The organism is Olivibacter jilunii (assembly GCF_900607235.1).
Lineage (GTDB): Bacteria > Bacteroidota > Bacteroidia > Sphingobacteriales > Sphingobacteriaceae > Olivibacter > Olivibacter oleidegradans.
Genome location: NZ_LR027848.1, coordinates 230,148 through 287,818 on the forward strand (window position 1 = coordinate 230,148; position 57,671 = coordinate 287,818).

Below are 57,671 nucleotides of genomic sequence, written 5' to 3' on the forward strand. Positions count from 1 at the left end.
AATTTCCATCTAGACAAAGTGCGGAATTAGGGTTTCCAAAACGGTCAGTTGTATATTTTGCCCCATGTGTATCATAATTTAAGCCTGATATCGTTTCAATGCTATTTCCGGAAAATGGGAAGTTATATCGCAAGCCATTTCGCAAATCAACGTCTTCAACTGGATCTAACCTCGCCTCTTTATTACAGGAAAACAAAATGATTAAAGTTATTAAACTGACAAAATGGTGAAGGGTAAATCGTGTTTTCATAAGGTTTTTTTATTCCGAAACCAAAATTATCTAAAAGACAGAGATTAAAAATCTCAATTCCGGCATCTGTAAAAAAAATGTATATTTTAACTTTCCAATCTGCACATTATTGCACTATAGCTTGATTTATTCTTTCCTCCATTCCTCACTCTCATCACAAAAAATAAAGCGGATATCTCACGACAACCGCTTTACACTAACTAAACTAAACAACTATATAAACAATCTATATAGATACTTTATGAACAAAAAAACCTAACGTTTATAACCTTAACTCGGAATAAAAGAATCCGGCTTCTACAATGTGTTATGAAACCGGAAACTTTAACCAACCAAACCAAACATGAACCATGTTATTTTTCAAGCCTACAAACTTCTTTTATTTAGAACGATTATCGATAGTGCAAGTATAAAGTTTATTTAGAACAAGTACAAATAATAAAGTTATTTTCATGATATCCCCTTCATTATCAATATCATTCATTCTACTACATAGGTATGCGGTAAATTTATTTTATTTTTGTATTACCTTACCGTTTCTATTCTAAACTTTATGATTAAAATAGGTTTTCGATCGCCTTTTAGGCTATTGCTTTTCATCCCCGCCTTGCTAGCACTTGCGGGTTATTCCTGCGCTCAGGTTAATACGGTAAGCGACAAGCTGGCGCTCGCAGATACCTTACAAAGCCAAGCAAGCTTCGATGATACGACAGTGGATAGTATCAGTTACTACCAAAAGTTACTAGCACTTGCCAATGGCGATACGGCAAACCGATGGCCAGTGAGTCCACAGCCCTTGCCTTTAAAAGGCGCTTTGCTTCCCGAACATCGGATTATCGCTTACTATGGAAACCTATATTCTAAGCGCATGGGAATACTAGGTGAACTTCCACCGAAAGAAATGATCAGGCGGCTCAATGAGGAAGTTGTACGTTGGAACGATGCCGATAGCAGCACCAAAGCCATTGCCGCCCTGCATTATATCGCGGTAACCGCCCAAAGTGACGCCGGTAGAGATGGTAAACACCGCCTGCGCATGCCCGACAAACAAATAGATTCCGTTCTGAATATTGCTCGGCAACATGGTAACTTGCCTGTATTTTTAGATATACAAGTCGCCTTAAGTACTTTGCAGGAAGAGATTCCGAGGTTGGAAAAATACCTGCGACTGCCTCAGGTACATTTGGGAATCGATCCGGAATTTTCAATGAAGGATGGGAGCAAACCCGGTACCCGGATCGGCAGCTTCGATGCCAGGGATATCAATTATGCGGCCGATTTTTTAGCTCGTTTAGTAAAAGAAAGCCAATTACCTCCAAAATTACTCGTTGTACATCGTTTCACTGCCGGTATGGTGCGAGACTATAAGAACATTAAATTACGCCCCGAAGTGCAGGTTGTTATCGAGATGGATGGCTGGGGACCTCCCGCTCTAAAGAAAGCAACTTACCGCCAATTTATCTACCGGGAGCCCGTGCAATTTACCGGTTTTAAATTATTTTATAAAAACGATTTAAAACAGGCTCCAAAAAGAATGCTGACTCCAACTGAATTATTGCAGTTGAAGCCAGCACCAAGTTATATACAATATCAATAATACATGCCTAATTGATCGATCACTTAGGCTTTTTCCAAGCTCTTAAGAAATTTTTGCAATTTGGGTTGTATTACAGCCGCGCAATAAGGATTATCCGGGTTATTATTAAAATAGTCGTGGTGATAGTCCTCTGCTTCATAAAAAGTTCTAGCCTCTACCACCTCTGTTACAATGGGATCGTCAAAAATCTTCTCTTCTGTCAGTTTGTTGATTAAGGTCTCGGCCTCAAACTTTTGTTCCGGGCTATGATAAAATACCGCTGAACGGTATTGCGTTCCTATATCGTTCCCCTGTCTGTTCAAGGTAGTGGGGTCATGGGTTTTAAAAAATATGCCCAATAGTTTCTTATAAGAGATCTTTTGCGGATCGTAGTCAATCTGTACTACTTCTGCATGCCCGGTTTCTCCTGTACAAACTTCCTTATAAGTGGGATTTTCTTTATGTCCTCCCATATAGCCGGGTAGCACGGAATTAACGCCGTCAAGCTGCTGAAAAATAACCTCTGTGCACCAGAAGCAGCCTCCTCCAAATGTCGCCTTCATAAACCTAAATTAAGAATCCAAAGTAAATACCATCCCACCGGGACGGTCGTAAGCTGCCAGCCGTAAGCTATCAGCTTTCATTATTGTTATCAATTTATAAAATTTTTCACACTTTAAGCCAGTTGGTATAACATATGACTTAAGGCTTGCATTTAAACCGCTTAGTCATCGATCTTATACTTTTGCTCTTAGTAACAGGCAATTTGCAGGAGATCATTAAAACAATGATTGTTGTCCACTATCATCCAAGTCGATATCATCCGGATTGGTAATTTCCAAGTCAATTTTTGGCTTTGGCTTCTCGGATGGCTCCGAAGGAGCTACCGTTTCGTCCTCTACCCTTTCCTCATCCGGGTCTGCTATTGCATCTTCCCTCTTTTTCTCTTCATCATGTCCGGTTACATACGCTTCTTCTCCAGACAACAACGTAACTTTTTTGACATCGTGTGAACTAAGCCTATTTCCCTGTGCCTTCATTCCTTTCACATCAACAATTTCATTCAAATGTTGTTCGATTGTTTCCGGAATTTGCGTCTTTCCTTTTAATACATCCAATTTAATGATTGGATCCTTTCCATTTGTAAGAAGTACCAATTTAGAACCAGCCTCCTCGTTGATAATGGAGGTTGTTTTACCGACGGGTGTATTTTCGAAAACGAATCGTTTTACGAGGTAGTTTCCGGTCTTGCCATCGATATGTATTGCAGTAAAAACTTGCTCCGGATTATATTTCTCAATTCGCAGCATTTTCGGATCGAAATGATTCGTAAGCTCAAAACTGCTTAAGCTATAGGTGCCATCGGGCATTACGATCAATATGCGATCATCCCCATCAAATTCGCCTAAATACTTCCCTCGGCCATCTACATTCAACCGATTCAGCACCTCATCGAACCAGATTTTCCGTCCGGCTAAGGTAGAGACACCCTTTGATTTCAGGATAATCTTCTTAATGGGATATTTGCTAACAATGTTACCCTGCGAGGCCCTACCCTTAATCGCAATTTCGGCAAAGTCTAGATCAAACTGTAGTTTTCTCAGTTTGGAATGCGGCTTAAGCTGTACATTTACTATCTCAGCCTCCCCGTTCGGATTTGCAGTAAAATAAAGCACCTTTGATCCTTTACTTCCTTTGGTCAGATCGTATTCCTTATCTCTCGTAACACCTAGTATCGAAAAGCGTTTGACATAGGATATACCTGTTTTTGCGTCCCGATAGATCATGTTATAGACCGTACGCTCATCTCCCTTTTTGAAAACACCAACATGAATGATATCCTTCCCAACAAACACTTTATCCTGCACTTTGGTTACCAGGCAAGTACCGTTCTCTAGGAATGTGATAATATCATCGATATCCGAACAATCACCAACATATTCATCTTTCTTTAAACCTGTTCCAACAAAACCATCTGCTCGATTTACGTATAGCTTAACATTGGCTAAGGCCACTTGTGAAGCTTCGACTTTTTCGAATATGCGAATCTCTGTTCTCCGCTCACGACCTTTACCATATTTATCCTTCAATTTTTGGAACCAGGCGATTGCATAATCCGTTAGATGCTTAAGGTTGTATTTGACTTCCTTTATCTCATCCTCTAAAACTTTCATCTGCTCATCCGCCTTTTTCACGTCGAAGCGGGTGATGCTACTCATCGGTTTATCGATTAGTTTTTTATAATCCTCAGGAAGTATTTCGCGATAGAAGCGGTCAAAGAAGGGTGTGAACAAACGATTTAAGACGTCCACAACAATCTCAAAATTACCCGCGTTCTCATAATCAGGATGCTTATACATCCCTTCCTGAATAAAGATCTTTAGTAAGGAGCTGAAGAAAATCTTTTCCAGCAATTCATTTAGGCGAATCTCCAATTCCTGCTTGAGTAGACCTTTTGTATGTTTTGTATTTTCGATAAGCACATCATTAACACTCATAAAATGTGGCTTATCATCACGAATGACACAGGTATTCGGTGATATAGAAACTTCGCAATCAGTAAAGGCATAAAGCGCATCAATTGTTACATCCGGAGAAATCCCGGGGGCTAAATGCACTACAATTTCCACTGTTGCGGCTGTATTATCTTCTATTTTTTTGATTTTAATTTTACCTTTATCGTTTGCAGCGATTACGCTATCGATCAAACCTCCGGTTGTAGTTCCATAAGGGATTTCAGTAATAGCTAGGGTCTTTTTGTCGCGCTCTTCAATGCGTGCTCTCACTTTTACCTTTCCACCGCGCATGCCTTCGTTATAGGCGGAGACATCAGCCAATCCACCTGTCGGAAAATCCGGCACAAGGTTGGGGCGTCCGCCACGAAGAACTTCAATCGATCCATCCAGCAATTCTACAAAGTTATGAGGCATAATTTTCGTAGCCAAACCGACCGCAATACCTTCAGCACCTTGAGCTAATAATAAGGGGAATTTAACCGGTAAGGTAACCGGTTCACGATTTCTACCATCATAACTCAATTGCCACTCGGTGGTATCCGGGTTGAAAACAACGTCATTGGCAAATTTACTCAGACGTCCTTCTATATAACGAGGCGCTGCTGCAGAATCACCCGTTGTAGGATCCCCCCAGTTTCCCTGACAATCGATGAGCAGATTTTTCTGCCCGATCTGAACCATGGCATCACCAATTGAGGCATCGCCATGTGGATGGTATTTCATGGTATTACCGATCACATTGGCGGCCTTGTTAAAGCGCCCGTCATCCATTTCTTTTAATGAATGGAGAATACGACGTTGTACCGGCTTTAAACCGTCGTTGATATGCGGCACCGCCCGATCAAGTATGACATACGAAGCATAATCCAAAAACCAATTCTCGTACAAACCGGATATTGGAATCGTTTGGTTATGGCTTAAAGCCTCGTCGTTATTTCCTGAAAGTTCGTTATTGTCTGTTTCTTCGCTCATTTTTTTATAGCCTTTAGGTATTAGCTTTTAGCAATTTGCTTACTATTTCCGATGCCATTTTTTGTCATTGTGACGGTAATAACTCCTTAAAGCTATTCATGACATCATTAAGCGCCGTAAAAATACTAAACATTTTGGTATTTAAGAGAGGAATTATGGGTAGCAAGTTCAGCATTTCAAAAGGAACTTTTATTTAGTTACTTTTATTCGTTATTGTTTGTTTTAAAAGGCACTCATGCTACTTCGTAGTTTTTTCGCGAATTCATTCTTTTTAAAGGAGCTCAAGCTTTTTCAAGGTCCGTAAAAGGTAACCAAAACCTACCGTAGGAAGCTCATGAACACCTTTAAAATAAGCAATGTGTGAATAAACTCATCGCTTGGAACTTTGCTACAGACAGACGTAAAATCATATCCGTCCAAAACGTTAAATAATAATTAGGAAATATGGGAGCTCCGTTGGTCGGTTTACTTAAAAAATAGAACGATTATTTTAACTTCTTTCTTTCTCCGCGAAATAAAGAAGCAAAGAAAGCTCGCCGCTTTAAAATTTACAGGAACGGATCGTGCCTCCTCGTGCTATTTGTAAATTTTGGAGGCGGCATTTTTTAGAACGTAGGGCTTTTACTTTTAACCGGACGTATTATTATCTTCAGCCCTAATATAGCCCTGTGCGTGGGTAAAATGGCCTTGGAGGATACCGAAGCAACGAGCAGCAAAGCATTTGCATCGCTGATCATGTTGCACTACCCAAGCGGATTGAGGAAGTGAAACGGCTCCAATACGCGCCATGAATGCTTTGCCATCAGATGCAAGGTAGCCTACACACGCCTTGATTTTGCTCAACTTTTATCAAGAAAAGTTGAATAAAATAATCGTTCCTTTAATATAAACAATTTATCTATGTGTTAAATTGATCCCTGTTTTAGGTTAGAAAGCCGATAGTCATATTAAATTTATACCAACACCCATGGAAACTTTTGCTTTCCCAATAAAAATAGAGCCTCTTATAGCCGAAAACCTCCTCTTTTTTGTCCAGAAAATTTATTTTGGACAGGTGTGACGTAAAATAAAATTGACTAAAATAAACGTTTTTAATACAAACACCATCGTAGATGCTAAAAGCGAAACGCCTGTTTTAGTGAAAAAGCCAATAATCACATTCCTTTATTTGTATCCTATGCCCGAATGGGTTAAATTTAAATTTTATTTTACGACATGAAGAAAACTGTATACGCATTAGCGCTTATTATTCCCTCTTTATTCGCTTGTAACAGCGGAGAAAAAGGGGCTGGTACAACCGATTCAGCGGCTTTTAAACAAATCGATGAAGCAAGTCTTGCACAATATGTGAAGGATTTATCGAGCGATAGCCTCGAAGGTAGAAAGCCATTTACCAAGGGAGAAGAAAAGACCATCCAGTATATCAAACGGGCTTTTGAAGACATAGGCCTCGAACCGGGGAATAAGGATAGTTATTTCCAGGAAGTGCCTATGGTGGAAATTAAATCAAATCCGAAAGCCATTCTGTCCTTTACGGGATCTAAAGGGAAAGTAGATTTTAAATTGCTAGACGAAGTTGTTTTAGGTAGTCGAAGAGTTCAGCCTGCTATTGAAGTTAAAAGCTCGGATGTGGTATTCGCCGGATTCGGTATCGTTGCTCCGGAGTTCAACTGGAATGATTATGCAGGACTCGATGTAAAAGGAAAAACAGTTGTGGTCATGGTAAATGATCCCGGATTTTACAACAAGGACCTATTCAAAGGAGAAACGATGACTTATTACGGTCGTTGGACCTATAAATTCGAAGAAGCGGCCCGGCAAGGTGCGACAGGCGTGTTGATTATTCATAATACAGAAGCTGCAAGTTACGGGTGGAACGTGGTAAGAAGCGGCTGGAGTGGACCGCAGCTCAATCTACAAACCGAAGACAATGGCGCTTCGAGATGTGCTTTTGAAGGTTGGTTAACTGCCGATGCCACCAAAAGGCTATTTGAACTTGCCAGCGTGTCCATGGATGTTTTGGAGCAAGCTAAAAAGCCGGGGTTCAAGGCGGTAGACTTAAAGCTAACGACAGGCACCACCATTACGCAAGAAACGAAAAAGTCCATGTCCAATAATGTAGTAGCAAAATTAAAAGGAAGTAAACGTCCGGATGAATACATTATATACTCGGCACATTGGGATCACCTAGGCATCGGAGAGGCCATCGAAGGCGATTCTATTTATAACGGTGCGGTTGATAACGCCACCGGCGTAGCAGGTCTATTTGAGATTGCAAAAGCCTTTAAAGCTGCAAAGACAGCTCCTGAGCGTTCGGTACTTTTTATTGCTTTGACAGGCGAGGAAGAGGGATTATTGGGATCCGAGTTTTACGCAACCCATCCGATTTATCCATTGGCAAAGACAGTAGCCAACATTAATATGGATGCTTTAGCACCCATTGGCAGGACTAAAGATCTCATTGTAACCGGGCTCGGACAATCGGAAATGGACGACTATGCGGCAGTTGCAGCAAAAAAACAGGGAAGAACAATTAAACCGGATTCGAATCCATCTGCCGGACATTTCTTCCGTTCAGATCATTTCAATTTTGCAAAGGTTGGTATACCCGCATTATATCCAAGTACCGGCGATGATGTATTAGGAAAGGGCGAAGAATTTGGTTTAGCACAAAAAGAAGCATATAATGAAAAACGCTATCATCAACCTGCTGACGAATTCGATGACGCATGGAAGTTGGATGGTATGGTAGAAGATTTACGCTTATTCTTTGATGTGGGCTATACGCTGACTCAGGAAAGCAGCTTTCCAAAATGGAAAGAGGGCTCGGAATTCAAAGCGGCCGGTGAGAAACGCTAATTGCGTGTTGCCAGTTATGGGTTGAAAGCTTTCGGCAACTTGTAACCCGTAACTGGCAACTAACTTATACTTAATATTCCGGCAATAGCGGTGCCGTTCCCATAATATCATCAATTTTCGCCAATAACTCAGGTGTTAATTTTGGAAGGATTTCCAAGGCCTTTAGATTTTCTTGAAGCTGGCTATCCTTTGTTGCACCAAGAATCGCGGTTGTCACATTTGAATTCGTAAGCGTCCAGGCAATGGAAAGAGTTGCCAAACTGGCCCCTAATTCATCGGCTACCTTTTTCAGGTTCTTCACAGCTCCGAGCTTTTGATCCGTATAGGACTTATCTTTCAGCCATTCATAGCCTTCCAGTGCCAAACGCGACCCCTCCGGAATGCCTTCATTGTACTTCCCGGTTAATAGCCCCGAAGCCAAGGGGCTCCAGATGGTAGTTCCCATGCCAAGATTACGGAAGATAGGCAAATAATCAACCTCTATTTTTTGTCGATGGAATAAGTTGTACTCAGGCTGCTCAACGGCCGGCGGTTCCAAGTTCAATTTGGCAGCAACGGCATAGGCCTCTACAATTTCCGCAGCGCTCCATTCACTGGTACCCCAATAGAGAACCTTCCCCTGCTGAATTAATGTGTTCATAGTACGAACCACTTCTTCCATCGGTGTATTTTTATCAGGACGATGGCAATAATAGAGATCAAGGTACTCAACCTGTAAACGTTGCAAGGCTTCGTGACAAGCTTCCACGATATGCTTGCGGCTTAATCCATACTGATTTGGCTTTTTATCGGGTCCTTTCCAGCCGAAGAAGACTTTACTGGAGACAACATAGGAAGAGCGCTCCCAGCTTTTTGCTTTTAACACCCTTCCCATCATTCTTTCTGATTCACCTCGTGAGTAAACTTCCGCATTATCAAAAAAATTAACCCCGGCGTCATAAGCGATACCCATTAGACGGTCACTTAAGGTATCATCCACTTGCCGCGCAAAGGTTACCCAAGAACCAAAGGACAGTGCACTTAACTGTAGCCCCGTACGGCCCATTCTTCTATATTCCATACTGTTATTGTTAACTGATTTCTGTAAAACTAATGAATGGCCGTAAAAGTTTTGAAAAAAACGGAAATGATGACAGGAAGCTGATTCGTTAGTAGAGAAATAGTTGAATGGGGAACTAAGCGTTTAAAAAAAATCACCCAGCCGAATAGTGACTGGGTGATCCATTTTCCGAGGTCTCTTTTCGTTAAAAATTAGTACCCTGGATTCTGTACTAGCTTTGCATTTCGATTCATTTCGTCGCGATGGATACTAATAAAGTACATTTTATCTAACCATTGGCGGTTTTCGATACCGGGATCGAGCTCCGAGGGCGTATACGTGTAATTATAATTTTCGGGGTCGTACTTATAAACACGCACCTGCTTACCATCTTTCAGCGTTCCAAATATGCGGATGATTCTGATTTTGTTTCCTAAAGTTGTAGGCGCAATCATCCATCTTCTCGCATCAAAGAAGCGATGTTCTTCGTAGGCTAACTCTACCCGTCTTTCATTTCTATAACGTTGCCGCAGTGCATCACCGGATTCGGTTACTGCCGGCATGCCTGCACGGAAACGAATTTTATTTAACCAGTTACGCGCCTCTCCATCTTCGCCCAATTCTATACAGGCTTCTACGTAGTTTAATACGGCTTCTGTGTACTTCAATACCGGCCAGGGGATAAATTGACGCGTGTTTTGGTCAACCACAGCCGGATCCGGATCGGTAAATTTGCGGAAGTAATAACCGGTATGCGTGCCGTTCCAATCTTCAATTGGACTGTTTCTGGTATCCAATCCATATTGCGTCACCACTTGTCCGGAAGCATTAGTTACCTGATACTGCCCTGTCTGTATCTGATTATTAGGATCGCGTCCTTTCACATCATCCGTACGTGGTTTCCAATCCGATCCATCGTGTAAAATGGTGGCATACATTCTGGGATCCCTATTTTGGTAAGGGGCGGCTTTATGTACGGGGTTATCCCAACTAAAGCGCGAGCCATCGATCATCTCGTAATCGTCTACCAAATTCTGTATTGGCGTATTTCCTGCCCAGTTATGATAACCATTCGGTCCATTATTTCTTCCGAGCCAGTTACCTGCCTCGTCTTTCAGGTCGACGAAAAAGCGTCCCAATAGTATTTCTCGTCCACCATCTCCCGCAACGGCCCTGCTACCACCCCCCAACGACAACACCATGTAGTTTTCCGTTCCTTCTTCCGGACTAACGGGACCCGTTAAGTCCATTTTATAGGCAAATGCCGACTGGTCCACTACTGCCTTTGCAGCATCTTTCGCTTTTTGCCAGCGCTCCATCCGATTTCCACTTACATAGCCCAAGTATTCCTTATTACTATAACCTGCTATGGTTGGGGATTTAGCGGAGGCCGTAGGTATATCATGTAAATCGCTCGCAGCATATACCAGTACTCGAGCCTTCAATGCCATCGCCGCCACATTGGTTGCCCTACCCGTGCTCGCTGTGAGCCCGTTCAATAAATTAATCGCCGTATCACAATCCGCTACGATGAAATTGACGCATTCCTCATACGTATTACGAGGAACGGTATAATCTGCTTCCCCTAATTCATAAGGACGATTAATGAGTGGCACTGCTCCATAAAAACGAAGCAATTGCTGATAATAATAGGCTCTTAAAAAGTGTGCTTCTCCCTTTAAACGCTCTACCAGGTTATTGGTATTTTCAAACTGTGGCGTCGCTAGATTTTTCAAGGCAATATTGGTTGCCCGGATGCGCATGTAGAGCGAATCCCATAGATACGTTCTCTTGATCATCCCTTGATCAGCGGGGTTTGAACGAGATTCTGTAATGGTATTTATTCCTCTTCCGGGATGGGTAAACATCGATTCGTCGGTCATGGACGACTGCATTTCTTCTTCAAAGCCCCCCTGCCCGATTCCATTATACATCTCAAGGATAAATGCTTCTGCCAGACCGGCATCACTCCATACCACTTGTTGAGGCACTTCGGTCATCGGCTCCGTGTTCAAAAAATCAGTTTTACAGGAGACTATTCCCAGTAAAAACAAGGCTATAACACCTAATATTCTATATGACTTCTTCATGATTTCTTTCATTAAAAGGTTACCGCCAATCCTGTATTAATAATGCGTGATTGCGGATAATACTGTCCCAATACGTTGGTTGATTCCGGATCATAAGCCTTCATTTTACTGAAGGTTAGCAAATTGAATCCACTTACGTATACCCTCAGGTTACTGATCCCTATTTTTTCGCCGATTGTGGTTGGCAGGGTATAGCCTAATTCCAGATTCTTCAAGCGGATATAGTTAGTGCTTTGCAACCAATAGGTATTGTTATAGGAATAGTATTGATCGCTCCGATCTGTAATGCGTGGATGTTCGCTGCTTGGGTTGTCAACCGTCCATCTGTTTTCGTAAAATTCCAATAAGTAGTTCCCGATGGCCCCCGATTCGTCCGAACCGACCCGGAGTTCACCACCCATAGCACCTTGGAATAAGATAGTCAGGTCGAAGTTTTTATATTGCATACCAATATTCAAACCACCCTGAAAAGTAGGCTGTCTATTCTTATCACGCCGAACACGGTCGTCCGGTGTAATTTTTCCATCTCCGTCAAAATCTTGATACTTCATGTCCCCCGGACGTAGGTTATTGGTAATCGCACTATAATCCAATGTATTAGCCGCAATATCAGCCTCATCGCGGAACACACCGTCATAAATATAATATAGTTGAGCATCTGTTACCCTTCCCGTTGTACGCTGCCATTCAGGTGCCCCCGGTGCTTCGTCCCAAAACTTGATTTTGTTTTTGGTATAACCTCCATTGACGTTAATGTTATACTTAAAATCTCCTGCTGCACCATTATAACCAATATTGAACTCCCATCCTTTGTTATCCACTTTTCCGATATTTTCAGCAGGTAGTGTCATACCGGTACTTTGCGGTATCGAAGCATTTCGCTGCCATAAAATATTCGAACGTTTATTCATAAATACATCAAACTCAAAATTGATCTTACCATCGAGGAGCTGACCGTCCAAACCTAAGTTATAATTATCAGCAACTTCCCATGTTACCATTGTGTTAGGAACACGCGATTCATATAATGATTTAACCAATAAACCATCAACGATATAGGTGCCGTATCCATAGGTTGAGTAATACTGGTATTCTTGCAATCTAGCGTCATCCTCTAAGTATTGCCCTTCTGCGTAGTTATTTTTGAAGTATATATTATCATTACCCATTCGACCCCATGAACCGCGGAGCTTTAAATAGTTGATGAAAGAAATATTCTCTTTCCAGAAATTCTCTTCTGAGATTCGCCAACCTGCGAGAACACCCGGGAAGAAGCCGAAACGACTGTTTTCCGGGAACATATAAGAGCCATCGTATCGCCATAGAAATTCAGCAATATATTTTTCTTTATAGTTATATCCAACCCTACCAAAATAATTCAGTCTTGCGCGTTTCCAGGCTCCGCCGTTGTTATTCTTTTCGCGCTCTCCTCCTGCGATCAGCTGATCAATAGCGGTTGAAATAAAATAGCGTCTGTAGGCATTGAAGTTTTCGTTATCGATCGTTTCGCGGTTCACCCCTGCCATTACATTAAAGGTATGATCACCGAAAGAGCGGTCGTAATTCAAAACACCTCCGAGAAGAATGTTTAATTGATCTTCGTTTGCCTGTGTCAAGCGAGGATCGGCAGGGCCACGTCTACCACGCACCAGTTGCGGTGTTACCCCATCGTCTTCATATGCTCCTTGCCAAGTATAAAGATTCCAGGGAGTCTCCCATTTCTTCGATTGCTTGATATATTTATCAATGGCCGCCGTACCTGTAAATTTCAACCCTTCAATCCAAGGGAAGGTAATATCGACCTGGCCATTTGTTTGAAAAAAGTACTGCTTATTATTGTCGTAACCGGTTTGGTCGGTTGTGATCACTACGGGATTCTCTCCGTTTTCTATATCAGGACCGGGTAAACCATTTGGCCAAAAGGCAGGCATGGTAGGATTACCACGCATCAACATCCTGAAAATAGTTCCGGCGGATTTAGTTGGGTAATTCCTGTTTTCCTGACGTCCCAATACACCGATTTTCGTTGTCACATACTTACTGATTGTTGCGTCGAGGTTGATCCGCAGATCATATTGCTTATAGCCGGTAGCTGAATTTTTGTAGTAACCATCTTGATTTTGATAACCGATGGACGTTAAATATTTAAAGTTATCAGAACCACCGGTCAACTGTACATTATGTCTTGCCTGAGGCGACCAATTTTTCAGCGTAGCATCGTACCAATCGGTATTGGGATGTCCCCATGGGTCGGACCCATCTTTGAATTTTTCGAAATCTGCCGGAAGAAATGGTGCGGTAAGAACCGATCCGTTGGAGCGCGTGTAGGAGCCTGTTTCTCTAAAGGCGCTGTTTGCTGCCTGCCATTCGTTCACAGGAAGTTTAAAAACCTCCAGTTCATTCCGCATTTCGGCATACTGCGCAGCGTCTGCCAATTCGGGGATCACCGTTGGTTGCGCAAAGCCTTGATTGTAGGTATAAGATAGAAGAGGTCGGCCGGACTTACCTCTTTTGGTTGTTACTAGTATGACCCCGTTAGCAGCACGAGCACCATAAATAGCTGCTGCAGCATCTTTCAACACCGAAATGTTATCTATATCTGCCGGATTCAGCCGTTCAATCCCCCCTTGTCTTGCCGGTATACCGTCAATAACAATGAGCGGGCTACTATTTCCCAAGGTATTTGTTCCCCGGATCTTAATGTTAGAACCATCACCTCCCGGCTCGCCGCTGCTTTGAGTTGCGATGACACCAGGCATTCTACCTGCCAATGAATTTGAGACATTGAGCGAAGGTGACTTGACCAATTCTTCACTTTTTACTGATACGACCGAACCGGTAACGGTTTCTTTCTTTTGTGTTCCATAACCCACCACCACGACCTCGTCGAGATTGGCAATATCGTCCTGAAGGGTGACGGTTATTGATTTGCGGTTATTTACGGGCTCTTCCAGTGTTTTATAGCCCACCATGGTAAAAACCAAGGTAGCATTAGCCGGCACCCCCTCTAAGCTAAATTTCCCGTCGACATCGGTAGTTGTTCCTTTTTGTGAGCCCTTTACCAATACACTTACACCGGGTATTCCCTCGTTGCCTGTCATGGAATTGACTTTTCCGGTGATTGTTGATTGTTGCTTAACGGCCGAGAGATTATCCTTAACTTCCCTCGCTAGCCAATTGGTTTTTGCCAAAGCTTCATAAGGTGCGTGAAATCCCGCTACCAAAAGAGCCCCGCATAATACACGCTTAAAATCACTTCGATTTAAGTTCATAATAGCTGGTTTGTTTATAATGTTAAAAGTCTATAATTGTACTAATCACAATTATTCCGCGCGACTAGTAGAATCATATGTTAGTTTATTGGTTTTTGTAAATTCTAATAAAGTTCTAATTCGGTTGCCGTAAACATAAACAATGATCCTATAGGATGCAAGAAAAAATTAGAAATTGTGTATAAGTTACAATAAGTAGTAAAGAAGTATTTTTACTTATGGAAAAAAGAGAAACGTCCTGTTCGAGGGATTGGAAAATATCTACAAAAAAAAGCGATTCGTGGATGAATCACTTTGCAGAAAGGAGGGCCTTTGGCTTACATAAGGCGCACCTTAACAATTAATTACTCAAAAACAACCGTTTTATTACCGGTTACAAAGACTCTGTCCTCGATAATCAACGACAGTGCTTTACTTAAAACCGCCTTTTCTATTTCTTTTCCTGCTTTGCGCATATCGTCAGCTGTATACGTATGGTTGACCGGTTTTACGTCTTGTGCAATAATCGGTCCTTCATCCAGATCGTCTGTTACAAAATGGGCCGTAGCACCGATAATTTTTACCCCGCGGGTATATGCTTGCTGATAGGGGTTCGCTCCAATGAAGGCCGGTAAGAAGGAATGATGAATGTTGATGATCTTTCCTTGATAATGCGCGATAAAAACAGGTGATAAAATGCGCATGAACTTGGCTAATACAACATAATCCGGACTGTAGCTATAAATTGTTTTATGCAGCTCCTTTTCAAATTCATCCTTTGTTTTCCCTTCATGGCTTACAAAGTGATAAGGTACATTAAAACGCTCGGTAAAAGACCGCAGGTGATCGTAATTTCCGATAACGCAACAGACATCGGCACCCAGTGTATTGAAAAAATAGCGCACCAGTGTATCGCCCAAGCAGTGCGGTTCTTTGGTGACCAGTATGGCAAGGCGCTTCTGTTTTGGCGGATTCACCTTTACAGAAGCACCTTTAGGTAGGATCATCAATAACTCCTGCATTAATTTTTCAGGGTCAACGGCCTTTCCCATGCAAACGATGCGCGAAAAAAAACGTTTGGTACTTTCGTCCACATACTCACGCATGGTAGTTATATTCAAACCATATTTTGCTACGACGTGTGCGATGGACGAAACTAAACCGACCGCATCGGTACAGTGAACAAGTATCAGGGTCTGTTCCATTTCGTTAAACCGCTGCCTTCAATTCATCGGCAAGCTTAGCGGCCGCAGCCTCTTCTTCTAAAACATCCTGCTCGATACGTAGGTTGTTCACGATATGTTTTTGCCGATCCGGCGTATTTTTACCCATATAGTATTCAAGCAATTGCTGAATTTTCTGATCTTTGGACAAGATCACAGGATCTAAGCGCATGTCTTTACCAATGAAAAGACCAAACTCATCGGGCGAAATCTCTCCCAATCCTTTAAATCGGGTAATTTCCGGCTTGCCACCTAATTTTATAATCGCCCGTTGACGCTCTTCATCACTATAGCAATAGATCGTTTCCTTTTTGTTTCTCACCCGGAATAAAGGGGTTTGCAAAATAGAAACATGTCCTGCCTTTACCAAATCAGGAAAAAATTGCAGGAAAAAGGTCATTAACAATAGGCGTATGTGCATTCCGTCAACATCTGCATCTGTTGCAATCACAATATTATTGTAGCGGAGACCGTCTATACCATCCTCAATATTCAGGGCATGTTGGAGTAAATTAAACTCTTCGTTCTCATACACCACCTTTTTCGTTAGCCCAAAGGCGTTCAAGGGCTTCCCCTTCAAACTAAATACCGCTTGTGTTTGTACGTCCCTGGATTTGGTAATAGAACCACTGGCAGAATCACCTTCGGTTATAAATAAGGTAGTTTCCTGATTACGCTCGTTTTTATCGTCATAGTGAATCTTACAGTCGCGTAACTTTCTATTATGCAGGGAGGCTTTTTTTGCCCGCTCGTTGGCCAATTTCTTGATGCCGGCTATGTCCTTACGTTCCCGTTCAGATTGTAGAATACGCTTCAATAAAGCGTCCGCCGTATCGGGATGTTTGTGCAAGTAATCGTCCAGCGATTTCTTTACAAAGTCGTTAATAAAGGTGCGCACGGTTGGTCCATCGGGGCCGATACTTTGCGATCCCAGTTTAGTTTTCGTTTGCGATTCAAAAACAGGTTCCTGCACTTTGATGGCAATGGCCCCAATTACGGAAGCCCTGATATCCGATGCATCAAATTCCTTTTTATAGAACTCACGTACGGTTTTCACGACAGCCTCTCTGAAGGCAGCCTGATGCGTACCCCCTTGCGTAGTATGCTGCCCATTTACGAAAGAGTAATACTCTTCTCCATATTGTTGCCCATGTGTCAACGCGATCTCAATATCCTCTCCCTTTAAGTGAATAATGGGATAGCGCATACCTTCCACATCAATATTACGCTCTAATAAGTCGCGCAAGCCATTTTCCGAAACAAATTTTTGTCCGTTGAAATTTACCGTCAATCCCGTGTTCAGGAACACGTAATTCCAAATCATATTTTCAACGAACTCGGGCCTATATTTATAGTTTCTAAAGATGCTATCGTCTGGAACAAAGGTGACCGCGGTGCCATTGCGCTGCGTGGTTTCTTTTTCCTCATCTTTCAAGAGTTCTCCTTTGCTGAATTCAGCAATACGCGTACGACCCGCTCGATACGATTGTACGACAAAGGATGAAGAGAGCGCGTTGACTGCTTTCGTACCGACTCCGTTTAGTCCCACCGATTTTTGAAAAGCTTTGCTATCATATTTTCCACCTGTATTGATCTTGGAGACAACATCAACCACACTTCCGATCGGAATACCACGACCGTAATCGCGTACGGAGACTTTTAACTCACTGACACTGATATCGATTGTTTTTCCCGCCCCCATTACAAATTCATCAATGGAGTTATCAACCACTTCTTTCAAAAGCACATAAATTCCATCATCGTATGCTGATCCATCGCCCAACTTACCGATATACATACCTGGCCGCAACCGGATATGTTCTTTCCAATCGAGCGAGCGTATACTGTCTTCGTTGTAATTTGTCATATTTTAGTTATCAGTTATCCGCAACCAGCCATCAGCTGTATTACTTCATTACTTTATTGACTACTAAATATCAATCGACCATTGGCTAATAATTACATAGCTCATTGGCTAATTGTACCTATCTTCCAAAATCATCTTGCACCCGTACGATATCATCTTCATCCGAAGGATTATCGATATCTGTATGTTGCCATATTTCTGCCAACACACCCCATCCGTCTAAGCCTACCAAACGATGGCGCTCTCCTTTTTCAAGCTTGATGACATCACCGGGATGTTTTGTCTTCACTTCATTCTCCACGTCTGTATCACTTATTACCACACCAACGTCTCCTTTAACAACTTGCCATATCTCCGCACGGCGGTGATGGTATTGCCATGACAAACGTTTTTGTGGTGCTACAACTAATATTTTTGGACTTAATTTCCCTGATATTTTTAGGTCTTGCACATTCAGCCCGTTGAAGTATGTATCTGCAAACTGTTGCGCCTGGTTCTCGTCGATCACAAAAAAACCACCCCATGGACGTGTCTGATCCTGTTTATCGATGTGAAAACCCTGTTTTTTAAGTGTTTCTTCTATTTCGGCAAAAATTTCCTGTTTAGCTATGTCTGTCATGGTTCTTATTTTTTGCTAAGATAATGAGTTTTTTTGAATTCAAAGGTTATCTTCCCTACACCCCAGGTTAAGGTTTGCGTCTTAATTCGTTTTGCTCGTATTCGTATTTCAAAAATATTATGCTTGCATAATAAAAAATCAGTAAATTTGGAACAAACCCTAGCATTATGAATTTCGAATTAACTGAAGAACAATTGCTTATCAGAGACGCAGCACGCGATTTTGCTCAAACTGAACTAAAACCCGGTGTAATAGAACGTGATGAAAAACAACAATTTCCAGCAGACCAAGTCAAAAAACTTGGCGAATTAGGTTTTCTTGGGATGATGACCGATCCTGCCTATAATGGGGCAGGACTTGATACAGTCTCTTATGTGCTCGTTATGGAAGAATTGTCTAAAATTGATGCATCGACTTCCGTTGTCGTATCAGTAAACAATTCCCTGGTATGTTACGGCTTAGAGAAATTCGGATCAGAAGAGCAGAAAGAAAAATACCTAAAGCCACTGGCTGCGGGAACACAGATCGGTGCTTTTTGTCTCTCCGAGCCCGAAGCCGGCTCGGATGCCACTTCGCAAAAAACGATTGCGGAAGATAAGGGAGACTACTACCTACTTAACGGAACTAAAAATTGGATTACCAATGGGAGCAACGCTGCTGTGTATCTCGTAATCGCACAAACACACCCCAACCTTGGGCATCGCGGGATCAACGCTTTCATCGTAGAAAAAGATTCCCCTGGATTCACAATTGGGCCCAAGGAAAATAAGCTGGGAATACGGGGCTCAGACACCCATTCCTTACAATTTTCGGATGTCAAAGTACCAAAGGAAAACAGAATTGGAGCAGACGGTTTTGGCTTTAAATTCGCCATGAAAACGTTAGAAGGCGGCCGAATCGGCATAGCAGCGCAGGCATTAGGTATTGCCTCCGGTGCTTACGAGCTAGCGCTCAAATACGCAAAGGAAAGAACAACCTTTGGAAAACCCATTGCCGAGCATCAAGCCATTCAATTCAAGTTGGCAGACATGTATACGCAAATAGAAGCTGCACGTTTGTTGTGCCTGAAGGCCGCATGGCTGAAAGATCAGCATCAACCCTATGCGGAAGCTGCGGCGGTGGCTAAACTTTTTGCCTCTGATACGGCCATGCGCATAACCGTAGAAGCGGTACAGATTCATGGAGGCTATGGTTTTGTGAAGGAATATCATGTTGAGCGGCTCATGCGCGATGCCAAGATAACGCAAATCTATGAGGGCACCTCAGAAATCCAGCGTATGGTGATTGCTCGGTCTATATTAAAAGAGGGCTTTTAGTATCACTTCTAATAATAAGCGAAAGATTAGTATTTTAGCGGCATGGATATTGAACGATATCCGAATGCTTAATAATAATACGATGAATATTGCGCGTTTTCTTTTCCTTAGCTTGTTCACAGCCCTCGCTTTTACAAGTTGCACAGACAAAACAAACCAGCTTACCAACGGTGTGTGGAGAGGTGCTTTACAAACGGATAATTCGGTGGATATCCCCTTCAATTTCGAAATATATGATTCCTTGGGGGTTAAACAAATGGCCTTTTTGAACGGGAAAGAGCGTTTGAATATCAATGAGATAGAAGAAACCGCTGATTCCGTTTTTATAAAGACCCCACTTTATGAAAGTGAGATCAGGGCTGTAAAAACGGCAAATGGATTACAGGGAAAATGGATTAAGCATTTACCAAACAAAACGATTTCCATGCCCTTCATGGCTGAATCCAACCAATCGTTTCGCTTTGTGAAGGAAGAGAATTCAGGTGTCATTAATATGACGGGCAGATGGTCTGTTCAATTTTATAAAAATAATGGCACCGATACGACTTTTGCGGTAGGCGAATTTGAGCAATCCGGCAATCAAGTGAATGGATCGTTTCTTACAACAACTGGAGACTATCGTTTTCTAAGTGGTGTAGTGGATAACAAAACATTTATGGTATCCGCTTTCAGCGGCTCTAGCCCTGTATTATTCACGGGAGATCTAACTGATGGCAGTGATATTATTAAAGGCAAGATGTATGCCGGACCGAGCTCCGTGATGAATTGGTCGGCCAGACGTGACGAAGATGCGATGTTGCCCGATGCTTACAAGATTGCCGGGCTAAAACCCGGAAACGATCGCATAACGTTCAGCTTTCAGGATCTTGACGGCAATAAAGTCTCGTTAAGCGACGATCGTTTTAAAGATAAAGTGGTAGTGGTTCAGTTTTTGGGATCGTGGTGCCCCAATTGTATGGACGAGACCGCTTTTCTAGCACCGTTCTATGAAAAATATAAGAACAAAGGTTTGGAGATTATCGGCTTGGCCTATGAACGTTATAAAGAAATGGACAAGGCCAAAGCAGCTGTTTTGAACTTAAAAAATCGATTTAAAGTGAACTATCCGATCCTCTTAACCGGTTATACAAACGATAAAGGGCAAGTGGAAGAAAGTATACCGGCATTGGATAATTTTTCTGCCTTTCCTACCACCATCATCATCAAGAAGGACGGCACGGTTGATAAAATCCACACCGGCTTCAGCGGGCCAGCAACAGGAAAACACTATACCGAGTTCACTCAAGAGTTCGAAAAAGAAATCAATAAACTGTTAGCTGAATAAAGTCGTATATAATGTCAAGAAACTCCCTCTTCATTTCTATTACCTGTTTGCTCTTGAGTTGTTGGTCTTGCGCAACAACGAAACATGTCGATATTCCTCCGGTTAATATATACGCCAACGCACCGAACGCGGATGTTTACCACGCTTCTTATCCGCTTAAAATAAGTATAAAGCATACCGACTTAGACCTTCGTTTCGACTGGGAACGGGCGCGCGTATTCGGAAAGGCAACACTTACGCTACAAAGTTATTTTTACCCACAAGATTCGGTCATACTGGATGCCAACGGCTTCGAAGTAAAAGCGGTCATGCTGCTGCAAGATGCGGCGAGGAAAAAGTTACCTTTCACCTATGACGGAAAGAAGCTTGCCATTGCCTTGGATAGAAAATATAACCGTGATGAGCTCTTTAAAATATTTATTGAATATACCGCCAATCCCAATCAGTTGGAAGTAGGAAAAGATATTGCTTCGCCCGATGATCGAGGGTTATACTTCATCCAGCCCGATGAACTAGCAGGCATTCCAAGACAACTATGGTCTCAGGGCGAAACCGAATGCAATTCTAATTGGTTCCCGACGATTAACAACACCATGCTGAAAATGACGCAACAAATTGCGCTAACGGTTCCTGATTCGATGATTACCCTATCAAATGGCTTATTAAAGCAATCGAAAAGAAATAACGATGGTACGAGAACCGATATTTGGAAGCAGGAGCTGCCACACGCGCCGTACTTGGTCATGATTGCGGCAGGAAACTTTAAAATTGTCAAAGATCAATGGCGCGGAAAGGAGGTGAGCTATTACATGGAACCGAAATACGCGCCATATGCCTCCATGATTTTTGGAAAAACACCTGAAATGCTCGAATTCTATTCGAAAAAATTGGGCGTGGATTATCCCTGGGATAAATATGCTCAGATTGTCGTGCGGAACTTTGTAAGTGGGGCCATGGAGAATACATCGGCTTCGGTATTCTTTGATCGAATGAATATGACGCCGGCTGAATATAAGGATGAAACGTATGAAGATATTGTTGCTCACGAGTTATTCCATCACTGGTTCGGCGATTTAGTAACCGCTGAATCCTGGGCCAATTTACCACTCAACGAGTCGTTTGCCACCTATGGCGAATACTTATGGCTGGAACACAAGTATGGAAGAGAAGAGGCGGATATGCATGCATTGAATGACGAGCTAGCTTATTTTGCGAAGGACAAAAACAAAGAGCTCGACCTTATTCGATTTAACTATGCGGATCGGGAACAGATGTTTGATGAAGTGTCTTACCAAAAAGGAGGGCGTATTCTTCATATGTTAAGGGAAACCGTTGGCGATGACGCCTTTTTTGCGTCACTTCAACTTTATTTAAAAAAACATGCCTATCAGTCTGTTGAGGTCCATGATTTACGCCAAGCTTTTGAGCAAGTCACAGGACAAGATCTTAATTGGTTTTTTGATCAGTGGTTTTTGGCCGCCGGTCATCCGCTTTTGGAAATAAAAACGCACTATCAAGACAGCACAAAACAGGTGATTGTACAAATTGCTCAAAAGCAGGACTTAGCTAGTATGCCGCTCTATAAACTACCTATTGCGATTGACATCTATGTAGATGGTCATGTTGATCGTCAAACGGTTACACTAACTAAACAGGAGCAAACTTTTCACTTGCCGGCCACTAAAAGTCCACAATTAATTAATTTTGATGCAAAAAAGTGTATCCTTGGGAAGAAAGAGCAAAGTAAATCGCTTGACGAATGGGCTTATCAATACAAACACGCCCCCTTGTTTATGGATCGCTTTGAAGTATTGGAAAACCTGAATGATGTATTGGATAGTGCTAAAGCGAAGGAGATCGTTGTTGCGGCTTTAACCGATAGTGCCTGGATGATACGCTTGATGGCGCTTGGCGCGATTGAAAAATTCACAAAGGACGAGTTAAAGCAGATTTACCCTACCGTAAAAAAAATGGCAACAGCCGACGAACGTTCTTATGTTAGAGCCAGTGCTGTGATGCTGTTACGCACCCTCTTTCAAAACTATGATAATAAAGAGATATTTAAGATAGCATCTCAAGATGATGCACCAAGTGTACAGCAAGCACTTCATATGAAATAATCGAGAGCTAGGCGAGCGTGCCTGTTTTTGTCGCTTGCCGCAAGGCTGCCTGTGCAATGCGTATTTCATGAAATTCTACTTGCCGATCAAGCAGCTCGCGAATTTCGGTAATTGTTTTTTGAGGATATTGCTTCAACAAGGGTATGATAATTTCAAGTTTACGGGTAGACATGAGATCACTCGCCTGCAAATCGGTGCCGATGAAATTTGTTAAATGCGCTATAACGGTACCGGTTGTAAGTCCTCTCAGCGTAGCTATCTCATCAATTGTATGTCCGTTTTTAAAGAGTTTGAGACTAATCTGTTTCGTTTCACCAACGACCGACTTGTTCTTTTTGGGTTGTTGTTCATTTTTTACCTGAAGATGTTGTTGTTGGTGCTTGGCCACCTCATAGATCAAATCTTGTATATTTCTTCCTTCACGAATGGCTTGCGTAATAAACGTGCTTTGCCTGATTTGTTCTTGTTTCCGCCGGTAGGTCAACAATAAGTCTGCCAACTCTTTCTGATATTTTTTATTCTTCTTTTTAGCAGCCCATGCATCCATATGTTGTTGAAGGGGGGTGATAAGCTCCTCCTCTAAACTTTTGAGGAACCAAGCAGCGGCCTTTTGAGTACGTTCATGAATGAGTTCAATGTTTAAATCATCTAAATGCCGGAATTCCTTATTTAACCAGGCATTAAACTTCTCTGCAACTTCAAATTGCTGATTGCAAGTATAGCATATGGCGTCGATTTTCTTATATGCAAGGCTCTTATCGGGAATGTTCTTGGTTAGTACATCGTTTTTGAAGGTATTAGTTTCAAGCGCCAAAGTACCCCAGGAAAAAGCTTTGCTAAGATTATTCAAAAGATAGGATTTCTGCTCTTGCAGTAGCACTTCTGCAATCTCATCCTCCGATAAAACACGACTGGAAAAGGCCACGACATGTGGATCCGTATGGATACTTGCCGGCGAAATCTTTGATCGGAGGACCAATCCTTCCAATCCCGTTAACCGACTTAGCGCAACGTACACCTGCCCGGCGGCAAAGCTGGATCCGGCATCAATAACCGCCTTATCAAAGGTTAGGCCCTGACTTTTATGAATAGTGACGGCCCAAGCTAAACGAATAGGATATTGCTTGAAGGTTCCCAGTGTTTCTTCGCTGATTTTATCGCTTTGCTTATCGTAATTATAACGAAGGTTTTTCCATTCCTCTTGTTCGACCGTGAATAGTTCCTTCTCTCCGGGAAAACGAACTTTTATTTCTCCATGTCGAGCATCAATTTTGTCGACTACGCCAATTTTTCCGTTAAAGTAACGTCGGTCTTCTCCTTTGTCATTTTTTATAAACATAATTTGGGCACCTTCTTTAAGGTACAATCTACCCTCGGTAGGAAAAGAGTTCTCTGAAAAATCACCTTTGATGGCAGCTTCGAAGCAAACAGCGTGCCCCGGTAAGGACTCTAATTTACGTTGATTGATTTGCTCCGCAATATGGTTATGCGAACTCAAAGTAATGAAGGTTTCGCTCGGCGAAGGACTAAAGTCGGGCTTATAATGCGCATTCAACCTATCCAGCTCCTCTCCTGAACAGCAGTTGTTTCGAATATTATTGAGCAGAGAAATAAAACGTGCATCTTTTTGTCGATAAATCTTATTCAGTTCCAACAAAACCGGTGGAGCTTCCTGCATAACATGGGCATCAAAAAAGAAAGGACTTCTGTAATGCTGATATAGCAAGTTTTGCTCATGACTCTTAACCACAGGAGGCAATTGGTACAGATCACCAATGAATAACATCTGAACGCCACCGAAAGGACTTGCATTGCGTCTGGCCCATCTCAAGATTGTATCAATAGCGTCAAGTGTGTCAGCCCGCAACATAGATACTTCATCAATGATTAATAGATCGAGTTCCTGTAAAATGGCTCGTCGTTGTTTAGTGAGTTTTACTTTTCCGAAAAGGCGTTGTTTGTTGTAGATCAAATCGCTCGGATCGTTCCAATCAAGTGTATAATCAGCCAAATACATACCGAAAGGCAAGAAAAAAAGCGAATGGAGTGTGGTTCCGCCCGCATTAATAGCCGCTACACCCGTAGGAGCTACCACGGCAAGCTTCTTATACGTATGTTCTTTTATATACCGAAGGAAGGTGGTTTTTCCCGTCCCCGCTTTGCCGGTTAGAAACACCGGACGATTGGTGTGGTTGATAAAGGAAACCGCTTGCGCGAAGGTGGTATTATGGGCATCGAAATTCGACATGATTGGGTAAATGTTGATGAATGCGGCTCTTAAAATAAGGAAATTTTACCAACTTACCTAAAAGATGGGAATAATAAAGCAAACTCCGTATAGCTACCCAGTGCTGAGCGAACGGTAATTTGGATGCGATGTAAGTCGAATATCTGCTTACTCAAATGCAGCCCGATACCGTGTCCCGGTATGGCCTGATTCTTCGGACTGCGATAAAACAAGTTAAAGATCTGCGCTAATTCGCTCGGATCTATTCCTGTTCCCCTGTCTTTGATTATCAGCTGTAGATGCTGTTCATGCTCGCTTAATTGTACGAAAACAGGTTGATTGTCTGAAAACTTAAGTGCATTGTCGACCAAGTTGCCGATTGCGATCATTAGCAAGTCGCGATTACCCGACACTTCCAATAGGTGGGGCTTTTGTTCCACTTGATCCAAGTCGATGTGTATAAATGCCTCGGGATGGGTAATACTTGTTTTTTCCAGTAGATCCCATAATAATTCATCCACACGAAGGGGGGCAAATGGCACATCGGAAGAAGCTTCCAAGCCCGATAGAAGTAGTAAACCTTCCAAAATAGATTTAATATGAAGGGCATCGACATGTATTGAACCCATCTGTGTCCGGTACTCGTCCGGTGTCCGGGGACGCGATAAGGTGATCTCCAGGTTGCTAATAATCGCTGCCAAAGGTGTTTTCAATTCATGCGAAGCGTGTTTTAGAAAGCTGCGTTGGCTGTCTACCCCCTTTTCCAATCGTTCCAGAAAGCGATTAAACGCTTCGGTTAGTGCGGTAAGCTCGTCTTTCTCTTTTGTGCCTACAGCCAACCGGGCGTGTAAATTCTTCGCCGTAATAGAATTTACGTCCTGAATTAGCTGAGAAAAAGGGCGGAATGTTTGCTTCGCCAGTAAGTGCGTAAACAGGAAGCTTAGGCAAACACCCAATAATAAGGATATCAAGAGATAGCGTTTTAATTTATCGAGCTGAGCCAACCCCTCCTTATCCGTGTCGGAAGCAACAACAACATAATCCCCCTCATTGTCGCGATAAAAGATACCTGCAAATTGACGTTCATTATCAGTGAAATATAAAACTTTCTTTTGTCGTACATGACCGAGTACTTCATCTGATAGTTGATATTGAAGGGTATCGTACTCGAAGACCATGCGGTTGCTTTTATCGAAGAATCGAATAGATTCTCGGTGAATTTCACGATATCGCTGCTCAATCAGCTCATATTTTTGCGCATTTAGTTCATCCTTCTCCAAATGAAAAAAAGCCGCTGTGAAGGCCCTCGATTGTAATTGTTGAAAAAATGAATGCTTAACATGTTGCCTGAATAGTAGATAGGTCCCCGTAAACGTGATTCCTAAAATAAGCGTAACAATAAGCGTTGAGTTCCAAGCGAGTTTTAACCTCAGCGTCATTCTTCTTTTTGTTTAAGCATGTACCCCCTCCCCTTCACAGTATGGATGAGGGGCGCGGCAAAGCCCTTATCAATTTTATTTCGCAGATAATTAATATATACATCTACCACATTGGTATGCGTATTAAAATGGATATCCCATACCGCTTCTGCAATCTGCGTGCGGGAAACCACTCGTTCTCGATTGTTTAGCAGGAATAGTAAAAGCTTATATTCACGAGGTGAAAGCAGAATATTCTTCCCGGCACGTTTTGCTCCCTGTTCCGCAATATTGACTTCAAGATCTGCGTATTTTTGTACATCCAGAATACCTTTTTCAAAAGATTTTCGTCGTAATTGCGCGTTAATGCGTGCAAGTAGCTCTTCGAAATGAAAAGGCTTTCCGAGGTAATCATCCGCTCCTGCCTGGAGTCCTTTTACCTTTTCCTCCGGATTATCCAAAGCGCTCAAAATAATTAAAGGACTTGTAATTTTTCGTTCGCGAATAGCAGTGCATATCTGGAATCCGGATACGTCGGGAAGCATGATATCCAGTATAATCAGATCAAAGTAAATATCTTGCGTCACTGCCAGGGCTTCGTAGCCGCTCGAAACACATTTTACGGAGAAAAGCTGTTCCTCCAATCCCTTTCGAATAAAACTAGCCAAGCGCCTGTCATCTTCTATCAGCAATATTTTTACCATATGCTTCCTTTTGTATAATGCAAAGTAATCACATTGTGAACTTAAATCAAATTAGATTATTCTAATAATAAAGGCTTAGCGATTGCATCATTGAACAGCGAAAAAGTTAGTGGGACGATGAAAACTATTTCACTAGTTTATTATTATGGTCCGGAAAAACCAAAATCGGTTCGTGCTTTTTGGCTTCCTCCATAGGGAGTTGGCAATAAGAAATGATAATCACAATGTCGCCTACTTGAACTAAGCGCGCGGCAGCTCCATTCAAACATACAATACCGGAACCACGTTCGCCTTTTATAACATAGGTTTCAAAGCGTGCACCGTTGTTATTATTTACGATCTGCACCTTCTCGTTCGGAATAATATTAGCCGCCTCTATTAAATCTTCATCAATCGTAATGCTACCCACATAGTTGAGTTCTGCCTGAGTAACCTTTACGCGATGAATTTTCGATTTCAACACCTCGATAATCATGGCACAAAGATACGCATTTTGTTATTTAATCTATCACAGATGCGCTGCTATTCGGAAATATGATCTATAGATTACCATTAGAGGTGTAGGGTGGGAGGTGGGAGGTATAAGGTTTTAGGCATTAGGCTTCAGGAGTTAGAACGCCAAAGCTAACAGCTAACACCTAAGAGCTTATAAAAGCCTTATTTCAACACTATATTATCAATTAAACGGACACCATCCACCCAAGCGGCCAATATAACCACAAGCGGCCTTAGGTCCTGTTGTTTTCTATCAATTTCCGATAAGTCACTCGGATTACAGATTGCGAAGTATTCCAATTCAACACCTTCCACTTTATCCAGGAAACTTAGTGCTTCCTCCTTTGCCTGTAAGGGGCCTGTGCCCTTTTCAAACGCTTGTTTTATCATGAACAATGCTTTTGATAAAGAAAGTGCTTGTTTTCTACCATTGGATGAGAGTCGTACATTGCGGGAGCTTTTCGCCAATCCATCCGCATCCCTTACGGTATCCACCATTTGCAGGCGCAGCGGTAGATGAAGCTTATCCACCATATACTGAATCACCATACACTGCTGAAAATCTTTCTGTCCAAAAAAGGCGATCGAGGGCTTAACAATATCAAAGAGTTTGTACACCACCTGTGTAACGCCTTGATAATGTCCGGGTCTTTTTGCTCCCTCCCAGATTTTGTCGAGTCGACCCAGATCGAAGAACCAAGGTTCGTCATTCGGTGGATACATCTCTTCCACCGTAGGTAAAAACAGGACATCACAGTTCACCGATTGAAGGAGTGCCACATCCTTTTCGATAGGTCTCGGATACTTTTCCAAATCAGCCGGATCATTAAACTGTGTTGGATTAACAAATATACTACAAACGGTAATATCGGTTGCGCGCTTGGAATGCTCAATCAAAGTTAAATGACCTTCGTGTAAAGCCCCCATGGTAGGCACGAAACCTATTGTTTTATCCTTTGAACTGAACGCTGATAGATGGGCTTTCAGCGCAATTTTTGTAGTAAAGATTTCCAATTTTTTTGTTATTAAAACAAGGAGGTAAAGTTGAACATTTTAAACCTAACTACAAAGGTTTTTTTATAAATCGTTGATATATCATAAGATAATGCGTATATTTGCAGACCGATTTTCATTAGAGCAATTATTTTAATGACTAATAAACTATCAAAAATAGGTTTAGCTGGCTCATACCGGTATGATTCATTGTGTTTGATAGTCTCACATTTCAAAAATTCTAAAATATAATTTATTGGAGATGGCAAAAACGAAGATATTGTACATTACCCACGAGATGTCGCCTTTCCTCGAACTAAGCAAAATTTCTGAGATAACAAGAGAGTTACCCCAGGCCATGCAGGAAAAAGGGTTTGAAATACGGATTTTAATGCCTCGCTTTGGCAATATTAATGAGCGCAGGAACCGTTTACATGAAGTGATCAGGCTTTCGGGGATGAATATTGTAGTGGACAATAACGACAACCCCCTTATTATCAAAGTTGCATCCATCCCAGCTGCCCGTATGCAGGTTTACTTTTTGGATAACGAAGAGTATTTCCAACGTAAACATGTATTTACCGACAAAGAGGGTAAGTTCTTTAAGGATAACGACGAGCGTGCCATCTTTTTTTGTAAAGGGGCATTGGAGACTGTTAAAAAATTGGGATGGTCTCCCGATGTAGTGCATTGTCATGGCTGGATGACGGCTTTGATTCCTGCCTATGTGAAAACGGCCTATAAAGATGATCCAACCTTTAAAGACACAAAAATCATCTATTCGCTGTATGCAGATAAATTTGAGCATGCTTTGCACGAGCGTTTTGCAGATAAAGCACTTACGGGAAACATGCATGCAGAAGATTTATCAAGCTATGATTCATCAGACTATTATGGTTTGTACAATGGCGCACTTCACTATACCGATGCGGTTGTTTTATCCGAAGAAAACATCGATGAAAAACTGTTAAATATTGTTAAAAAGAGCGAAATTCCGATAACTGACTGCAGAAATGATGCAGAATTCGAAAATTATTCCAACCTTTACGAGCAATTTTCCAATGAAGAATTGGAAACTGTGGCTTAGCGAGGAAGGCTGAACTGCAGCAAGGCGGAAGAAATAAGCCCTTGTAACTTTATCTGTACCAGGCAAGCGTTATAATGGTTTTACACAGCTTTATAGAACATATTATTTTATAATGAAGTATTATACTCGAGACTTATTGACGCTGTTAATAAGTCTCTTTATTTTAAGTAGTTGCAAGAATCCGGCGGGAATCGGGTTAGATAACAATCCGGGAGATTCCTTTTATGGCACCCTAAATGACACGTTAACGCTCAAGACAGTTACACTCCGTGACGATAGTGCCCGATCAGTCATAAGGGTTGCCAATAACAACAGTAATATCCCGAGCATCAATATCAATCAGCTTCCATTTGGGTATTACAAGGACCCGGTTTTCGGTGAAACGCAAGCGAACATCGCCCTTGCCATTTTACGACCTGAAAGTGGCGATATACGCCTCCCCCAAAACGCACAGATCGATTCGGCTGTGCTGGTTGTTCGATATGGAAACTCTTTTGTCGGTGATTCACAGTCATCCACCTACCTGCTTAAAGTAAGACAGTTGGATGAGGTGTATAGTCCCAACACGATCTATTATAGTACGAAAAATTGGAGTGTAAAGAGCGACGATATAGCAAGCACCCAACTGCGCCGGTTCAACCTCAAAGACAGTATCAATGTAATTGTGAGAGGAAGTAACGGCCAAGATAGTACGGTAAAACGCTATCCTGAACTGCGTGTACGGCTAAATAACAGCTTTATCGGCAGCCTTTTATCGCATACACTGGATTCAGCCACTGTAAACTCGGAGACCGGATTTTTGAATCATGCAAAAGGTCTTTACTTGACAATCGACAAGAATGCACAGCAAGGTATAGGTGGACTTGCGACTTTAAGTCCGACCAACCCGCAAAGTTCAGATTCGCCGAACTTCATGGAAGTCACCTATCGTGTTACGGATGCAGAGGGTGACACGGACACTTTAACCAAAGTCTTTCCAATCCCGGTTCCTACATCCAGCAGCAGCACCGGCGCTCCTTTTATGTATATGTCAGCCAGTATAAACAGGAGTTTCTCTCCGGTTATCCAAAGCCAACTGGCCAATACCGCTGTTAATCAGACTACTGTTTATGCACAAGCTATGGGTGGCTTGAGGACAAAAGTATCTTTTCCATACATTGACCAGTTAAAAGGAAAGAAAATTGCCGTTAACCGGGCAGAATTGGTCGTTTATGTGGATGACGACAATAGCAATACCGTAAGCACACCGGCACCTCGATTGACGCTATACCGAAAAGACGTTTCAGGCAATAATCAGCCCATTCCAGATGGTGATTCAAGGCCTGTACGTGATCTGCGCTCACAGTTTCAAGCTGCGGGACCATTTGCTTTAGGTGGTTTTTACGACGATAAAGCGAAACGTTATGTGTTTACTTTAACCTCTTATATCCAAGACGTCATTTTAGGCAAAGTGCAGAATTCGGATGTTTATATTGCGCCTGTATCGGAGATCATGACCAACACTATTCCTTTTTGGCCAGACATTACCGCACCTAGCAGTGTTGTTCTAAAAGGCTTTAACCCGGAAGATGCACAAGCTAAAAATGAACTCCGGACCAAATTAAATATTTATTATACCGAACTCGAGTAAAAATTTCATATAAAATGATAGGAAAAGCGACCTTTTGAGTCGCTTTTTTTACGTTTTGTAACAAAGGGATCAGCTGCGAGCTAAGTTTTTTAATATGCTCTTCGCCAAAAAATACACCTAGTCCGCCTACATCATAACCGCAAACATGGGGTAATGATAATAAGTGTGCCATGGTGCACAGTGGTAACTCTCCATAAGACCCAAAAAACGGGAACATCTTTACAGATCGTTCCCGCATTTTAAATATAAACAATAGAGCTATGTCTTTCTTTTCTAGAAGGTGAAGTTCCCTTGCCTATGGCGTCGCCTTTGAAGATTTTCGCAAACCGCTTTTCACTTTAGCTGATTTGAAACGAGGCATGCCATTGGTATGAATTTCCGGATTACCGACGAGCGTCATGGCACAGCGGAAGCCTACCGTTGCAGAGGACTCATCTTGTTGCATAAATCTTCTCGTTGCCGGATTTAACCAATATGCACGATCATTCCATGAACCGCCCTTATAAACACGCGATTTGTTGTTCACCAAGGTTGTCTTACCATATAAGGAGTCGCTGACTTCATCATTATACCCTCTCATGTCTGCATTGTATGCACTTACACCGCTATCTTGCGCTGCGGTTTGATTCTGCAATTCTTCCCATGTCTGTTTCCTCGGTGCCTTGGCCATCTCCTTAATTGGTCGGCCATATTTGTCCTTTGCATAAATGCCTTTCTCCGGATCTTCTAATTTTTTGTCCACGTAGACATTGCCCCTGAAGGGGTTAAAATCTTCGAAATCTTCATAGGTCAGCTTACGATACACATCACCCACCCATTCATTCACATTACCGGCCATATTATATAAACCGAAATCGTTCGGCTGATAAGCTGTCACCGGTTTTGTAATATCACCTGCATCGTTTAAGTATCCGGCCGTTCCCATATTGTCACCCGCACCTAACTTAAAGTTAGCCATTATAAGGCCCTGCGTTTTTTTCTTACCTGAACGAACACCTAAACCATCCCAAGGGTAGATCCGATAACCTTCTACATTTCCGTAGATGGTATTGCCAATCAGCCCCAAGGCAGCATATTCCCATTCTGCCTCGGTTGGCAATCGATAGGGTTGTTTAAGAAAACCATCCTCCAACCGTACCGGCCTTCGGGCATCTTTTTCTGCGCCCGGGCGTAGGTCTTTCGGCATGTTTTTACCATCTATACCTTCACCTTTGTATTGTCCATTCAAATAAATGTCGGTATTAAAAGGCTGCGCCGTGCTCTCTCCCGCACTTTCGGCCTTACTTTTGTAATCCAATAAGATTCCTTTCGAGCGCAGAATTTCTTCGTTTACACGATCGGTCCGCCATACACAGTAATCGTTAGCCTGCTCCCAGGTAACGCCTACAACAGGATAGTCTTGATAAGCCGGATGTCGGAGGTAATTATCCACATAGGGTTCGTTATAAGATAGAGGATTACGCCAAACCAGCGTATCAGGCAGCGCGTTATAATATAACTGTCGGTCGTTAGGAAAGTTTTGATTTAGCCAATAAAGATACTCAAGCCAATCGACATTAGCCACTTCCGTTTCATCCATATAAAAGGAAGCAACGGTTACTCTTCTACGCTTATTATCGTTCTCATAGCCCAGATCCTGATCTAGGCTTCCGCCCATCACGAAGGTCCCCCCCTCGATAATAACGAGTCCGGGACCGGGACCGGGCTTCACTTTTCGATTGACCTGAAAACCACCATTATGCGGGTCGTTGTATTTCATTCCCGTTTTTGATGATCGGTCACCCATTCCGCTCTTTTTGCTACAGCTCGAATACATGAGCCCAATACCACAAAGCGCAAGCACAATCAGCGTAAAATTTTTCTTCATAGTTTATGCGAATACACCACCATTCAAAATTAGCACATTAAAACAAAACGGCAACCGACCAACAAATGCTGAATACACGAGATAGCCTTTCATCTCTTCCATCAAATAATTTTTTTTATAGCCGGTTTTTGATATGTTTGGCAAAAAAGGTATCATAAAGCAAATTAAACCGCTTTTTTTTGACATGCTATAAGAAGATCTATCACGCCATAAGTTAGGCAAGGCGAACTCTTTTCAAAATAATGAACAAAATGAACAGAGAAGTCTGCCTTATAAAACAAAAACACAAACATGAAAATAAAAGTAGGCTTCGGCTTCGACGTCCATCAATTAAAAGAAAATCATCCCTTTATTTTGGGAGGAGAAAAGATCGATCATCATGCAGGCGCTTTCGGACATTCGGATGCAGACGTGTTGGTACATGCGATTTGTGACGCCATATTGGGTGCAGCGAATTTGGAGGATATTGGTTATCATTTTCCGAACACAGATGCTAAATGGAAGGGTATCAGTAGTTTAATTCTGTTGGAAGAGTGTATTAAATTATTAAAAAACAAAGGATGGGAACTTAGTAATATAGATGCCATGTTGTGTCTTGAGGCACCGAAGATAAAGCCTTACATCCCAGCTATGAAGGCACATATATCCAACGCTAGCGGCTTAGATGTAGAGGATATTTCTATCAAGGCCACAACCAATGAAACAATGGGATTTATCGGACGCAAAGAAGGGGTAGTGGCCTATGCCGTATGTTTGATCCAAAAACTATAAATCCTGACATCTATTTAAGAGGCACTATTTTGTTTGTTCCGGCATGTTGGAAAAATCCATACCGCATTTACAGTTGGAACCGCAGGTGCCTCCCTTTTTTGGTTTTAGATTGTTATACAACATGCGACCGAGGTAAAAAGCGGCCGCGGCAAACAATAATAAAACAACTATCGACTGTATATCCATAATACAAATATAACCAAAATACCTTTCACAATCAAGCAACTAGCTTGCTATACGAAGTGGACAAAAACGAAAAAACCGTCAAAAATAAAAGCAATCCAAGCGCTTAATTTTTCAAATGGAATAATTACCTTTGCGCAAAATTTTCCCTTTAGTTCTTTGATACTCAAAGCGCAGATGAGAAATTGATAAATTGCATAAAGCAATTTATCCCCAAATTTGAGATATACATACTTGGATGCAACAAATTAGAAACATTGCGATTATTGCACACGTTGACCATGGAAAAACGACTCTGGTTGACAAAATTTTACATTACACTAAACTGTTTCGTGACAACGAACAAACAGGCGAGCTTATTCTGGACAATAACGACCTGGAACGTGAGCGAGGTATTACCATCGTTTCCAAAAACGTTTCGGTGCGTTATAAGGACGTCAAAATAAATATTATTGATACCCCGGGCCACGCAGACTTTGGAGGAGAAGTAGAGCGTGTGTTAAAAATGGCTGACGGGGTTATTCTCTTAGTAGACGCCTTTGAAGGGCCGATGCCTCAAACTCGTTTTGTAACGCAAAAAGCCCTTGGCTTAGGTCTAAAGCCTATTGTTGTCGTTAACAAAGTAGACAAAGAAAACTGTCGTCCTGAAGAGGTGTACGAGCAGGTCTTTGAACTTTTCTTTAACTTGGATGCCACAGAAGAACAATTGGATTTCCCTGTACTTTACGGATCCTCTAAAATGGGATGGATGTCTAAAGACTGGAAGCAACCGACAGAAGATTTCACGGATCTATTGGATGCAATTCTTGAACATATACCTCCTGCCCCGTACAACGAGGGTACTTTACAGATGCAAATCACCTCATTGGACTATTCATCCTTTGTAGGACGTATTGCTGTTGGTCGTGTAGCTAGAGGTACTATAAAAGAAAATCAACCGGTGTCTTTGGTAAAGCGTGATGGCAAAGTGATGAAATCCCGTGTCAAAGAGCTGTATACTTTTGAAGGCCTTGGAAAGGTGAAAGTACAGGAAGTCCCTTCGGGCGATATTTGTGCTGTAGTAGGAATTGAGGGTTTCGAAATTGGTGATACCATTGCCGATTTTGAAAATCCGGAGCAGTTGGAGGTTATACACATCGATGAGCCTACGATGAACATGTTGTTCACAATTAACAACTCACCGTTCTTCGGCAAAGAGGGCAAATTTGTAACATCGCGTCACTTGCATGACCGCTTACAAAAAGAAATGGAGAAAAATCTCGCATTAAAGGTGCTTCCTACCGACTCGGCAGATGCATTCTTAGTTTATGGAAGAGGTATTCTTCATTTATCTGTCTTGATCGAAACCATGCGCCGCGAGGGCTACGAATTACAGGTGGGCCAGCCACAAGTTATCTTAAAAGAGATTGACGGTGTAAAATGCGAACCTATTGAGACCTTAGTAGTAGATGTACCGGCTGAGGTATCAGGTAAAGTGATCGAATTGGTAACGCAGCGTAAAGGTGAGTTACTTGTGATGGAAACAAAAGGTGATATGCAACATCTAGAGTTTGAAATTCCCTCAAGAGGTATTATCGGCTTAAGAAACAATGTATTAACCGCTACTGCCGGTGAAGCGGTTATGGCGCATCGCATAAAAGACTACCAACCTTGGAAAGGCCCGATCCCGGGTCGTTTGGCAGGCGTACTTGTTTCGATGGAAAAAGGACAAACAACTGCTTACTCGATCGATAAATTACAGGATAGAGGTCACTTCTTTGTGGATCCCGGCGTAGACATTTATGAAGGTCAGATTGTAGGTGAGCACAGCCGGGACAATGATCTAGTTGTCAATATTGTAAAGGGGAAACAGTTAACCAACATGCGCGCATCGGGCAGTGACGATAACGTCCGTATTGCTCCGGCGATCAAATTTTCGTTGGAAGAAGCGATGGAATATATCCAAGCAGATGAATACATTGAAGTGACGCCTCAGAATATTCGTCTAAGAAAGATTTATCTGACTGAGAACGAGCGTAAGATAAACGCGAAGAAATTCCAGTAATCTTTATACTTTTAAAAAAACAGGGTGACTTTCGAGCCACCCTGTTTTTTTATGGAATAACCCGTATCGCTTTGTAAATTTTATTATTATTGCATTAAACAACGTGAATATGAATAGGCTCGATGTGCTTAACTTAATTATTAAACAAAGAAACGCCAAAACTTATCTGGAGATTGGTGTACAAACAGGTACCATTATCTCTAAGATACAATGCCCACGGAAGATAGGTGTTGACCCCGAGTTCTTATTCAGCTTTCCGCTCAAGATAAAACGCTTAGTAGGTATAACGAAGTTCGAAACGTACGAATATACCAGTGATTACTTTTTTGAGCACCATGCAAAGAAGGTTTTAAAGGATGGTATTGACGTAGCATTGGTAGATGGACTGCATACTTACGAGCAGTCAAAACGCGACGTGGAGAACTGCTTGAACTATCTTAACGAAGGTGGGATTATTGTTATGCACGACTGTAACCCATTAAATGAGGCTGCCGCCTACACCATTAAAGATCATTTTAATGAAGTCCGGGAAAAAGTCCGGAACTGGGACTTACCTGGCTGGCAGGGACAGTGGAACGGCGATGTTTGGAAAACGGTGGCTGATTTGATCGTTACACGTCCGGATCTTACCGTATTTACCTTAGACATGGATTATGGGCTTGGTGTAGTGGCAAAAGGAAGCCGAAACACGGACGTCCCTTTTACCATTGATGAGGTAAAACAGGGAGATTATGCCTTTTTTGAAAAAAACCGGAAGCAGCTTTTAAATTTAAAACATCCGAAATTTATTCGGGAGTTTATTAAGAGCGTTTAAGCTTAGCAAGAAGGTCAGCAACCATGTCATTAATATCGCTTGACAAGCGAAGGAAATAGACCGACCCGGCATATAACAGGGTGATGAAGCCCCCACGGATAAAGGTATCCAGATAAAGATTCTGCTGAACAGGAATCAGGGTACTGAGCCAGTAAATGAGCACGCCAAGTACGATCACTAACAAATTATGCACTGTAAACGGCTGGAGTTTAAACTTAAATAAAATAAATAGGTATCTCGAAAGATTGAAAATGAACATCGTAAGTGCAGTAGCCATTGCCGCACCGGTGATCCCAAACTTAGGTATGAAAAACAAGTTACTGCCAATTGTCACACCTACTAAAGCCAGGTAAAAAAAGGAGTCGTATCGATAGTACCGAGAGGTAGCTAATATAACAGCATTGACTCCTGTTAACGCATCGAATAAATTGGCCAGGCCAATAAAGAAAACGATGGAGACACCATCGGCATAATCAGGTGGAAGCACCTTCAGCGCATTATGTATATTCGCCCACACGAGGATAAAGAGAAATAGCGCCACAATAGATTGATTGATACAGCTTTTCCTGTACACGGTATGGATATTGGCCATGTCCTTTCTAATCCAGGACTCGGCTATTACGGTATATGCGATGCTATACAAACTTCGTGTTGGCAAAGCGATAATAATTCCGAAAGAGGCTGCGATGCTGTATATACCCGTGTCGGCCAAGCCAAAGTAACTATTCACCATATACCGATCAATGTTATCAACGAGAAGTGGCGAAGCGCCGGTTAATATGCCGAATAGGCATAAGTTGAAGAGATTTCGCTGAACATCTTTATTTAAAAAGTTGAAATTCGGCTTAAGTGAAAAGTTACCCTTTCGTACCAATCGGATCATCATCAACAACATGGGCATCAGGTTAGCTGATAACCATAACCACATGAACGACCGGAAATCGAGGATACGGAATATTAATAAAACGACGCATACCAAAATGAGCAGCTTTAGGGTGAATTCACGAATGAGGCGCCCCGCTGCGGCGTCATATAACAACCTTGAGTACAAATCAAAGATGTTAAAGTATAGGTTTGCAAAGGTGAGCGGAAGGAGGTACCAATAATAATCGCGAAACAAGTTATTATCTTGGGATTTTTGACTTATTATGACTTCCTTAAAAGCATAGGCTCCAATGACAAATAGAATAAAGCCGATCAACGAAATGGCACAGGCTAAAAACAAATAGCCATTATGCTTGTTCTTCTCATTCCGGAAATAGGGAAAATAGCGTGCCGTGGCATTGAAACCGAGAATAGCAAACTGGGCAAATATCAGCGAAAAGGACGTCAAGATATTAATTAAGCCTACTTGATCCGTATCTAGTACTTTCGTTAAAATAAACGTATTGGTCACAAAACCTATAAAAACACCTATATAAGAAAAGAAGGTGCCCTTCAAGGTTTGTTGTTTAATAATCCCCATTTTGAATTGCGATTTCTGTTTATCTATTGTAAACTTGCATAAAATAAGATGACAAAGATAGCATATAATGTTTGTGTGTTAACCGTAACCTATGGAAACCGATGGGCTTTTTTAAAACAAATATTAGAGCGCGTCTTGTCATTTGAACATGTTGTGGATATTATCGTGGTGGATAACGGTTCAGACTACGATCTTAAAAAGGAGCTTGATCAATTAAACAGCCCTATCATTACCCTCCTTCAGGAGACGGAGAATCTCGGCTCTGCGGGCGGCTATAAAGCAGGCTTAGGTTATTTTGTTTCACATTCCAATGCCGACTTTGTTTGGCTATTAGATGATGATAATTTACCGGAAGAGGGTGCCTTGGAAAAGTTAATAAACGCCTGGCCATCGATTCGACTGGCTGAAGACAGGAAAGCTCTGTTCAGCCTGCGCACCGATCGTAAAAATCACGTTTTAATTGCACAAGGAGCTGATCCTTATCAATATTATCTGGTACCCGATAATTTCATGGGTTTTCATTTTTTTCGAATCTTTAGCAATCAATACCGGAAGCTCGCGGGGCAAAATCGCTACAATTCATCTCCTCTACGACCAAGTAAGCTTCCCTACGTTCCATATGGCGGCCTCTTTTTACACCGCCGACTCGTGGAGTTTATTGGCTATCCCGACGAACGGCTATTTGTTTATGTGGATGATTCCGAATATACCAATCGGATTACGGAGATGGGTGGAGAGATCTGGCTCATTCCGGGCAGTCGGATCAACGATGTAGACATTTCTCAGGGAATTACTTATAAACACCGTTTTTGGCGTTCGGCGATACTCGATCTCTGGAATTTCCGTACCTTTTACCAAGTACGAAATCGGCTTTACTTTTATTCGCGGCATGCTATAAAAAATAGATTTATCTTCGCCCTTAACAAGTGGCTATATATGACCGGGCATTATCTGATTAGCATAATCACCGGGAAACATAAAGCTTATAAAGAATTCAGAATAGCAGTTGCTGACGGTTTAGCCGGGCGACTCGGAAAAAAGGAAAAACCTACCAATTGATATCGCATGCAAAATCCAGCACCCATTGCTTTATTCGTGTATAATCGGCCTGAGCACACGCGACGGACCCTCAAATATCTCCAGGAAAATTTATTGGCAGAAGATAGTCGTTTATTCGTCTTTTCAGATGCCGCGAAGCATATTGAAGATGAGGAAAAGGTCAATCAGGTTCGCGCGCTGATTAATCAATCCAGCGGTTTTAAATCAATCAAATTAATAGTGCGTCATCAAAATATGGGGCTGGCCAAGTCCATTATAGCCGGTGTTACACAACTTGTAAATGAATACGGTAAAGTTATTGTCTTTGAAGACGACCTGTTAAGCTCTCCGCATACACTTGGCTATTTCAATGAAGCGCTACAACGGTATGAGAAAGAACACCGGGTTATGCAAATTGCTGCCTATATGTTTCCTCTACGCGATAAGGACGCCTTATCTGAAACCTTTTTTCTACGTTCTATTAACAGCTGGGGCTGGGCAACCTGGAAGCGCGCCTGGGAGCAGTTTGAACCGGACATCGATCAATTATATTCGCAGTTTGATTTGGAAAAGATTTACCGTTTCACAGTGGAAGGTACAATGAAAAATTATTGGAAACAGCTATTGGACTTTAAAAAAGGGAAAAACGATTCTTGGGCTATTCGGTGGCACGCATCCGTTTTCCTGAAAAATGGATTGGTTTTGTATCCGGCTAAATCGTTGATAGAAAATATCGGTCATGATGGCAGTGGCGTTCATTCTATTATAGAAGACACTTATCAGGTGCATCCATCCAGAAAGCCTGTTTCATCTTTTCCGACAATGGTGCAGGAAGACCCTACGGCATTAGCAATGGTCAAGCATTTTTATAAGAATAGAAAAGGAAGCTGGATAAAAAGAGGTCGAAAGTTTGTTACTAACCAATGGTTTAAGCTCAAAAACAGGTTTGTTAAATGAAGATTGCGGTTGTTATTCCCATATATAAAGAGCTGGCCGATCCGGATGAAAAGTATGCCTTTTGGCAATGCGTGGAAGTGCTTGGATCCTATCCGATTATTTTAGCGGCCCCTCATTCGCTCAATACAACCTATTATGAAAACTTAGCCGATAAACCCGTGACTATTCAGCGATTTGATGATTCCTTTTTCAAAAGTGTTACCGGTTATAGTAAGCTACTCACGGGTAAGTATTTTTATAAAGCATTCCAAGCTTATGACTATATTCTAATTTATCAGTTAGATGCCTGGGTATTTCGTGACGAATTATCAGCTTGGGCAGAAAAAGGGTACGATTATGTCGGTGCTCCTTGGTTGGAACCTCCTCCCATTACTTCCGGAAAAAAACCGATTATTAACCTCTCGAAACGCTTGGTTAACAAGGTTGGAAACGGCGGACTTTCGCTACGAAAGATAAAAAGCCACATTAAATGGAGTTTTTGGGCTACCTGGATGTTTAGATTGCTTCCCAAGAATGAGGACATGATTTGGACGCTATTTGTTCCTTTTAAAAAGCCCAAGGCTCGGGAAGCACTTTCTTTCGCCTTCGAAAGAAAACCGCGTCAATCGTACGAGCTAACCGGTCACCATTTACCCTTTGGCTGCCATGCCTGGAACAAATATCAACCGGATTTTTGGCAGCAATTCATCAAAAAATATTAGGAATGTCTTTTTCAAATTCACCAGAGTTTTTTCCACTATTAACGGTAATTACCGTTGTGTATAATAATGTAAAGGATATCGAAAGAACACTCCTATCTGTATTGGGACAAGATTATCCAAATATCGAATATATTGTAGTTGATGGTGGCTCAACAGATGGAACCCTTGCTGTTATTGAAAAATATAAATCTGGCATTGCAAAAATTGTTAGCGAGCGTGACAAGGGCATCTATGATGCGATGAACAAAGGAATTCGCTTAGCTACAGGCGACTACCTCCTATTCATGAATTCAGGTGATGAAATCTATGCACCGAACACAGTGAGCAATATTTTTTCCTCAAAGGCTTTTGCAGACATTTACTACGGTGAAACGGAAATGATTGATCATGCAGGAAAAAGTTTAGGTAGACGAAGGCATAAAGTGCCGGAGCACTTTACCTGGAAAAGTTTTAAGTATGGCATGTCCATTAGTCATCAGGCCATTTACATGAAAAGATCAATTGTAGAGCCATATGATGAGCAGTATCAGCTAAGTGCCGATATTGATTGGATCTTAAAGGCGGCCAAGAAAGCTAAAAGCATTGTCAATACCCACCAATATGTTGCGAAATACTTGGTTGGCGGTCTTTCCAAAAAACGGCACCGGCAAAGCTTAATGGAGCGATTCAGGATTTTCACCAAGTACTATGGCTTATTCCCTAATATATGGCATCATTTGGTAATTGCGTGGAACTTATTGCTGTACTATATCCGATTTGGAAAAACGAATGACTAGAGGCAATGGAAAGGGGTAAGGTTTAAGGTGTTAGGCATATGAAATAAAAGGTCTTACTCATTAGACACTAACACCAAACTGCTAACAACTAACTCCCTACTCCTTGCTTCTTATCTTTCCAGATAGCGAATGCCAGTCCCAACACTAAGATAATAGACGCTATCAACGATATATTCTCTCCCATATAATAGGATTGCGGTTCGAACTTGAACTCCACTTTATGGTTACCGCCCGGAAGTTGAGCTGCACGTAAAACATAGTCTGCCCGCAGAATAGGAATCTCTTGTCCATCAACAAAAGCTTTCCATCCTTTATCGTACCAAATTTCAGAGAATACAGCCATTACATCATTCGGAGCGGTATATTCGTAAACCAAATGATCCGGACGATAATCCGTCAACGCAATGCTCGCATTGGTAGGACGTCCTAATCGCTTCTCGTCAATTTTTCCCTTAAACTCTTGATGAATAAAGGCTTCTTTCTTAGGATCAAAACTATCAATGGCGTTCATCTCTTCCTCGTTGCTTTTAACGAAAGTGACACGATCAACAAACCAAGCATTTCCTGCGGCTTTATCCCGTCGCTGGATACTTTGAGATGTTCCTTCCCGGTTATTGGTAATAACATAGCGTGTGTTTAGCATATCCAACACATCTTCATTGATGGATTTGGAAAACTGCCGTTCTAATAGCTCCTGATAACGCATCAGCTTGGCCGCATGGTACCCTCCTACGTTTTTATAAAAATAAGAAGGCGATGCATTGTTGAAGGGTTCAACAGTTAAATCCAGTACCCGGTATTCTTTATCTTTATCCATGAGGATTAAGTTATCCACCTCGCGCGGTTTAAAGAAAGATTGCTCTAAACGTTCCTTTTCTACAAAGCTATCCTTATTGAGATACCGGTTATCCACACCCCATAGATCGACTAAAATAAGAACGCCTACAGCAATAGTAGCCGCTTTTGCATTCAACTTATTTTTTGCCAATAACCAAACGACTCCCGCGGTCAATAAGACAAATAACAGGGATCGGAAGGCATCGCTTCGTGCCAAGCCTGCACGGTCCTGTACTAAAGCATTTCCCAGCGATTGGGCGAAACTATTGTTTTGCGTTTGCTGCGAAATGGATTGAATAAGTTGTTGATGATTCGGTGCCTGAAAGCTAAAAAATAAATCCGGCAGAACCCATATGATCAACGATATTCCGCCCACAATTGCCAAGGAATAGATTATTTTTTTGTCCAGCTTTTCAATCACTTTCCCATTTTTAATAATCTCGTCCACTGCGATAATTGCTAATATTGGGATGAGGAATGAGGCTACTACTAAAGTAGATTCAACCGCTCTAAATTTATTGTACAAAGGGAAGTAATCGAAAAATAAATCGGATACAAGGGTAAAATGTCGGCCCCATGAAAGCACAATACTGAGCAGCGTAGCCGATAAAATCCACCACTTAATCCGGCTTTGCACCACAAATAATCCTAAAACAAACAAAAATAGAACCGCAGCACCAAAGTACCAAGGTCCGGAAGTCATGGGTTTATCTCCCCAATACACAAGACCGGCAGTCTGATCAGCGCCAAAACCTTGGCTGCTTAGCAATTTCACGGTATTAGAATTCTCATCAAATTTACTTTGAGAGCCTCCTCCATAGGCACCCGGAATTAAAAAAGTAATACTTTCACCCACTCCCTGGCTCCACTGATAGGCATATTCTTTACTTACTCCCTGTTGTGCCGAGCCTTTTGTTTCGGAAGTGATATTGGATTTACCACGAATCGATTCCTTTGAATATTCATAGGTTGTCCACAACAAGCCGGCATTGATTGCTAAGGCTAACAAACTCGCCACCGCCATAAAACCGATGGATTTTAGGAAGGTTGCAGTCTTTTTTTCCTTTACCGCGTGATACAATTCGATGCCGACTAAGATCAGCAAAGCGATGAAAAGATAATAGGTTACCTGAATATGGTTAAAGCGTATCTCCAAGGCAAGTGATAAAGCCAAAATAGCGGCACCCAAAAGATTTTTACCCCGCAAGCACAGCAGAATACCTGCTACGACGGGAGCAAATAGTGCAATAGCATAGGCTTTATTGGCATGCCCCGCTTCTATATAGATAAAATTGTATGAAGTAAAAGCAAATGCAATAGCTCCAACGGCAGCTAGCCAAGGTCTGACCTTGAGCACATTTAACAAAAGATAGGCGCCCAGTAAATACAATAGCACTACATCCATCGGATAAGGAAGCGCTCCTTTTAGCCCCGCCATGATATGCGTTCCAATATTTTTTGGATAAGATACCCATATCTGGTAAGAAGGCATGCCGCCAAACATTGAATTCGTCCAAAGTGGGCCCTTACCATCCTTTTCCCTAAAGTCCATAATCTCTTTCTGCATCGCTTGTGCTTGCGTGACATCGCTTTGGAGAAGCACTTTTCCTTGCCAGGCAGGGGCAAAATAAATAAGACAGATAACGATAAAGATGCCTATGATGGCAAAATGAGTAGCATTTCGGTTGAACCAATTCTTCATTCTTTTGTATTCTTTGAGCTAAGGTTCAAACCTATTACAAAAAAATGATATTTCGAACTTTTAATGGCCCGAAATATCATTTTTTCTTATTTTGTCGTCTATGGCTTTGTACTGAAGAAATCAGATAAGTTCCGTTTCACGAAACATAGCCGAAACGGGCGAATAGATACTTTATTTGATTTCTTCAAAATCAACAAACTCACCTACCCTACCATTAGTTGTGGAAGGCTTGCTTTTCGTTGTCCTGGGAGGAACATAATCAATGCGCACTTTGCCGTCGGTATTCGGAACATTCTCACTTCTATAAGATCCCGCTTGTCTTTCGTATTGCTTTTGGGCCTCCTGTTGCATTTTACCAACGAACATTGCCATGAGGTATGGAAATAGAACCGTTACCAGCATACGGAGCACCCATAAAATTAAAATAGCAACTAATAATATTTTTAATAAACCCATTAATATCTACATTAAATTATAATCGTCTAGCGTCTATAAAGCGTGCTTAACATAAGCATCACGCCTTATTAACAAACTTACGCAAATATTAAGTAAATAGTATATCGATCAGTTTTTAAATCTGGTTATTGACAATAAATTTACGATTCTTTTGCCTTTAAAATAGCCCGGGTCAGATCGTTAGGATGTTGGGTTCCTACAACGTAGACTAAGCCGTCCCTGTCTGTTAACCACACCGCAGCTTTCCCACCGGCGTAAAAACGGATCTTACCTTTTTGATGAAGATTATAGACGGGACTATTAATAAGGTATGAACTGTAGAGTCCATTTTCAACTTTAACAATACTATTGAGGTCTATTTTTACTAGTCTGGCCGTCCACAGCCCTTGTAGAATGACGCTCTTATTCTTCACCGTAATGCGATAATGCAACATATACATCATAATGATTGATACAATCAGTATAATGCATCCAACTAAGAGGAATAGTTGCTCGCTTCGCTCGCGCTCCGTACTCACATAATAAGCTGCAAAGCAAAAAAGCGCCATGACCAATCGTACGCTGACCCAACCACGGTCACGACCAAGATATTGATTCTCAACAAATAAAGGTTTGTCTTCTTCCATTTTTATATGCATTCTAAGATAGCAACTTTTTTTGTTTTGTCTGTAATTTTATATCGGTCATCCATACGATGGGGCACTACCCAAACGATGTCACCATTGCCATTTACAAGCAAGGGGATTTCCTTTTTATGGAAACGCGATATTTTTAACGATATAAAAAAGTCGCTCAACTTCTTCTTTCCCTTCATTCCTAAAGGTTTAAACCAATCTCCCTCTTGCCAAGACCGTACCAAAAGCGGAAAAAGCAATTTATCGGCGTCAACAGCCACTTTTCCAAATTCATTCATCTTCACGGGTTTTTCTACCAATTTTACCGTTAAGTGAAATCCTTGACATATCACCGCCTGATTAGGCTGTAAAAATTGATGCGGTAAATCAACGGGTTCTTTTTTTTGCAGTATTAAATTTTCACGATCGAGGAGCAATTTATAACTATCGGAAAAGAACTGCTTTCCGGTTCGATTATCATTCTGCCATATCGAAACAAGGTCATCAAGGACTTCCGGAAGAAATTGATAAGGTCTGAATAACTCATACAGCAGCGTGCGTAAAGGCTTAAGCTCTTGCAGCGCTTTTAACTCTATTTGATAGGTGTTGGAAGTTGTTTCAACAAATAACTTTTTCCTTAATTGTTCGCTGTAGTTCTTTAACAAGGTTTCCATCTCCTCAAATCGTCTACTATTTTCCTGAAAGGTTCTTTCCAGCGAGGGGTTAATCTCCTTTAAACGTGGAACAACTTCCAGTCGGATTTTATTCCTTAAATAATCGGTAGAAAAATTAGACTCATCTTCTCGGTAAACCAGATTTCTTTCTAAAACCGTCTGCGTCACTTCCTCGCGCGTTAGAAATAGGAGCGGCCTGATCAGTACCCCTCGTTTTGGGAGGATACCGTGCAAACCTGCAATCCCGGTACCACGGGTCAAATTAAGCAATACCGTTTCGACGGAGTCGTTCTGATGATGGGCCAACGCAATATACCGATAGTGCTGGTCTAACCTTATTTGCTCAAACCATTCATATCGCAGTGCCCGGGCCGCCATTTCGATCGAAATACCTTGCTTCCTCGCATAAGCAATGGTATCAAATCGCTTGACAAACAAGGGCACTTCCATTTCTGCTGCTAAATTGCTTACTAGCTCCTCATCCGCGTCAGCATGTTGCCCTCGCAATTGAAAATTACAATGAGCAATACCAAAGGGCAGCTTAGCTTTAGCAAATAAATGAACCATTAAAACTGAATCTCTTCCACCACTAACTGCCAGCAAGGTGCGCTGTTCTCGACTGATCAAGTCATGCTCTTCGCCAAATCTCAGAAAACGTTCTAAAAGCCCCATAAGCCAAAGGTAGACAAAAATGTTTATTGATAAACCAATGTGCCATTACGTTCGTTAGGATATCGCCCGATAGCGATCAGTCCATAGACGATTCCGACTCCGCAGCCTTCATTTAAATAATTAAGCACGAAAAGATACAAGTTTAGTAAGTTTGCAGCATGGAAGCTGAGCCTAAAAGTGTCGATGTATTAATAAAACAACTAAAAGAAGAGTTCGGTATTTCGGCCTCCATCGTCGATCAATCTGCCACCGTTTCCAATGTCATCGTTGAGTCGGGGGTTTTGTCCATCAAATTTTATAATAGTCTCCATTTTGATGTGAAACACAAAGAGGAACCTCTTCTCGCTACTCGTCAAATACATTTAGACGAAGATTTATTTTTAAGCAGAAACAACGTGGTTATGGCTCGAATCCGGGCCGCGCTGGGTTTAGCCAACAGAGTTTATGCGCGTAGCACTACCTTGGTTAGAATAAATAAAGAAGAAGCTTTGGTTTTTCAAAAAGAACATCATTTGCAGGTGCCTCTTCCCGGTAAATATCGCTATGGCCTTCTATATAGAGATACGTTAATGGCCATAGCGATATTTAGCAGCGGCCGTAAAATGCGCGACATGGCACCCGAGCACCGTTCATTTGAATTGTTGCGATTCTGTAATCGGTCCGGCCATCTGGTTGTAGGCGGCCTAAGCAAACTGCTTAAAGGCTTCGCGACAGCGTTTCATCCCAGCGACATCATGACTTATGTTGATCGGGATTGGTCGTCGGGAGAAATTTATGAAAAGCTAGGATTCCACTCAGAAGGATTATTACCTCCCCAACGCTTTATGGTTCAAGGCACGGATAAGATTCGTTATTATGAAGGATGTGCCGACTTAGGGATAAATCGGGATAATCCCGTCCATTGGGTAGAAAATCTGGGCAGTATAAAAATGCGTCAGGTGTTATAAGATCTTTTTTTTATTTTAGGCCAATACTTATGGATATTTTCCAAAACGCCTTTTTTGACGAAGCCGACAATAAGAGCAAGGCCGAGACGAAGGCTCAAATTTAGCGTTAAGGCCGAGCAATTAGACAAGGTTTTTGGAAGTGTTCCTATAATGTCAACACCAATTTAATTAAATAATAGCAATGAAAAGAAAACTTCGTATGGGCATGGTAGGCGGTGGTATTGATGCATTTATCGGTTCAGTACACCGTATTGCCGCTCGAATGGACGGTTTAGTCGAATTAGTCTGCGGTGCTTTTAGTGTACATCCTGAAATCTCAAGAGAGTCCGGAGAGGCCTTGTTTGTTGATCCAAGTCGGGTTTACAGCACTTACCAAGAGATGATAGAAAAGGAAAGTCAGCTACCTGAAGACGTGCGAATGGATTTTGTAACAATAGTTACACCCAATTTTGTCCATTTCGATCCGGCTCGCCTCGCCCTGGAAAATGGTTTTAATGTGGTTATCGAAAAACCCATGACTTTTACTTTGGAAGAAGCAAAACAATTACGAGACCTCGTGGAAAAGACGGGTTTGACATTGGCACTTACCCATACCTATAGTGGTTATCCAATGGTGAAGCAAGCGAAAGCCATGGTAAAAGAAAATAAACTTGGTAAAATCAGAAAAGTAATTGTGGAGTACCCGCAAGGATGGCTAAGCCGTTTGAGCGAAAGGGAAGGAAATGCGCAAGCAGCATGGCGAACTGACCCCAAACGATCAGGTAAAAGTGGGGCTATGGGTGATATTGGCACACATGCCGCTCACTTAGCTGAGTACATTACCGGATTAAAAATTACGGACATCTGTGCAGACTTGAACACGTTGGTAGAGGGGCGTTTATTAGATGATGATGGCAATGTGCTTATACGTTTCGACAACGGCGCTAATGGCGTGCTAATCGCTTCACAAATTGCCGCGGGCGAGGAAAACGCCATTCGTATAAGAATTTATGGTGAAGAGGGAGGGCTAGAATGGATCCAGGAAGAACCAAATAGTTTATATGTGAATTTACTTGATCAACCGAAGCAGATTTACCGTACGGGCAATGCTTACTTAAGCAATGCTGCCAAACATAATACACGGATTCCTTCCGGACACCCCGAGGGGTTATTGGAAGCCTTTGGAAATATCTACCGCAACTTTGTATTAACCGTGTCTGCTAAGTTAAACGGCGAGACGCCTACTCCGGAAATGCTAGATTTTCCTACGGTAGAAGATGGCGTACGCGGCATGGCCTTTATCGATAATGTGGTGGCTAGTAATGCCAGCAATGAAAAATGGACCAAGTTCGTGGTTTAATATGTATTTTGGGTCCAACGGCTTCAGGGAAAACTGCCCTGGCCGTTGCCCTTGCTAAAGAAATAAACGGCGCCATCATCAGCGCGGATTCAAGACAGGTATTCAGGGGCATGGATATTGGCACCGGCAAAGATTTGGTGGAATATAAGGGTGTCGATTACTACTTAATTAATATCCGTAATGCCGGCGATTCGTATCACGTAGCCCACTTTCAAGACGACTTTCAAGAAGCTTGGTTTAATATACAAGCACAGGGCAAAACGCCCATTCTGTGCGGAGGAACGGGTTTGTATATACAATCAGTGTTACAGCAATATGCATTCACCTCCATTCCTCGGAATGATAATCTTCGAATGAATCTGTTGGAAAAGGATATCGAGGAGCTGGAAAAGTTCTTTTTATCTTTGCCACAGCCTATTGGATTTAAGGCCGATATCAGCACCAAAAAGCGGCTGATTAGAGCCATTGAAATAGCCAGCTGGTTAAAGGTCAATCCGTATGAGCCAATTAATCGGCATCAGCATTTGGATGCGCGGGTTTTTGGAATCCAATTACCTCTGGATGATCGACGTGCTAAGATAACACAGCGGTTGGAGCAACGACTGGCGGCAGGATTGATCGAAGAGGTGCAGGGGCTAATCGAAGCGGGCGTTCCGGCTGATAAGCTTAAATTTTATGGCTTGGAATATAAATATGTAACTGCTTTTCTATTAGGAGAAATAGAAAGAAATCAGCTATTTACCAAGTTAAATACGGAAATCCATCGCTTTGCAAAGCGGCAAATGACTTATTTCAGAAAGATGGAGAAAGACGGCATCACTATTCATTGGCTTGATGGAAGAAATGCAATTGCAGAAAATGTAGAAAAAATAAAAGGCTGCCTTCCATAAAAAGCAGCCTCCTATTTACAATATTAATTGCCATTATTCGGCAAGGGTCATCTCATCCACCAAATGTTTCGCTCCTGCAAACTTATCCATGATAAACAAAACGTAGCGAATATCAACGGCAATTGTCCGTTGGAGTTGCTGATCAAAAATCACATCGCCTGCCATTGCTTCTATATTACCATCGAAAGCAATACCGATTAACTCCCCTTTTCCGTTGATGACCGGGGACCCCGAGTTTCCACCGGTTATATCGTTATTGGTGAGGAAATTTACAGGCATATACCCGGCACGATCAGCATATCTCCCAAAATCTTTCGTCTTATACAGGTCGATCAATCTTTGAGGGAGATCAAATTCTTCATCCTTTGGCTTGTATTTTGCAATCGTCCCTTTCAACGTTGTGTAGAAGTTCTCTTTCGCATCATTTCGAGGATCGGCAGGAAGCGCGGTTATTTTACCATACGTTAAGCGCAAAGTACTATTGGCATCGGGGTAATATATTTTTTTCGGGTTAGCTTTGCGCATTCCTTCCACCATCAACCTAAATGCCCGCTGGAAATTAGCCTCTTCTTTCTTTTGCTCTTCATCGGTGTAGCGATACCGAGTCATTAAATCAGATGAAAGAAGAAAGAGTGGGTCTTGCTCGATCTGCTCCGCTTGCGGATTGGTTAAAAAAGTAAGCAGCTTCTCTTCTGAAGAAAATATACTCGATTCAAATGCCTGCTTAATATAATTATTAAAAGTGCCGCCGTTTGCCCGACTAAGAGAATCAACACGAGGAGCTAGGCCTCCTGCTTTAGCCTTGCTTGCATATAGATTCAACTCCGCAGCCAATACATCTTGTTCCAACGGCAGATACAGCTTCTCATATTGACTTGCGATCTCTGTTTTCAGGCTCGACTTAAGTTCCGCCTTTTTGGCATCGGTACCATCGGCATAAATTAACAGCGCCCTTCCCAAAACATAAGGCAGCGAGGCAAAGTTACTTGAACGTAACATACCCATCATGTAATTATCATGACGACTTTTTTCGTTAGTCAATTCATAATAGCGATTGATGGTCTCTATTACCTTCCCAAATCGGGCTTTATTGTCTTTTTTGTTTGCCCATTGGTTGAATTTTGATTCTTCCGCTCGCTTGGTGGCAGCGGTTTGATGCTTGCTAAGTGCATCAATCATTCCTTGCCTGTTTTTCCAATAATTTGCGACCTGTGCGTATTTTGAAGCATATTCAAGCTTTACCTGCTGATTTTGATCCATATGCTTCTTCATGTTATCCATACCAACTTTGGATGCTTCAACCCAAGCCGGATACGCAAAGTTCACATTTTGGTCAATTCCGGCAGCAGGCATCCACCGATTGGTTCGCCCGGGATAACCCAGTATCATCGCAAAGTCGTTCTCCTGAAAACCCTTCAAGCTGACGGGTAGGTGATACTTAGGTTTTAACGGAACATTATTTTCGTTGTATTCGGCCGGATTGCCCTCTCTATCGGCATATACGCGAAATAACGAAAAATCGCCTGTGTGACGTGGCCACTCCCAATTATCGGTATCACCTCCAAACTTTCCTATGCTATTCGGCGGTGTGCCTACCAATCTAACATCATTATAATCTTGGTATACAAAGTAGTAGTATTCGTTGCCATTGTAAAACGATTTTACAGAGACTACATATTTTCCTCCTTCACTATTTTCCTGTTCAATATGTGCAATTTCTCGATTAATTACCTGCTCCCGTTCAAACTCGCTCATCTGGTCATTCACTTTACTCAGGATACGCTTTGACACGTCGTCCATCCGCACAAAGAAGCGGACGGAAAGCGATTTAGGTTTTAACTCGTCTTGCTTACTTCGAGCCCAAAAGCCATTCGTCAGATAGTCGTGCTCAGGCGTAGACAGTTCAGCAATAGCACCATATCCGCAGTGATGGTTAGTCAAGACTAAGCCGTCTTTCGAAACGATTTCAGCCGTACATCCTCCGCCGAATTGAACAATGGCATCTTTTAAACTTGAGTGGTTAATACTATAGATTTCATCAGATGTCAGCTGTAATCCCATCTTTTGCATATCCCGGTGGTTCAATCGGTCAATATGCATGAGAAACCACATTCCTTCATCGGCTCTGACAACGGTGAATGGAAGTAAGAGCAAAAATAAGAACCAAATTTTCTTCGTTTTCATATGTTTTTATGTGTGTAATATTCTTTGCCGAGACAACTAATCGGTTAAATAATTGGATCTCGACAAGGTGTTAAGTAAGGCAACAAAGATGCATTTTATTTATCTGCTATGCAAATACCCCTACTTATTGGCTAATAAGGGTTTTCTCTTTGTTTTTTATGCTATCAGGCTGCTGCTTCTGTTCGGGGGCAGTCACAGCATCTTTTTCTTTATTGGGCGTATCGGGTTCCGGCGTTTTAACTCCTTCTTTTCGCTTTACGGTTGGCATTTGTTTTGTCATTTTCTTAGATTGCGTAGAATCGACTTGCAAACTGTCCTTTGCCGAACCTTCCGTGCTGTCTGCTACAGGTTCGGAGGCAATAGAAATGGGGTTAATAATCTCTTCTTTACTTTTTGGTCTATCTTTTGGTTTCCAAATAAAACCAGGTAGTATCTCTTTATCTGGATCAAATGCAGCAACCGGCGTATAGCTAGTCTCGGTTTTACGGATATTGAGTATTTCGGAAACCTCGTTGTTATTAAATAGGATCTTTATTCGCGCACCGATACTTTTGGTCATGCCATTTATCTTATTATCTTCCTGTGTGTAGTAAATGCTTTCAGCATTTCCGTCAACGTACATCAGTGCTAGTTTGTTATCGGTAAAGAAGCCGGTAATCTTTCGCCCTTTTACCTGATTAAACTTAACCGAATCGAGTTGTGTACTAACGATAAAGGCATTGCTTTTTAAAAGCATATTATCTAGCTTTTGATTTTTCAGTTGCATATAAATGGTATCACCGGATAGCTGCGAACCCTGTGCCCAGATCATGGGATTGCCATAACATCTGATAACAGAATCGGGATAACCGTAATAAGCCGAATCGGCACGTGCCTGTAAATCCGATTTAAAAATACGCATGTGATGGTAAGCCTTCACAATCCGGGTTCTAGCGGTGTCTAGGTTACTCGAATCTCTTGGCGACCGATCCAAAGCCGACGCTTTTGCCAATAATAAAGAGCTATCTGCCTGCCCTATCTTCGGAATGCTGCCGATGGAGTCGATTAATAAACTATCAGCCGCCAGCTCACTGCTGATCAATTCTCGCTGTGTTTTGGCAATCGAATCATCACGAAGCTTGGTACTCTTGGCAATCACCTTTTTAATACCTTCTTCGTTAAGCTCTTTTGTATGTACTTTTTTATAGGTACTATCTTCAGAAGCCAGCTTCATCAAAGAGTCCGCCGACAAATCAGGCTTCTTTATTCGTATCGTACTGTCTAATAAGGATTCAGCGTTTAAACTATCACTCAAAAGAGCAGATTTTTTTACTCGGTTCAAACTATCTATGCCAACTAATTGGGTAGAATCGGTCGAAGTTGAATCCAGGGATGCAGTCCCCAAACTATCGGTAGCTGCTTCGGTAAAATCCTCTTCTTCCTCCGCATCTAAATCGCCTCCATCCCGCCGCAAATTAAGTTCAATAGGTTTATAATCCCTCAAAAAAATGACGCGTGAATACAACGTATCAGCAGCCATATAAACCGAATCTGTACCGGATTTCGGTGAATTAACTAAGGAGTCGTTCCGTATGGAATCTCGCGAAGCTAACAGCAGATTATCCTGTCCCAAAGTATCAGTAGCTAGGCTGTCCTTCGAGCTCTTCTTGGCCGTTGAGTCGTTATTTACCACCATAATCATATAGGCCTTATCCGTCATGGTAATACTCTCGTCCTTTTTTAGATAAACACCTCGCTGGCCATATAAAATTCCTTGTTGTACCGTATCAATAAATACAACATTCTTGATCGCCCGTCCATAACCCTGCTTACCATCATAATAAAGGCTATCACCACGCAAAAATTTACTTCCTTCGGTGTACAGGTTATTTTTTCCAAAACGTGCCCGGTCGGTTTCAGTATGGTAGTCGCCGTTTTCTGTATAGAGGTTACCACCGTTTTTGCCTTTTATATTGGTAGGGCCATAAAAGTAGGCCATTTTTGAAAGCGAATTGTAGCGTAGCGTATCGGTAAAAATATTGGACTCGGGTGTACGGACCACTACATCATGCCTAAAATAGGCATCCGAGCTGTTTTCGAAGTAGTAACCGATTTTACTATTGAGAGTATCCTTTTGGTTGACAATGCGTCCACCTCCGGTATAGGTTCCTATTTTCGAGTTGAGGTTATAGGTAAGGTGATTCGTTGTTAAGACAGCACCTTTTGTATCTACCATCCTCACATTATTTGTTAATATGGCAATTCGATCATCTTTTATATAGTGAAGCTTATCGGCGTATACCACCGTACCATTCGGCTGGGTAATAACGACGTTTCCAAACGCATCAAAAAAGCGTTCCTCCGGATTATAGTCTGAACTATCTGCTGATAGCGTGCTACCTTCATGTAAAAAAACAGGTTTATAAAATCGATTGACCCCCCACTCCTTCCGCGCCTCATAATCCCGTGAACTGATTAACCTTACTTCCTTTTGCGCTTGCACAAAAAAAGGAAGTATACAGCATAACCAAGTTAACAGTATAGTACATTTCTTCACTTGGCAAAGGTACCTAAATAAATAGCTTGATGGAATGTTTTAAGAAATTTTAACAAAGACTTTCGATCGCGAATCGTCACGTGGATACGAGTGTAGCAAAGATTTCTCGTTTATAATTAAGAACACACTTTATCGATGTATTTCTACATATTGCATATAACCGTTAATTTGCCTAAGTTCGATCATTATCATAAAAGCAAACTTATGTATATACCAAAGCACTTCTCTTTCCTTCTTATTTTTCTTTTAATTGCCCTTAATGCCTGTGCGCAAAGCGTGCACCAAGAAGATATCCAGCAGGTATTAGCTCAAAAAAAACAAAGCTTATCCCAAACGATCGCGTTGAATAATCAGACAGGCCTAGTTCCTATTAAGGGACTAAGAGATTTAAAGATAGCCAGTATTGATCTGGGTTTTGAACAGTCAAACCAATTTAATACTATGTTATCTCGTTATGCTTCTGTTGACACTTATCGGGGAGATGCAAATCTGGCATCCTTGCAGCTATTAAGTGAGCAGATAAAATTTCATAACCTGCTTATTATTCAACTTGCAAAAGATGTAGCCGCCAGTCAAACGATACTCGACTTCATCAAAAATGAAATAGCGAGCAAGAAGGTAATCATCTGCGGTTTTGGTTCGCCGCAAAAATTGGCTTTGCTCGATGAACTTGATGTTCCGATTATTTGGTCGACCGATACCACTGTGATTGCCGCGCAAAACAGTGCCTCGGCTATTTTTGGCGGAATTGCCATTACCGGGAAATTGACGACGAACATTTCGCCCCGCTTCCCGGCAGGCAGCGGCTTTACCACCATTAAAACACGATTAGGTTACGATTTGCCTGAATCAGTTGGAATAAAGAGCGTAAACTTGACCGATCCAATAGGTAAGATTGTCAGGGAGGCCATTGCAGAACAAGCTACCCCCGGGGCCGTTGTAATGGTCATAAAAAACGGTACGGTTATTTTTGAAGAGGCCTACGGCTTCCACACTTATGAAAAACAGCGACAGACACTCACTTCTGATATTTTTGACATGGCTTCTATCAGCAAAATTACAGCTACCACGCCAGCTGTAATGCGCTTATATGAAGAAAAAAAAATCGACCTTAATCAAACGATCGGCCACTATCTTTTTCAGGCAAGACAGACCAATAAAAGTAATGTAAAATTACGCGATGTTATGCTCCATCAAGCAGGTTTTGTTCCCTTTATACCCTTTTATAAAAATCTTAAACCGGGAGATGTCAGCAGCGACTCCTCCGCTACACACAATGTAAAAATAGCTGATGGACGCTATTTATTGAGTGATTATTACCGAAAAGTTATGTGGCCCGAAATGCTTCAATCGAAGTTGGAAACACCCGGAAAATATGTTTATAGCGACATTAGTATGTATGTAATGAAGGAGGTAGTTGAACAGCAAGCCTCTGAGCCTATTGAAACCTATGTACAGGAACAATTCTATCAACCTTTGGGCATGTATAAAACCGGTTACAATCCGCGACGACGTTTTGCGAAAGAAGAAATCGTACCGACCGAACGGGATACGTATTTTAGGGACACACTTCTACAAGGCTATGTACATGACCAAGGTGCAGCCATGGCCAATGGGGTTGCCGGGCATGCCGGAATATTCAGTACGGCAAACGACTTAGCTATTTATGGACAAATGCTACTGAACAAAGGCACTTATGGAGGCGAGATTTACTTTGCCCCACGGATTGTTGAAGAATTTACCGGCAAGCAATCAACCGTTAGCAGAAGAGGCCTGGGATTTGATCGGAAAGATCCTGACACAAGCAAAGCTTATCCTTCTGCATTGGCTTCAGCTGCGACCTACGGCCATACGGGTTACACGGGCACTTGCATTTGGATAGATCCGGAACATCAATTGACTTACATTTTTCTATCAAATCGTGTTCATCCGAGCGTAACAAACAAGTTGTATGAGCTAAATATTCGTTCCAGGATTCAGGATGTAATTTACGAAGCGATTGCTAAGGGGCTCGAATAATACTTGACATAGACTTAACAATTACTACAGAAAATAACGTTTAATTTGCAGCCACATTGAACGATGAATCATGCAATTGGGTGCATATTATTTAGTTACATCCATTGTTTATCGTCAGTTGTTATAAAACTTATTGTATTATCAAATGAAGATAGGTATTGTATGTTACCCAACATTTGGAGGTAGCGGTGTGGTGGCTACAGAATTGGGCAAGGGCTTGGCCGCTAATGGGCATCAGGTACATTTTATTACGTACAGTCAACCCGCGCGACTTGATTTCTTCTCTGCGAATCTATTTTACCATGAGGTAAGTATATCCAAATATCCGCTATTCGATTTCCCGCCGTATGAATTGGCTTTAGCCAGTAAACTGGTTGATGTAGTCCGCTTCGAAAAACTCGATCTATTACATGTACATTATGCGATACCGCATGCTTCTGCGGCTTTCATGGCCAAGCAGATACTGGAAACCTATGGGATTCGCATTCCGGTAGTTACGACGCTTCACGGAACCGACATTACCTTGGTGGGAAAAGATCCAAGTTATAATCCGGTAGTCACCTTTTCGATCAATCAGTCGGACGGTGTCACTGCGGTATCCACTAATTT

The 57,671-nt window shown here is 41.9% G+C and carries 43 protein-coding genes (2 of these 43 cut by a window edge); 19 read left to right on the top strand and 24 right to left on the bottom strand.

Annotation, left to right across the window (positions count from 1 at the left end; translation table 11 throughout):
• Positions 1-250, bottom strand: partial view of a LamG domain-containing protein gene (locus tag E0E36_RS00975; RefSeq protein ID WP_130854442.1) — the beginning only. 524 nt of this gene lie to the left of the window's left edge; 250 of the gene's 774 nt are visible here — the first part of the coding sequence; it begins with the start codon at positions 248-250; the stop codon falls past the left edge of the window.
• A gap of 553 nt (positions 251-803) precedes the next feature.
• Between E0E36_RS00975 and E0E36_RS00980 the strand changes: the two genes are divergently transcribed.
• On the top strand, positions 804-1,847 hold the full coding sequence (locus E0E36_RS00980) for a hypothetical protein (RefSeq protein ID WP_130854443.1): 1,044 nt from the start codon (positions 804-806) through the stop codon (positions 1,845-1,847).
• Between the two features lie 23 nt (positions 1,848-1,870).
• Here the strand turns inward: E0E36_RS00980 and msrA are convergent, their stop codons facing one another.
• From msrA to E0E36_RS00995, 3 genes are all read right to left on the bottom strand, one after another.
• Positions 1,871-2,389 carry a peptide-methionine (S)-S-oxide reductase MsrA gene (gene msrA, locus E0E36_RS00985; RefSeq protein ID WP_013664942.1) on the bottom strand — a complete coding sequence of 173 codons (519 nt, stop codon included), beginning with the start codon at positions 2,387-2,389 and terminating at the stop codon, positions 1,871-1,873.
• A gap of 216 nt (positions 2,390-2,605) precedes the next feature.
• Complete coding sequence (locus E0E36_RS00990) at positions 2,606-5,314, bottom strand: DNA gyrase/topoisomerase IV subunit A (protein WP_130854444.1); 2,709 nt, start codon at positions 5,312-5,314, stop codon at positions 2,606-2,608.
• 627 nt (positions 5,315-5,941) lie between these two features.
• A complete protein-coding gene (locus E0E36_RS00995) occupies positions 5,942-6,157 on the bottom strand; it encodes a hypothetical protein (protein WP_130854445.1) in 216 nt (71 codons plus the stop codon).
• A gap of 372 nt (positions 6,158-6,529) precedes the next feature.
• On the opposite strand from E0E36_RS00995, the gene E0E36_RS01000 reads away from it, so the two are divergent.
• On the top strand, positions 6,530-8,173 hold the full coding sequence (locus tag E0E36_RS01000; RefSeq protein ID WP_130854446.1) for a M28 family metallopeptidase: 1,644 nt from the start codon (positions 6,530-6,532) through the stop codon (positions 8,171-8,173).
• A 70-nt stretch (positions 8,174-8,243) separates the two neighbouring features.
• Here E0E36_RS01000 and E0E36_RS01005 read toward each other — a convergent pair whose 3' ends face one another.
• The 6 genes from E0E36_RS01005 to E0E36_RS01030 all read right to left on the bottom strand — a co-directional run bounded on the left by E0E36_RS01005 (position 8,244) and on the right by E0E36_RS01030 (position 18,262).
• Positions 8,244-9,233 (bottom strand): potassium channel beta subunit family protein, encoded by a 990-nt coding sequence (locus E0E36_RS01005; protein ID WP_130854447.1) that lies wholly within the window; start codon positions 9,231-9,233, stop codon positions 8,244-8,246.
• Between the two features lie 191 nt (positions 9,234-9,424).
• Complete coding sequence (locus E0E36_RS01010) at positions 9,425-11,302, bottom strand: RagB/SusD family nutrient uptake outer membrane protein (RefSeq protein ID WP_013664937.1); 1,878 nt, start codon at positions 11,300-11,302, stop codon at positions 9,425-9,427.
• 11 nt (positions 11,303-11,313) lie between these two features.
• Positions 11,314-14,574, bottom strand: a complete 3,261-nt coding sequence (locus E0E36_RS01015) for a SusC/RagA family TonB-linked outer membrane protein (protein WP_013664936.1) — start codon at positions 14,572-14,574, stop codon at positions 11,314-11,316.
• Between the two features lie 344 nt (positions 14,575-14,918).
• Complete coding sequence (gene purU, locus E0E36_RS01020) at positions 14,919-15,758, bottom strand: formyltetrahydrofolate deformylase (RefSeq protein WP_130854448.1); 840 nt, start codon at positions 15,756-15,758, stop codon at positions 14,919-14,921.
• A gap of 4 nt (positions 15,759-15,762) precedes the next feature.
• Positions 15,763-17,643: a DNA topoisomerase IV subunit B gene (locus E0E36_RS01025; protein WP_013664934.1), complete on the bottom strand. Its 1,881-nt coding sequence runs from the start codon at positions 17,641-17,643 to the stop codon at positions 15,763-15,765.
• A 118-nt stretch (positions 17,644-17,761) separates the two neighbouring features.
• On the bottom strand, positions 17,762-18,262 hold the full coding sequence (locus tag E0E36_RS01030) for a cupin domain-containing protein (protein WP_013664933.1): 501 nt from the start codon (positions 18,260-18,262) through the stop codon (positions 17,762-17,764).
• A gap of 167 nt (positions 18,263-18,429) precedes the next feature.
• On the opposite strand from E0E36_RS01030, the gene E0E36_RS01035 reads away from it, so the two are divergent.
• The 3 genes from E0E36_RS01035 to E0E36_RS01045 all read left to right on the top strand — a co-directional run bounded on the left by E0E36_RS01035 (position 18,430) and on the right by E0E36_RS01045 (position 23,022).
• A complete protein-coding gene (locus E0E36_RS01035) occupies positions 18,430-19,578 on the top strand; it encodes an acyl-CoA dehydrogenase (protein WP_130854449.1) in 1,149 nt (382 codons plus the stop codon).
• Positions 19,579-19,642: 64 nt separating this feature from the next.
• Entirely contained in the window at positions 19,643-20,902 is a 1,260-nt protein-coding gene (locus E0E36_RS01040) for a peroxiredoxin family protein (RefSeq protein ID WP_242627103.1), read from the top strand.
• An 11-nt stretch (positions 20,903-20,913) separates the two neighbouring features.
• On the top strand, positions 20,914-23,022 hold the full coding sequence (locus tag E0E36_RS01045) for a M1 family metallopeptidase (RefSeq protein ID WP_130854450.1): 2,109 nt from the start codon (positions 20,914-20,916) through the stop codon (positions 23,020-23,022).
• Between the two features lie 7 nt (positions 23,023-23,029).
• On the opposite strand, the gene E0E36_RS01050 is transcribed toward E0E36_RS01045, so the two are convergent.
• The 5 genes from E0E36_RS01050 to panC form a co-directional block, all read right to left on the bottom strand.
• Entirely contained in the window at positions 23,030-25,270 is a 2,241-nt protein-coding gene (locus E0E36_RS01050) for a helix-turn-helix domain-containing protein (RefSeq protein WP_130854451.1), read from the bottom strand.
• A gap of 53 nt (positions 25,271-25,323) precedes the next feature.
• Positions 25,324-26,688 (bottom strand): HAMP domain-containing sensor histidine kinase, encoded by a 1,365-nt coding sequence (locus E0E36_RS01055; protein ID WP_130854452.1) that lies wholly within the window; start codon positions 26,686-26,688, stop codon positions 25,324-25,326.
• Positions 26,685-27,371, bottom strand: a complete 687-nt coding sequence (locus E0E36_RS01060; RefSeq protein ID WP_130854453.1) for a response regulator transcription factor — start codon at positions 27,369-27,371, stop codon at positions 26,685-26,687. Before E0E36_RS01060 ends, E0E36_RS01055 begins: the two co-directional genes overlap by 4 nt.
• 124 nt (positions 27,372-27,495) lie before the next feature.
• Positions 27,496-27,846 carry an aspartate 1-decarboxylase gene (gene panD, locus E0E36_RS01065; protein ID WP_013664926.1) on the bottom strand — a complete coding sequence of 117 codons (351 nt, stop codon included), beginning with the start codon at positions 27,844-27,846 and terminating at the stop codon, positions 27,496-27,498.
• Positions 27,847-28,028: 182 nt separating this feature from the next.
• Positions 28,029-28,880: a pantoate--beta-alanine ligase gene (gene panC / locus E0E36_RS01070; protein ID WP_130854454.1), complete on the bottom strand. Its 852-nt coding sequence runs from the start codon at positions 28,878-28,880 to the stop codon at positions 28,029-28,031.
• 241 nt (positions 28,881-29,121) lie between these two features.
• Between panC and E0E36_RS01075 the strand changes: the two genes are divergently transcribed.
• A complete protein-coding gene (locus E0E36_RS01075) occupies positions 29,122-29,946 on the top strand; it encodes a glycogen/starch synthase (RefSeq protein WP_013664924.1) in 825 nt (274 codons plus the stop codon).
• Between the two features lie 112 nt (positions 29,947-30,058).
• Positions 30,059-31,576, top strand: a complete 1,518-nt coding sequence (locus E0E36_RS01080; RefSeq protein ID WP_130854455.1) for a DUF4270 family protein — start codon at positions 30,059-30,061, stop codon at positions 31,574-31,576.
• Positions 31,577-31,871: 295 nt separating this feature from the next.
• Here E0E36_RS01080 and E0E36_RS01085 read toward each other — a convergent pair whose 3' ends face one another.
• The gene (locus E0E36_RS01085) at positions 31,872-33,443 is read right to left on the bottom strand and encodes an SUMF1/EgtB/PvdO family nonheme iron enzyme (protein ID WP_013664922.1); all 1,572 of its coding nucleotides are present in this window, start codon (positions 33,441-33,443) and stop codon (positions 31,872-31,874) included.
• A gap of 291 nt (positions 33,444-33,734) precedes the next feature.
• Between E0E36_RS01085 and ispF the strand changes: the two genes are divergently transcribed.
• Positions 33,735-34,214 (top strand): 2-C-methyl-D-erythritol 2,4-cyclodiphosphate synthase, encoded by a 480-nt coding sequence (gene ispF, locus E0E36_RS01090; RefSeq protein WP_013664920.1) that lies wholly within the window; start codon positions 33,735-33,737, stop codon positions 34,212-34,214.
• 24 nt (positions 34,215-34,238) lie between these two features.
• On the opposite strand, the gene E0E36_RS28145 is transcribed toward ispF, so the two are convergent.
• Positions 34,239-34,400: a FeoB-associated Cys-rich membrane protein gene (locus tag E0E36_RS28145; RefSeq protein ID WP_083812281.1), complete on the bottom strand. Its 162-nt coding sequence runs from the start codon at positions 34,398-34,400 to the stop codon at positions 34,239-34,241.
• Positions 34,401-34,635: 235 nt separating this feature from the next.
• On the opposite strand from E0E36_RS28145, the gene typA reads away from it, so the two are divergent.
• Positions 34,636-36,441, top strand: a complete 1,806-nt coding sequence (typA, locus tag E0E36_RS01100) for a translational GTPase TypA (protein WP_130854456.1) — start codon at positions 34,636-34,638, stop codon at positions 36,439-36,441.
• Positions 36,442-36,550: 109 nt separating this feature from the next.
• The gene (locus tag E0E36_RS01105; protein WP_013664918.1) at positions 36,551-37,255 is read left to right on the top strand and encodes a class I SAM-dependent methyltransferase; all 705 of its coding nucleotides are present in this window, start codon (positions 36,551-36,553) and stop codon (positions 37,253-37,255) included.
• Here E0E36_RS01105 and E0E36_RS01110 read toward each other — a convergent pair.
• Entirely contained in the window at positions 37,242-38,720 is a 1,479-nt protein-coding gene (locus E0E36_RS01110) for a lipopolysaccharide biosynthesis protein (protein WP_130854457.1), read from the bottom strand. The two genes, E0E36_RS01105 and E0E36_RS01110, sit on opposite strands and share 14 nt — an antisense overlap.
• A 48-nt stretch (positions 38,721-38,768) precedes the next feature.
• On the opposite strand from E0E36_RS01110, the gene E0E36_RS01115 reads away from it, so the two are divergent.
• From E0E36_RS01115 to E0E36_RS01130, 4 genes are read left to right on the top strand one after another with little or no spacing between them, the layout of a single operon-like run.
• On the top strand, positions 38,769-39,779 hold the full coding sequence (locus tag E0E36_RS01115) for a glycosyltransferase (protein ID WP_130854458.1): 1,011 nt from the start codon (positions 38,769-38,771) through the stop codon (positions 39,777-39,779).
• A 6-nt stretch (positions 39,780-39,785) separates the two neighbouring features.
• Positions 39,786-40,715 (top strand): glycosyltransferase family protein, encoded by a 930-nt coding sequence (locus E0E36_RS01120; protein WP_130854459.1) that lies wholly within the window; start codon positions 39,786-39,788, stop codon positions 40,713-40,715.
• The gene (locus E0E36_RS01125; protein WP_130854460.1) at positions 40,712-41,416 is read left to right on the top strand and encodes a DUF5672 family protein; all 705 of its coding nucleotides are present in this window, start codon (positions 40,712-40,714) and stop codon (positions 41,414-41,416) included. Before E0E36_RS01120 ends, E0E36_RS01125 begins: the two co-directional genes overlap by 4 nt.
• Positions 41,417-41,418: 2 nt before the next feature.
• Positions 41,419-42,192 carry a glycosyltransferase family 2 protein gene (locus E0E36_RS01130; RefSeq protein WP_041387199.1) on the top strand — a complete coding sequence of 258 codons (774 nt, stop codon included), beginning with the start codon at positions 41,419-41,421 and terminating at the stop codon, positions 42,190-42,192.
• An 88-nt stretch (positions 42,193-42,280) separates the two neighbouring features.
• On the opposite strand, the gene E0E36_RS01135 is transcribed toward E0E36_RS01130, so the two are convergent.
• The 4 genes from E0E36_RS01135 to tilS form a co-directional block, all read right to left on the bottom strand.
• Positions 42,281-44,731 (bottom strand): YfhO family protein, encoded by a 2,451-nt coding sequence (locus E0E36_RS01135; RefSeq protein WP_130854461.1) that lies wholly within the window; start codon positions 44,729-44,731, stop codon positions 42,281-42,283.
• Positions 44,732-44,902: 171 nt separating this feature from the next.
• Complete coding sequence (locus tag E0E36_RS01140; protein ID WP_013664911.1) at positions 44,903-45,187, bottom strand: DUF4834 family protein; 285 nt, start codon at positions 45,185-45,187, stop codon at positions 44,903-44,905.
• A gap of 140 nt (positions 45,188-45,327) precedes the next feature.
• Complete coding sequence (locus E0E36_RS01145; RefSeq protein WP_242627104.1) at positions 45,328-45,813, bottom strand: hypothetical protein; 486 nt, start codon at positions 45,811-45,813, stop codon at positions 45,328-45,330.
• Positions 45,814-45,815: 2 nt separating this feature from the next.
• Positions 45,816-47,147, bottom strand: a complete 1,332-nt coding sequence (tilS, locus tag E0E36_RS01150; RefSeq protein ID WP_130854462.1) for a tRNA lysidine(34) synthetase TilS — start codon at positions 47,145-47,147, stop codon at positions 45,816-45,818.
• Positions 47,148-47,305: 158 nt separating this feature from the next.
• On the opposite strand from tilS, the gene E0E36_RS01155 reads away from it, so the two are divergent.
• The 3 genes from E0E36_RS01155 (at position 47,306) to miaA (ending at position 50,323) form a co-directional block, all read left to right on the top strand.
• Positions 47,306-48,094, top strand: coding sequence for a hypothetical protein (locus E0E36_RS01155; RefSeq protein ID WP_013664908.1), 789 nt, complete (start codon positions 47,306-47,308; stop codon positions 48,092-48,094).
• Between the two features lie 181 nt (positions 48,095-48,275).
• Positions 48,276-49,433, top strand: coding sequence for a Gfo/Idh/MocA family protein (locus E0E36_RS01160; protein ID WP_130854463.1), 1,158 nt, complete (start codon positions 48,276-48,278; stop codon positions 49,431-49,433).
• Positions 49,412-50,323 carry a tRNA (adenosine(37)-N6)-dimethylallyltransferase MiaA gene (gene miaA / locus E0E36_RS01165; RefSeq protein WP_130854464.1) on the top strand — a complete coding sequence of 304 codons (912 nt, stop codon included), beginning with the start codon at positions 49,412-49,414 and terminating at the stop codon, positions 50,321-50,323. Before E0E36_RS01160 ends, miaA begins: the two co-directional genes overlap by 22 nt.
• Positions 50,324-50,356: 33 nt before the next feature.
• Here miaA and E0E36_RS01170 read toward each other — a convergent pair whose 3' ends face one another.
• Positions 50,357-52,507: a S46 family peptidase gene (locus tag E0E36_RS01170; RefSeq protein ID WP_130854465.1), complete on the bottom strand. Its 2,151-nt coding sequence runs from the start codon at positions 52,505-52,507 to the stop codon at positions 50,357-50,359.
• 124 nt (positions 52,508-52,631) lie between these two features.
• A complete protein-coding gene (locus E0E36_RS01175) occupies positions 52,632-54,989 on the bottom strand; it encodes an OstA-like protein (protein WP_165446894.1) in 2,358 nt (785 codons plus the stop codon).
• Positions 54,990-55,247: 258 nt separating this feature from the next.
• Here E0E36_RS01175 and E0E36_RS01180 point away from each other — a divergent pair, with 258 nt between their 5' ends.
• Both E0E36_RS01180 and bshA read left to right on the top strand, forming a co-directional pair.
• Positions 55,248-57,062: a serine hydrolase domain-containing protein gene (locus E0E36_RS01180; protein ID WP_130854467.1), complete on the top strand. Its 1,815-nt coding sequence runs from the start codon at positions 55,248-55,250 to the stop codon at positions 57,060-57,062.
• Between the two features lie 145 nt (positions 57,063-57,207).
• Positions 57,208-57,671 carry the 5' portion of an N-acetyl-alpha-D-glucosaminyl L-malate synthase BshA gene (bshA, locus tag E0E36_RS01185; protein WP_130854468.1) on the top strand. The gene runs 679 nt beyond the window's last position, so only the first 464 of its 1,143 coding nucleotides appear in the window; it begins with the start codon at positions 57,208-57,210; its stop codon lies off the right edge, out of view.

Excerpts from the sequence above, each read along its gene's own strand:
- purU (WP_130854448.1), bottom strand. The coding sequence starts at position 15,758 with ATGGAACAGACCCTGATACTTGTTCACTGTACCGATGCGGTCGGTTTA.
- E0E36_RS28145 (WP_083812281.1), bottom strand. The coding sequence starts at position 34,400 with ATGGATATACAGTCGATAGTTGTTTTATTATTGTTTGCCGCGGCCGCT.
- E0E36_RS01005 (WP_130854447.1), bottom strand. The coding sequence starts at position 9,233 with ATGGAATATAGAAGAATGGGCCGTACGGGGCTACAGTTAAGTGCACTG.
- panD (WP_013664926.1), bottom strand. The coding sequence starts at position 27,846 with ATGATTATCGAGGTGTTGAAATCGAAAATTCATCGCGTAAAGGTTACT.
- E0E36_RS01135 (WP_130854461.1), bottom strand. The coding sequence starts at position 44,731 with ATGAAGAATTGGTTCAACCGAAATGCTACTCATTTTGCCATCATAGGC.
- E0E36_RS01030 (WP_013664933.1), bottom strand. The coding sequence starts at position 18,262 with ATGACAGACATAGCTAAACAGGAAATTTTTGCCGAAATAGAAGAAACA.
- E0E36_RS01120 (WP_130854459.1), top strand. The coding sequence starts at position 39,786 with ATGCAAAATCCAGCACCCATTGCTTTATTCGTGTATAATCGGCCTGAG.
- E0E36_RS01130 (WP_041387199.1), top strand. The coding sequence starts at position 41,419 with ATGTCTTTTTCAAATTCACCAGAGTTTTTTCCACTATTAACGGTAATT.
- E0E36_RS01080 (WP_130854455.1), top strand. The coding sequence starts at position 30,059 with ATGAAGTATTATACTCGAGACTTATTGACGCTGTTAATAAGTCTCTTT.
- E0E36_RS01085 (WP_013664922.1), bottom strand. The coding sequence starts at position 33,443 with ATGAAGAAAAATTTTACGCTGATTGTGCTTGCGCTTTGTGGTATTGGG.
- E0E36_RS01015 (WP_013664936.1), bottom strand. The coding sequence starts at position 14,574 with ATGAACTTAAATCGAAGTGATTTTAAGCGTGTATTATGCGGGGCTCTT.
- E0E36_RS01140 (WP_013664911.1), bottom strand. The coding sequence starts at position 45,187 with ATGGGTTTATTAAAAATATTATTAGTTGCTATTTTAATTTTATGGGTG.
- E0E36_RS01050 (WP_130854451.1), bottom strand. The coding sequence starts at position 25,270 with ATGTCGAATTTCGATGCCCATAATACCACCTTCGCGCAAGCGGTTTCC.
- E0E36_RS01145 (WP_242627104.1), bottom strand. The coding sequence starts at position 45,813 with ATGGAAGAAGACAAACCTTTATTTGTTGAGAATCAATATCTTGGTCGT.
- E0E36_RS00990 (WP_130854444.1), bottom strand. The coding sequence starts at position 5,314 with ATGAGCGAAGAAACAGACAATAACGAACTTTCAGGAAATAACGACGAG.
- E0E36_RS01125 (WP_130854460.1), top strand. The coding sequence starts at position 40,712 with ATGAAGATTGCGGTTGTTATTCCCATATATAAAGAGCTGGCCGATCCG.
- E0E36_RS01025 (WP_013664934.1), bottom strand. The coding sequence starts at position 17,643 with ATGACAAATTACAACGAAGACAGTATACGCTCGCTCGATTGGAAAGAA.
- msrA (WP_013664942.1), bottom strand. The coding sequence starts at position 2,389 with ATGAAGGCGACATTTGGAGGAGGCTGCTTCTGGTGCACAGAGGTTATT.
- E0E36_RS01115 (WP_130854458.1), top strand. The coding sequence starts at position 38,769 with ATGACAAAGATAGCATATAATGTTTGTGTGTTAACCGTAACCTATGGA.
- E0E36_RS01110 (WP_130854457.1), bottom strand. The coding sequence starts at position 38,720 with ATGGGGATTATTAAACAACAAACCTTGAAGGGCACCTTCTTTTCTTAT.
- E0E36_RS01105 (WP_013664918.1), top strand. The coding sequence starts at position 36,551 with ATGAATAGGCTCGATGTGCTTAACTTAATTATTAAACAAAGAAACGCC.
- E0E36_RS01060 (WP_130854453.1), bottom strand. The coding sequence starts at position 27,371 with ATGGTAAAAATATTGCTGATAGAAGATGACAGGCGCTTGGCTAGTTTT.
- E0E36_RS01075 (WP_013664924.1), top strand. The coding sequence starts at position 29,122 with ATGGCAAAAACGAAGATATTGTACATTACCCACGAGATGTCGCCTTTC.
- miaA (WP_130854464.1), top strand. The coding sequence starts at position 49,412 with ATGGACCAAGTTCGTGGTTTAATATGTATTTTGGGTCCAACGGCTTCA.
- tilS (WP_130854462.1), bottom strand. The coding sequence starts at position 47,147 with ATGGGGCTTTTAGAACGTTTTCTGAGATTTGGCGAAGAGCATGACTTG.
- E0E36_RS01160 (WP_130854463.1), top strand. The coding sequence starts at position 48,276 with ATGAAAAGAAAACTTCGTATGGGCATGGTAGGCGGTGGTATTGATGCA.
- E0E36_RS01010 (WP_013664937.1), bottom strand. The coding sequence starts at position 11,302 with ATGAAGAAGTCATATAGAATATTAGGTGTTATAGCCTTGTTTTTACTG.
- E0E36_RS00980 (WP_130854443.1), top strand. The coding sequence starts at position 804 with ATGATTAAAATAGGTTTTCGATCGCCTTTTAGGCTATTGCTTTTCATC.
- E0E36_RS01155 (WP_013664908.1), top strand. The coding sequence starts at position 47,306 with ATGGAAGCTGAGCCTAAAAGTGTCGATGTATTAATAAAACAACTAAAA.
- E0E36_RS01180 (WP_130854467.1), top strand. The coding sequence starts at position 55,248 with ATGTATATACCAAAGCACTTCTCTTTCCTTCTTATTTTTCTTTTAATT.
- E0E36_RS01035 (WP_130854449.1), top strand. The coding sequence starts at position 18,430 with ATGAATTTCGAATTAACTGAAGAACAATTGCTTATCAGAGACGCAGCA.
- E0E36_RS01045 (WP_130854450.1), top strand. The coding sequence starts at position 20,914 with ATGTCAAGAAACTCCCTCTTCATTTCTATTACCTGTTTGCTCTTGAGT.
- E0E36_RS01000 (WP_130854446.1), top strand. The coding sequence starts at position 6,530 with ATGAAGAAAACTGTATACGCATTAGCGCTTATTATTCCCTCTTTATTC.
- E0E36_RS01170 (WP_130854465.1), bottom strand. The coding sequence starts at position 52,507 with ATGAAAACGAAGAAAATTTGGTTCTTATTTTTGCTCTTACTTCCATTC.
- ispF (WP_013664920.1), top strand. The coding sequence starts at position 33,735 with ATGAAAATAAAAGTAGGCTTCGGCTTCGACGTCCATCAATTAAAAGAA.
- E0E36_RS01040 (WP_242627103.1), top strand. The coding sequence starts at position 19,643 with ATGCTTAATAATAATACGATGAATATTGCGCGTTTTCTTTTCCTTAGC.
- E0E36_RS01055 (WP_130854452.1), bottom strand. The coding sequence starts at position 26,688 with ATGACGCTGAGGTTAAAACTCGCTTGGAACTCAACGCTTATTGTTACG.
- typA (WP_130854456.1), top strand. The coding sequence starts at position 34,636 with ATGCAACAAATTAGAAACATTGCGATTATTGCACACGTTGACCATGGA.